The organism is Azonexus hydrophilus (genome assembly GCF_001956855.1).
Lineage (GTDB): Bacteria > Pseudomonadota > Gammaproteobacteria > Burkholderiales > Rhodocyclaceae > Azonexus > Azonexus hydrophilus_A.
In genome coordinates, this window is the sequence record NZ_MTHD01000001.1 from 279,415 (window position 1) to 336,903 (window position 57,489).

The window sequence follows — 57,489 nt, forward strand, 5'->3', positions numbered from 1 at the left end:
ACACCGGCCTGATGCTGCCCGAAGGCAGCCATCTGCTGGTCTATTACCAGCACTATCAGGCGAACGAAGCCCGCGACAATCACGGCCGGGACAATCCGCGCTTCGCCTATTTCCGCAGCCGTGCCGATGTCGTGGCGCTGCGTCTTTCCCACGTCTGGCGCACGGTACGGATTGCCGGCGCGACGCTGGAAAGCCGTGTGGTCCTGCCGCTGCCACAGGTCGATCTGCGGCTCGGCATTGCCCGCCCGGCCCCGCTGGGGGCACTCGATCGCAGCGGCTCGAGCAAAGGTGCCGGTGACCTCACGGTCGCCCCGCTGCTCCTTGGCTGGCATGGCCCCAGCCTGCACCAGATGGCGGGTTTCGAGATGATTCTGCCGACCGGCGAATACGACCGCGACCGGCCGGTCAACGCCGGGCGCAATGCTTGGCAGGCGGCGGCGCTGTATGGTCTGACCTGGCTGCCGGGCCGCTGGGAAGCCTCGGCGCGTGTGCGCTACGCGATCAACGGCCGCAACGATGCAACCGACTATCGATCCGGGAACGAACTGAGCCTGGAGTTCAGCGGCGGCTACAAGTTCATGCCCGGCTGGTCGGCCGGGCTGAATGGCTACGCCTATCGCCAGACCAGCGACGACCGGCAGTCCGGTGCGGCGGTCAATGGCGACGGCAACCGGGCGGCGGTCAACGCCATCGGCCCGTACCTGGCCTGGTCACCATCGCGCGGCTTCGGTCTGGTCGCCAAGTTCCAGGTCGAGTCCGGGGCACGGAACCGGGCGGAGGGGAACCGTTTCTGGCTGCAGGGGCGTTACGCGTTCTGAGGGGCTGAGCGGCGGCCTGCCGGGAAATTGGCTGCTTTTTGCGGTCGACCGCAAGATTTCGAGAAATCCCTGAAGGCAGCGGTACTCAGGCTATTGATACAAATAATCGGCGCGAGTCGATTTTTTTGTCTCAATTAACATTGACAGAATGAGTTTCCTATTTCAGAATTTCCCTCATCGATCCGCGGAAAGCGGACGCAACGAACAAGACAACAGGAGGAGACAAAGATGACCTTGCCCAAGCGGAGTGCTGCGCCGGGCGCGCAGCCTGCACGGAAGGGAGGCCGCTGATGCTGGCCGAGTTCCTGCAATTCCTGTTTTCCGGGCTGACCGTCGGCGCCACCTACGCGCTGGCAGCGCTCGGTTTCACGCTGATCTACAATGCCAGCAACGTCATCAACTTCGCTCAGGGCGAGTTCATCATGCTCGGCGGCATGCTTTCGGTGTTCTTCACCATGGCCGGGTTGCCCATGCCGGTGGCGCTGGCGCTAGCCATCCTGGTGCCGGCCATCGTTGGCGTCATCGTCGAGAAACTGGCGATCGAACCGGTCAAGGGCGCCGAGACGGTGACGCTGATCATCATCACCATCGGCGCCTCGCTGGTCATCCGCGGCCTGATCCAGGTCTGGCTAGGCAAGGGCACCTTCGCGCTGCCGGCGTTCTCCGGCGAGGAACCGATCCAGATCCTCGGCGCCACGCTGATGCCGCAGAGCCTGTGGGTGTTCGGGGTGACCGCCGTCGTCGTCGCCGTGCTCTGGTATTTCTTCAACCGCACGCTTTCCGGCAAGGCCATGCTGGCAACGTCGTTCAACCGCCTGGCGGCGGAACTGGTCGGCATCAACACCAGCTGGGTGCTGTTCATGAGCTTTGCCATGTCGGCGGCGCTGGGGGCGCTCGGCGGCATCCTGATCGCGCCGATCACGATGACTTCCTACGATGTTGGCATCATGCTCGGCCTCAAGGGTTTCGTCGCGGCGGTGGTCGGTGGGCTCGGCAACGGGCTCGGCGCGGTGATCGGCGGTCTGCTGGTCGGCATCCTCGAAGCCATGGGCGCCGGCTACATCTCGTCGGCCTACAAGGATGCGATTCCCTTCGTGCTCATCCTCTTCATCCTGTTCTTCATGCCGCGCGGCCTGTTTGGCGGCAAATCGACCGATCGGGTGTAAGCATGCAAAAGAAACTCAACATCGGTCTGCTGATCGTCATCTTCATCCTGCTGGCCGTGCCTTTCGTGGTGCCCAACAGCTTCTACCTCGACCTGGCCATCCGCATGGCGATCAACGCCATGATCGTGCTCGGCCTCAACCTGCTGATCGGTTTTGCCGGCCAGATCAGTCTGGGACATGCCGGCTTCCTCGGCATCGGCGCCTATGCGTCGGCCGTGCTGCCGACGCATTTCGGCTGGCATCCGCTGCTGGCGATGCTTGGCGGTTGCGTCATCACCGGCATCCTGGCGGCGCTGGTCGCTCGCCCGATCTTCAAGCTGAAAGGGCACTACCTGGCGATGGCGACGCTCGGTCTGGGCATCATCATCAACATCACGCTGCGCAACGAAGCGCAGTGGACCGGCGGGCCGGACGGCATGCCGGTGCCGCCGATGAGCCTGTTCGGTACCGAAATCTACAGCGACAAGACCTGGTACTGGATTGTCGCGGCGCTGCTGGTGATCGCCGTCTGGGCTTCGCAGAACCTGATCGATTCGCCGTTCGGCCGGGCACTGCGCGCGCTGCACGGTTCCGAAGTGGCCTCACAGGTGGTCGGCGTCAATGTCGTCCGCTACAAGGTGTCGATCTTCGTGCTGTCGGCGGTGTTCGCCAGCCTGATGGGCAGCATCACGGCGCATTACATCGGTTTTGTCAGCCCGAATTTTGCCGATTTCTTCCATTCCATCGAACTCGTCACCATGGTTGTCGTCGGCGGCATGGCCTCGGTGTTCGGCTCGCTCGTCGGGGCCGTGCTACTGACTGCGCTGCCGCAGGCCCTGACCAGTTTCGAAGGCTGGGAGACGGTGGTTTTCGGTGCCATCCTGATGGGCTTCATGATCTTCCTGCCCAAGGGCATCGTGCCGACGCTGGCCGCCAAGTTCGGCAAGGGAGAGTGACATGGCACTGCTTGAAGTCAAGGACCTGTCCATCCATTTCGGCGGCGTCAAGGCCGTCCAGAACGTCAGCTTCAGTATCGACCAAGGCATCGTTTATTCGGTGATCGGCCCCAACGGCGCCGGCAAGACGACGTTGTTCAACCTGATCACCGGGGTCTACAAGCCGACCACGGGCGAAATCCGCCTCGATGGCGAAGCGATCCACGGCAAGTCGCCGGATCAGCTGGCCGAGCGCGGCATGGCGCGGACCTTCCAGAACCTGCAGATCTGCATGAACATGAGTGCCGTCGAGAATGTCATGGTCGGCGCCCACCTGCGTCTCGACCGCAATCTCTTCAAGGCGGCGCTGCGTCTGCCGGGACTGCGCCGGCGCGATGCCGAACTGCGCGCCGAAGCGACGCAACTGATGCACTTCGTCGGTCTCGACGCCTACGTCAATGAACGTGCCGACGCGATGCCCTACGGCGCGCTGAAGCGCCTGGAAATCGCCCGGGCGCTGGCGATGAAACCGCGCATTATCTTTCTCGACGAGCCGGCGGCCGGCCTGAATCCGCGGGAAACCATCGAGGTCGATCATCTGGTGCGCAAGGTGGCCGATTCCGGCATCACCGTCGTCCTCGTCGAACACGACATGAAGATGGTGATGAACCTGTCGGACCGCATCCTCGTGCTCGATTACGGCAAGAAGCTGGCCGAGGGCAGCGGCGCCGAAGTTCGCAACAATCCGGACGTGATCGCCGCCTATCTCGGCGCGCACGCTTAAGGGGGCAGCATGGAAGCATTGCGCATCATTACCGAAGAACACCAGAACCTCTGGCGCATCGCCGTGACCATGGAACAGGTGGCGGACGAGATTGAGGCCGGTGGCCATATCGAACGCGAGTTCTTCAACTCGCTATTCGACTACATCGAGCAGTTCGTCGATCGTGCCCACCATCCCAAGGAAGACGACTACCTGTTCCGTCTGCTCCGCCTGCGCTCGGATGACGCCGTGGCCATTCTCGACCGCCTGCAGGCCGAGCACCGCAACGGTCCGGAAAACCTCAAGGCCCTGCGCACCAAGCTGGCCGATGCCGCCGCCGGCAAACTTGGCGGTGCTGATTTCGCCTACGCCCTGCGCGTCTATACCGAGGGGCTGAAGAGTCACATCCACAGCGAGGAAAAGGACGCGATTCCTCTCGCCCGCGAGGTGTTGACCGCAGAAGACTGGGCGGAAATCGACCGTGCCTTCCTCGACAACGAAGATCCGATCTTCGGCGAGAAGGCCAAAGCCGAGTTTCGCGAACTGTTCCATCGCATCGTCAGCCTGGCGCCGGAATCGATCGGCCTCGGCGCCCACAGCGGCGGCACCTTGCAGGCCGGCGCCGTGCCCGGTCAGCGCGAGGTGCTGTTGTCGGTGTCGGGGCTGGAAAGCTGTTATGGCCGGATCACGGCACTCAAGGGCATCGACCTGGAAGTGCGCAAGGGCGAACTGGTGGCGCTGGTCGGTGCCAACGGCGCCGGCAAGACCACCTTCCTGCGTACGCTCTCCGGCGTACAGCCGATGAGCGGCGGCAAGATCCTGTTCGAGGGCGACGACATCTCCCGTCTGCGTTCCGATCTGCGCATGCGTCGCGGTATCTGCCAGAGCCCGGAAGGTCGCCAGGTCTTCGGGCCGCTGTCGATCGAGGACAACCTGCGCCTTGGCGCCTACACCCAGCCGAAGCAGCAGGTGCCGGAAGACATGGAGAAGGTCTTTTCCATGTTCCCTATCCTCAAGGAAAAGCGCCACTTGCCGGCCGGCACGCTGTCCGGCGGCCAGCAGCAGATGCTGGCCATCGGCCGGGCACTGATGGGCCGGCCGAAGATGCTGCTGCTCGATGAGCCGTCAATGGGCCTGGCACCGCTGCTGGTCGAGGAAGTGTTCAACGTCATCAAGACCTTGAAGGCACAGGGCATGACCATCCTGCTGGTCGAGCAGAATGCCTTTGCCGCACTGGCGATCGCCGACCGCGGCTATGTACTGGAAACCGGCAACGTCACCCTGACCGGCACCGGCCAGGAACTGATCAGCAATGAACAGGTCCGTGCCGCCTATCTCGGCATGTAGGAAGTCCTCAGGGCGCGCTGCAGCCGAGTTGCCGGGAGATCGCCTGGGCGCTCTCCCGCAGCGCCTGGGCGTTGGCGCAGTGCCAGTCGGGATCGAAGCCGCCGGTCGGGCCGACCAGCGTGATCACCAGTGCGACATGACCGTTGTGGTCGAAGACCGGCGCGGCAAAGGCGCTGACGCCGGGTATCGGCTGGCCGATTGCACGGGCGATGCCGTGTTCGCGCACTTCCTGCAGCGCCGCCTGCATGCTTTTCCAGTCGCTGCGGCCGCCGATGATGTGCGGGAAGGCATGCGGGTGCATCGATTCCTCGACAAAGCGCTCGATCGTCTTGGCCGGCATGTAGGCCGCGAACACCATGCCGGTGGCGGTCATCAGCGACATTACCGTGCCGGCACGCAGGTTCATGTGGATCGGATGGCTCGATTCTTCAAGATGGATCACCGTCGGTCCGGCGTTGCCCCAGACGGAAAGAGCCACCGTATGCCGGACCCGTTGTTCGAGCTCGAGTGCCGCCGCCATCCCCAGACGCACCGGATTGAGCTGGCGCAGGCTGGACAAGCCCATGCGCAAGGCCAGCGGTCCCAGCCCGTAGCGGCCGGATACCGGGTCCTGGGCAACCAGACCGAGCTTGCTGTAGCTGACCAGGTACGGATGTGCCTTGGCCGGCGTCATTTGCGCAGCTTCCGCCAGTTGTTTCAGCGACATCGGCGCGCTGTGGTCGGCCAGCGCCACCAGTATCTGGCCGCCGACCTCGATCGACTGAATGCCGCGCCTTTCCTTCTCGTCTTCGTGCTCCATCCGTCTCTCCCGTGTGCAGGCGCCACCATAGCGGCGATCAAACACTCGGTCAATCACGAACCTGTTTTCCAAAACACAATAATTTGTAATTAACAAACGTATTGCACAATAACGAAATTCAAATTAAGCTCCATTCATCCCAGAAAGGAATTCCCCATGAGCACCAAAAAATTCGCTTCCGTTGCCGATCTCGAGGTCAAGAAGACCACCTTCGCGCAGCTTTCCGCCCACTGCTGGGCCTATACCGCCGAAGGCGACCCGAATACCGGCGTGATCATCGGTGACGACGCCGTGCTGATCTGCGACACGCTGGCCACGCCGGTGATGGCGCAGAACCTGATCGCCGAGATCCGCAAGGTCACCGACAAACCGATCAAGTACGTCGTTCTCTCGCATTACCACGCGGTGCGTGTGCTGGGTGCCTCGGGTTACAAGGGCGAAGGCATGCAGGAAATCATTGCCAGCCAGGGCACCTACGAAATGATCGTCGAGCGCGGTCAGCAGGACTGGATGTCGGAATACGAGCGCTTCCCGCGGCTGTTTCAGAATTTCGAGTCGATCCCCGGGCTGACCTGGCCGACCCTGGTGTTCAAGGACGAAATGACGCTGTGGATGGGTGAGGGGCTGGAAGTGAAGATCATGCATGTCGGTCCCGGTCACACCAAGGGCGACACCATAGTCTGGGTGCCATCCGAGAAGGTGCTGTTCTCCGGTGACCTGGTCGAGGCCGATGCCGCCTGTTACACCGGTGACGCCCAGCTCGAGGAATGGCCGGCAACGCTCGACGCGCTGGCGGCACTCGGTGCCGAAAAGGTCGTGCCCGGCCGCGGCCCGGCGCTGGATAGCCCGGAAAAGGTCGCTGCCGGTCTGGCTTATACCCGCGATTTCGTCACCACGCTGCTGGCCTCGGCGAAAGAGGCGGTGGCCCTGGGCATGAACCTGAAGCAGGCGATGGCACACACGCGCAAGGCGATGGACCCGAAATTCGCCCAGGTCTTCATCTACGAACACTGCCTGCCCTTCGACGTTACCCGTGCCGTCGACGAGGCGAGCGGCATCAAGCATCCGCGCATCTGGACGGCAGAGCGCGACAAGGAAATGTGGCACGGCCTGCAAGAGGGATGAGCGGCGCCTGAGGCGCCGGTCAAAAAAAACAAAAACGGAGGAGACAAACGATGTTGAGTACCTATCAGTACCCGAAATACGAGTACGTGGCGCCGCCGGAGCAGACCGGCGGCCCGGTGAAACGCTATCCGGTGGTGGTGGTCGGTGCCGGGCCGGTTGGCCTGGCGGCGGCGATCGAACTGGCGCAATCCGGCGTGCCGGTGGTCGTGCTCGATGACGACGATACCGTATCGGTCGGATCGCGCGGCGTCTGCTATGCCAAGCGCGCGCTGGAGGTGCTCGACCGCATCGGTGTCGGCGATGACTGCGTGGCCAAGGGGGTCAGCTGGAACGTCGGCCGCACCTTCTTTCGCGAGGAGGAGGTGTACAACTTCAACCTGCTGCCGCAACCGGACCACAAGCGCCCCGGCATGATCAACCTGCAGCAGTACTATCTCGAAGAGTACGAGATTCGTCGGGCCCGCGAATTGCCCAATGTCGACCTGCGCTTTCGCAGCAAGGTCGTTTCGGTGCAGCCGGAAGGCCGGGGTGCCGCCTTGCAGGTCGAGACGCCCGACGGCATCTACCAGATCGAAACCGACTGGCTGATCGTTGCCGACGGTGCGCGCTCGTCGGTCCGCCACATGCTGGGGCTGGAAATCGACGGCAAGATCTTCATGGATCGCTTCCTCATCGCCGACGTGGTGATGAAGGCGGATTTCCCGGCCGAGCGCTGGTTCTGGTTCGACCCGCCCTTCCACCCGGGGCAGTCGGTGCTGCTGCACCGACAGGCCGACAATGTCTTCCGCATCGATTTCCAGCTCGGCTGGCAGGCCGATCCGGAAGAAGAAAAGAAGCCGGAGAAGGTGATCCCGCGGATCAAGGCAATGCTGGGCGACGACCGGGAATTCGAACTTGAGTGGGTCAGCGTCTATACCTTCCAGTGCCGCCGCATGCAGCAGTTCCGTCACGGCCGGGTGCTGTTCGTCGGCGACGCTGCACACCAGGTCTCGCCGTTCGGTGCGCGCGGCGCCAATTCGGGCATTCAGGATACCGACAACCTTTGCTGGAAGCTCAAACTGGTGATCGACGGCAAGGCGCCGGAAAGCCTGCTCGATACCTACTCCGACGAGCGTGTCTTCGCCGCCGACGAGAACATCCTCAATTCCACGCGGTCGACCGACTTCATCACGCCGAAATCGAAGACCTCGCTGACCTTCCGCAATGCCGTGCTGGCGCTCGCCAGTGAACACGCCTTCGCCCGTGCCCTGGTCAATTCCGGGCGCCTGTCGGTGCCGGCCTACCTGACTGAATCGACGCTGAACACGCCGGACAGCACGGCCTTTGCCGGCGACATGGTGCCGGGCGCACCGATGGACGATGCGCCGATCCGGGTCGATGGCGTCAACGACTGGTTGCTCGATCATGTCGGCCAGCGTTTCATGGCGCTGGCCTACGTTGCCGATCCTGCTGCGGTCGACCCGGCCCGGATGGCAATTTTCAAAAGCCTGGCCAATGCCCCGGTGCCGGTCGAGGTCGTTCTTGTCTCGCCGCGCGGCGGCAGCGCCGAGCTGCCGGTATTCGAAGATTACGCCGGCCGTTTCGCCGAACGTTTCGATGCCCGCCCGGGAACGCTCTACCTGATCCGTCCGGACCAGCATGTTGCCGCCCGCTGGCGGGAGTTCGATGCCGACCGCCTGCGCGCCGCCGTCGCCCGTGCCACCTGCAACGCCTGATCGAGGAGAATGCCATGCCGCTGAACCTGAAACCGAACCTGTCCGAACCGGGCAAGCGCTATTTCCGTGCCTTCACGCCGGGCGACGATTTCTATGAAGCCCTGATCGACACCCACCGCGATCTGAGCGATGAGCAGAGCGCAATGGTCAATGCCAAGCTGATCCTGCTGCTGTCCAACCACATCGGCGACATCGCCGTGCTCCGTGAGGCGATGCAGATCGCCCGCGAAGGCGTCTGAGGAGAAACCCATGGAAATCCGCAAGATCCACCACGTCGCCTACCGCTGCAAGGACGCCAAGGAAACCGTCGAGTGGTACGGCAAGTACCTGAACATGCGCTTCATCCTGGCGATTGCCGAGAACGAAGTGCCGTCGACGAAAGAGCCGGACCCGTACATGCACATCTTCCTCGACGCCGGCCAGGGCAACATCCTCGCTTTCTTCGAGCTGCCGACCCGGCCGCCGATGGGCCGCGACCCGAATACGCCGGCCTGGACCCAGCACTTGGCGCTCGAAGTCGATTCGGTCGACGACCTGCTGGCGACCAAGGCCAGGCTGGAAGCTGACGGCATCGAAGTGGTCGGGCCGACCGATCACACCATCTTCAAGTCCATCTATTTCTTCGATCCCTCCGGCCATCGCCTGGAACTGGCGGCCAACACCGGCACCGCGAAAATGGCGAAAATGCTCGACGAGGTGAAATGGGACATGCTCGACGAATGGGCGCGGACCCGCAAGGCACCCCAGCACGCCCGCTGGATGCATGACGGCAGCTACGCAGGAGAATAGGACCGATGAAACTCGCCAGCCTGAAAAAGGGCGGTCGTGACGGCACGCTGGTCGTCGTCAACCGCGCCATGACCCATTGTCGCGCCGTGCCGGCGATCGCCCGCACGCTGCAGGCGGCGCTCGACGACTGGGACGTCGTCGAGCCGCAATTGCGCCAGGTCTACGAGGCGCTGAACAGCGGGGCCTTCGACATGCCCGATCCCTTCGATCCGGCGGTCTGCCATTCACCGCTGCCGCGCGCCTACCAGTGGGCTGACGGCTCGGCCTACGTCAATCACGTCGAGCTGGTGCGCCGCGCTCGCGGCGTCGAGTTGCCGGCGGAGTTCTGGAGCGATCCGCTGATCTATCAGGGCGGTTCCGATTCCTTCGTCGGCCCGCGCGACCCGATTCACGCACTGTCCGAGGACTGGGGCATCGATCTCGAAGCCGAGGTCGCGGTGATCAGCGGCGACGTGACGATGGGGGAGACGCCGGCCGAAGCCGCCAGGGCCATTCGCCTGCTGATGCTGGTCAACGATGTCTCTCTGCGCAACCTGATTCCCGGCGAACTGGCCAAGGGTTTCGGTTTCTTCCAGTCGAAACCGGCTTCGGCCTTCTCGCCGGTGGCGATCACGCCGGACGAGCTTGGTGAGGACTGGCGCGATGGTCGCGTGCACCGGCCGCTGACCGTGCATCTCAACGGCGCCCTGTTCGGCCAGCCCGATGCCGGTACCGACATGGTCTTCAACTTTCCGCAATTGCTCGCCCATGTGACGAAGACCCGGGAAATGGAAGCCGGCTCGATCATCGGCTCGGGCACCGTGTCGAACAAGCAGGGCGGGCTGTTCGGCTCGTCGATTGCCAATGGCGGCGTCGGCTACTGCTGCCTGGCTGAAGTCCGGATGTACGAGACGATAGAAGGCGGCAAGCCGCAGACGCCTTTCCTGAAGTTTGGCGACACGGTGAAGATCGAGATGTTCGGGCGCGACGGCAGCAGCCTGTTCGGCAGCATCGAGCAGCGCGTCGAAAAGTATCCGGGCTGAGCCAGTGAACGGGCGGCGGATGGCCGGCCCCAGCCTCGGGCTGGGCGCCTTGCTGACCACGCTGGTAGCGCTCGGGCCGCTGTCGACCGACCTCTACCTGCCGTCGCTGCCGACGCTGGCGGTGGTTTTTTCCACCGATGCGGCGCGTGTGCAACTGACGCTGTCGGTGTTCCTCGCCGGTTTTGCGGTGGCCCAGCTGGCCTACGGCGCGCTGTCCGACCGCTTCGGTCGGCGGCCGTTAATGCTGGGCGGCCTGCTGCTGTATTTCCTCGCTTCGCTCGGCTGCCTGTTCGCCACCAGCATCGAACAACTGATCCTTGCCCGTTTCATCCAGGCGGTCGGCGCCTGTGCCGGCCCGGTCCTCGGCCGGGCCATCGTCCGCGATGCTTGGGGGCCGGTCGATGCAGCACGTACGCTGGCCTATGTTTCCGGCGCCATGGCACTGGCCCCGCTGGTCGGCCCGGCGCTTGGCGGGATGCTTACGGTCAACTTCGGCTGGCAGGCAAATTTCGTCCTGCTCGCCTTCTTTTCTGCGCTGCAGATCGGTGCTGTCTGGCTCTGGCTGGGTGAAACCAATGCCCATCCGGACCCCGAAGCAACCCGCGTCGGCCGCATGCTGGAAAATTTCCGTACTTTCCTGGTCGACCGCAATTATCTCGGCTATCTGCTGGCGCTCGGCCTGTCGTACAGCATGCTGTTTGCCTTCATCTCCGGTTCGTCGTTCATCCTGATCGGCCGCTTCGGGTTGTCGCCGGCCGTCTTTGGTCTGTGTTTCGGTGTTGTCGTCGTCGGTTACATCAGCGGTACCCAGATTGCCGGCCGGCTGGTCCGCCGCCTCGGTGCCGACCGTCTGATCGCGGCCGGTGCCTGGCTCGGTGCGTTCGCCGGCCTGGTCATGCTGGCCGTGGACCGCTGGGCGCCGGCACATCTTGCCGGGGTGCTGGCGCCGATGTTCTTCGTCACCCTGTCGGTCGGTCTGGTGATGCCCAATGCCTCGGCCCGGGCGCTGGCGCCCTACGCGAAAATGGCCGGCGCTGCCTCGGCGCTGATGGGTTTCCTGCAGATGGGCATGGCCGCGCTGGTCGGCATCGTTGTCGGCCATGGCGTCGAGCAGGATGCAAGTGTCCTGCCGATGACAGTTGCCCTGTGCGGGGTGCTGGTACCCTGCTGCTACCTGACGCTGGTCAGGCGTCCGCGTTCCTGAAATTCCGGATTTTCCATGCTCAAGCTCTACACCTATTTCCGCAGTTCCGCCGCCTATCGCGTGCGCATCGCCCTCAACCTGAAAGGCCTGCACTACGAGGCCGTTCCCGTGCATCTGCTGAAGGAGGGTGGTCAGCAGAACCAGCCGGCCTACCGGGCGAAAAGCCCGCTCGGCACCGTGCCGACGCTGGAAGATGGGGCCGGTGCCCACACCCAGTCGCTGGCGATCATCGAATACCTGGAAGAACTGCATCCCCTGCCGCCCTTGCTGCCGGTGTCCGCCGAAGCACGGGCGCGCGTGCGCGCCATCGCCCAGACCATCGCCTGCGACATCCACCCGGTCAACAACCTGCGCGTGCTGCAGTATCTTGGTCGCGAATTCGGTGCGACGCAGGCGCAGAAGGATGCCTGGTACCGGCACTGGGTAATGGCCGGGCTGCAGGCGGTCGAGCAGATGCTGGCGGACGACCCGGCGACCGGCCGCTATTGCCATGGCGAACGCCCGGGACTGGCCGATTGCTCTCTGGTGCCGCAGGTCTTCAATGCCCGCCGTTTCGACTGCCCGCTTGACGACATGCCGACCATCCGGCGTATCGTCGACGCCTGCGAGGCCTTGCCCGCTTTTGCCAATGCCGCACCGGCGCAACAGCCGGATGCCGAATAAGAACAGGAGACAACATGACCTACGCCATCGACAACACCCCATTGTGGAAACCTGATCCAGCCACCGTCGGCGACACGCGCATGGCGCAGTTCATGCAGGCGATGGGCCATGGCCGCTACGCCGATCTCTGGCAATGGTCGGTCGACCGGCCGGAGGAGTTCTGGACCCAGATCTGGCGCTTTTGCGGGGCGGTCGGGGAGCGCGGTGAGGTAGTGCTCGAAGCGGGCGAGAGAATGCCTGGCGCCCGCTGGTTTCCCGAAGCCCGGCTGAACTACGCGGAAAACCTGCTGCAGCGCCGTGACGCGGGCGAAGCGCTGGTGTTCTGGGGCGAGGACAAGGTCAAGCGGCGCATGAGCCGGGCCGAACTGCATGCCGAAGTCGCCCGTTTCCAGCAGTTCCTGATCGCTGCCGGCGTCGGCGCGGGCGATCGCGTTGCCGGTTTCCTGCCCAATCTGCCGGAAACCCTGGTTGCCATGCTGGCGACGACGGCGCTCGGCGCCATCTGGTCGTCGGCCTCGCCGGATTTCGGCGTGCAGGGCGTGCTAGACCGTTTCGGCCAGATCGAACCGAAGGTGCTGATCTGCGTCGATGGCTACTGGTACAACGGCAAGCCGGTCGATTGTCTGGCCAAGAATGCCGAAGTCGTGGCGAAAATGCCGTCGCTAGTGAAAACCGTGGTCGTGCCTTACCTCGCCGAACTGCCGGCGATCGGCGCCATCGCCAATGCCGTGAACTGGGCGCAGATTCCTGTGGTCGACGGCGAAAAATCAGTGTTTTTCACCCGCGTCGCTTTTGACCATCCGCTGTTCATCATGTTCTCCAGCGGCACCACCGGCGTGCCCAAGTGCATTGTCCATTGCCACGGCGGCGTGCTGCTTCAGCATCTCAAGGAACACGTGCTGCACAGCGACGTGCGCCCCGGCGACCGCCTGTTCTACTTCACCACCTGTGGCTGGATGATGTGGAACTGGCTGGTCTCCGGCCTCGCCGCCGGTGCCACGCTGCTGCTCTACGACGGCTCGCCGTTTGCCGGCAAGGGCAAGGTGCTGTTCGACCTGGCCGAAGCGGAGAAGATGACCCACTTCGGCACCTCGGCCAAGTTCATCGACGCGGCGGCAAAGCTGGGACTCACGCCCGGCAAGACGCACGACCTGTCGGCGCTGCGCGCGATGTTCTCGACCGGCAGCCCGCTCAGCCCGGAAGGCTTCGACTGGGTCTATCGCGAGATCAAGCAGGACATCCTGCTGGCGTCGATTTCCGGTGGCACCGACATCGTCTCCTGCTTCGTCCTCGGCAACCCGGTGCTGCCGGTGTATCGCGGCGAAATCCAGTGTCGCGGGCTGGGCATGGCAGTCGATGTGTTCGACGAGAACGGCCAGCCGATACGCTCGGAAAAGGGCGAACTGGTCTGTACCAAACCCTTTCCGGTGATGCCGGTCGGTTTCTGGAACGACGCCGATGGTGCCAAGTACCGCGCCGCCTACTTCGAGCGTTTCGCCAACATCTGGTGCCATGGCGATTTTTCGGAACTGACGGCGCACGACGGCGTGATCATCTATGGCCGTTCGGATGCGACACTCAACCCCGGCGGCGTGCGCATCGGCACCGCCGAAATCTATCGCCAGGTGGAGCAGTTGCCGGAAGTGGCCGAATCACTGGTGATCGGTCAGGACTGGCCGCCGGGCAAGAACGACGACGTGCGTGTGGTGCTTTTCGTCAAACTGGCCGACGGGCAAAATCTCGATGCCGGGCTGGTCGACCGCATCAAGCAGCAGATCCGTGCCAACACGACGCCGCGCCACGTGCCGGCGAAGGTCGTTCAGGTGCAGGACATCCCGCGTACCAAGTCGGGCAAGATCGTCGAACTGGCGGTGCGCAACGTCGTCCATGGCCAGCCGGTGAAGAACGTCGAAGCGCTGGCCAATCCCGAGGCGCTGGAGTGTTTCCGCGGGCGGGTCGAACTGGACGACTAGGCGCGACGGGTCAATGCCGACAGTTTGCTGGTCCGTATCTGTGCCTGTTCCACCAGCCAGCCCAGCATCAGGACGATGCGCTGGCTGGCGGCCGGGCTTTCGACCCAGCGGTAGAAGGCGGTGGCGGCCAGCAAACTTGCGGTCAACGCCGCAAATAAGCCAAAAACGGCGGATTCCGGCGACGACAGGCCAAGTCGCGTATGGACGGCATTGGCCAGCAGCAGTACCGGGAAATGCACGAGAAACAGTGAATAGGAAATCCGGCCGATGAAGGACAGCGGACGGATCTCCGGCCAGTGTTCGAGCAGGCCGCTGCGCCGGCTGCAGGCGAGAGTGATGGCGACCACCAGCGCGAGCGCGATGCGCAGGCGGAAATCAATGACCAGCGCGGCAATCGCCACGCCGGCGATGATCCCCAGCCAGAGTGGCAGACGTCGTTCGGACGCCCACCAGGCGGCGGCACCGAGGCCGTAGGAGCCGAAGAAATAGATGGCCCAGTTGTCGAGTTCGGGATCGCGGTTGAACCAGAACAGCGACGTGGTGGCGACAAGCAGCACCAGCGCCGGGGCGACGATGCGAACGCGACCGGCCCACAGCAGCAGCGCCATCAGCGCGAACAGCTGGAAATCGATGGCGATGTACCAGACCCCGGCGGACAGCGCATCAACACCGAGAATGCCCTGCAGCAGCAGGGCGTGCGCTAGCCATTGCCGCAGCGTGACCGGCGCCGGGATGGCGTCGTCGTTCATCCACTGGTCGGCCAGCGCCGCGGCGACGATCGCCAGCCCGATCGCGGCCAGGTAGGGAATGCTCAGGCGCAGGTAGCGTTTCCAGATCAGCGGCAGCGGCGATCCGGCCAGGGCGCCGCCGCTATGCGACAAGCCGCGCGCGGCCAGGAAGCCGGCGATGACGAGGAAGACCTGGACCGCCATCCGGCCGTATTCGAACAGCCAGTCCATCAGTTCCGGGTAAGCCTCGCGGGCGATTGCGGCCAGCGGGCCGTAGGAGGCGAAATGATTGGCCAGGACAAGGAGCGCCGCGATCGCCTTGAAGGCGTCGATCAGCGGCATCCGGCTGATGGGGTGGGGCATGGAGGATGAACGCGGGCTGCGGGAAAGGATCGGATTCCCGCAGTTTTTTTATGGAGATTCAGAAATAACGCGCGATGAACGAATTGGTGTACAAGGCCGGCAAATCAATCCACACCCGGTGGCCGCTGCCCGGTGCTACGGTCAACGGCTCGCCGGCGGCATTTTCCATGCGCTCGATGCTGACGATCAGGTTGCCTTGCGGGTGCACGCATTCGATGCGGTCGCCGACGCTGAACCTGTTCTTGACTTCGATTTCCATCAAGCCGCGGTCGGCGTCGAAGCGTACGGCGTCGCCGGCGTACTGGCTCTTGTCCGATTCGGAATGGCCGCGCAGGTAGTTCTGGTGCTCGGCGTCGTGGTGGCGCTGGTAGAAACCGTCGGTGTAGCCGCGGTTGGCCAGGTTTTCCAGGTCGGACAGCAGTTCGGGGTTGAACGGCCGGCCGGCGACGGCGTCGTCGATCGCCTGGCGATAGGCCTGGCAAGTGCGGGCGACGTAGTAGGGGCTCTTGGTCCGGCCCTCGATCTTCAGCGAATCGACGCCGATCTCGGTCAGCCGGTGCACATGCTCGATGGCGCGCAGGTCCTTTGAGTTCATGATGTAGGTGCCGTGCTCGTCTTCCTCGATCGGCATCAGTTCGCCGGGGCGCTGTTTCTCTTCGAGCAGGATTTCCTGGTCGCGGTCCTGGTAGAAATTGACCGGCTGACCATCCGACGTCGATACCTTGTAGTCCCAGCGGCAGGAGTTGGTGCAGGTGCCCTGGTTCGGGTCGCGATGGTTGAAGTAGCCGGACAGCAGGCAGCGGCCGGAATAGGCGATGCACAGCGCGCCGTGGACGAAGACTTCGAGTTCGATGTCCGGGCATTGCTGGCGGATTTCGGCGACTTCGTCGAGCGACAGTTCGCGCGACAGAATGATGCGGTCGACGCCCATTTTCTGCCAAAAACGCACCGCCGCCCAATTGACGGTATTGGCCTGCACCGACAGGTGGATGACCTGCTCCGGCCATTGCGTGCGCACCATGTCGATCAGGCCGGGGTCGGACATGATCAGCGCATCCGGCTTCAGCGCCACGACCGGCGCCATGTCGGCGAGGTAGGTGGTGAGCTTGGCGTTGTGCGGGATGATGTTGCTGACGACGAAAAACTGCTTGCCGCGGGCGTGGGCGTCGGCGATGCCTTCGCCCAGTTTTTCCAGCGAACCGAACTCGTTGTTGCGCACGCGCAGGCTGTAGCGCGGCTGGCCGGCGTAGATCGCATCGGCGCCAAAATCGAAGGCGGTACGCATCATGTCGAGCGAACCGGCAGGGGCGAGGAGTTCAGGGGCCTTGCGCATAGTAGAATCCAGACTTGTACGGCAAAAAAACCGTGGAAAAACCGCGCATTGTAGAGACTATGTCCGAAGAAATCCTGATCAACTTCACGCCGCAGGAAACCCGCGTTGCCGTCATGCAACAGGGGGTCGTGCAGGAATTGCACATCGAACGCACCGCCAGCCGGGGGCTGGTCGGCAATGTCTATCTCGGGCGCATCGTCCGCATCCTGCCCGGCATGCAGTCGGCCTTCGTCGATGTCGGCCTGGAGCGCACGGCCTTCCTCCATGTCGCCGATATCTGGCAACCGCGCGAAACGGCGCAGGAGCGGCCGATCGAGAAAATTCTCGCGGAAGGGCAGAGCATCGTCGTCCAGGTCGTCAAGGATCCGATCGGTACCAAGGGGGCGCGGCTGTCGACGCAGATCTCGATTGCCGGCCGGATGCTGGTGCATCTGCCGCAGGAAAAGCATATCGGCATCTCGCAGCGGATCGAGGCCGAAGCCGAGCGCGAAGTGCTGCGCGAAAAGATCACCCGCCTGGTGCCGCCGGACGAACCGGGCGGCTTCATCGTCCGGACGATGGCCGAGAACGCCAGCGACGCCGAGTTCGCCACCGACATCGGTTACCTGCGCAAGACCTGGGCCGACATCCGCGACAAGGCACGGACCAGCGCGCCGCCCAGCCTGCTCTACCAGGAGCTGTCGCTCGGTCAGCGCGTGCTGCGCGATTTCGTCAATCCGGAAACCTCGCGCATCGTCATCGACTCGCGGGAGAACTTCCAGAAGCTGACGGTGTTCGCCGAGGAATACACGCCGGCGGTGCAGTCGATGCTTGAGCACTACACCGGTCAGCGGCCGCTGTTCGACCTGCACGGTGTCGAGGAGGAAATCCAGAAGGCGCTGGCCCGCCGTGTCGATCTCAAGTCCGGCGGCTACCTGATCATCGACCAGACCGAGGCGATGACGACGATCGACGTCAATACCGGCGGTTTCGTCGGTGTGCGCAACTTCGACGACACCATCTTCAAGACCAACCTCGAAGCGGCGCTGACGATCGCCCGCCAGCTGCGTTTGCGGAACCTTGGCGGCATCATCATTGTCGATTTCATCGACATGGAAAACGAGGAGCACAAGAAGTCGGTGCTGGAAGAGTTCAACAAGGCGCTGTCGCGCGACCACACGCGGCTGACGGTCAACGGCTTCACCCATCTCGGCCTGGTCGAGATGACGCGCAAACGCACCCGCGAATCGCTGGCGCACGTCCTCTGCGAGCCGTGCCCGACCTGCGGCGGCCGCGGCGAAGTGAAGACGGCGCGTACCGTTGCCTACGAGATCCTGCGCGAACTGCTGCGCGAGGCGCGCCAGTTCAACGCCCGCGAATACCGCATCCTCGCCGGCCCGGACGTCGTCGACCTGTTCCTCGACGAGGAATCGCAATCGCTGGCGATGCTCTCCGACTTCATCGGCAAAGCCGTTTCGCTGCAATCCGAACCCAGTTATTCGCCCGAGCAGTACGACATTGTTTTGATGTAGCGTAATTTTCGTTGATTCGCGATCATTGTTTGTTAAAATTATCGTTAATAATCAATGTTTTTGCGTTTGTTCTGTTGATCTGAGGTGATCCTCGTATAATCGAAGCTATCAACTTTTGGGTAGCTAGATGGGTAGCTACCAAGGCATTTCGAGGAGCCACCTTGGCCAAGATTCAAACCAACCTTCTGACCGATATCCAGATTCGCAAATGGATACGCGCAGGTGCTCCGATTGCAAAGTCTGATGGCGGAGGACTGACCTTTACTCTGTCGGCTGTTGGTGCTGCCGTCTGGGTACTACGATTTCGGCACTCTGGCCGACGACAAGAAGTAACGCTGGGTCGTTACCCGGATTTGTCCCTTGCTGCAGCCCGGTTGATGGCAGCTAAAAAGCGCCTTGCCTTGGTTGAGGGGGTTAATCCGGCAGATGAAGTGCGCAAGGCAAAAAGTCACCGAGATTGGACCATTCGGGAACTGATTCGCGACTACAAGGAATTGGTTTTGAGTACGCTGGCGGAAAGTACCCAGCGAAGCTACGGCAGAAATCTCAAGCGCATTGAAAACGGCATGGGTGCCATGTCAGTTCAGTCGGTTGCTCCTGCAGATGTCGTTGCGCAAATCGAGCGGGTCAAGGCTGGCTGGGTTGAGTTGTTCACCCTTTGGTGTGCCTTGCGCGGTATTTTCAAACACGCGGCAGGCAAAAAACTGATCGCGGCATCTCCGTGTGCAGGCATTCAGCTGGAAGCGATCATTGGTAAGCGCCCGGAGAAGCGGACTAGATTGATGCTCACAGATGATGAAATCGCGGTGCTCATGAATGCCGACATGAATCTGGAGAACCTGCTTTCGGTCCGAATTCTCTTGGCAACAGGTGTCCGCATTTCTGAACTGAATAATGCCTTGAAGGCCAATGTTCACCTTGAAGAGAAACGTTGGCACATCCCCAAAACCAAGACAGGGACTGCAATTGATATTCCGCTCTCGAAAGCTGTTACGGAGTGGTTTGAAACCTTGATCGATATTGCTGGCAACTCGGATTACGTTCTACCGGCTCGATCAAGAGCACGCATGGCTCGTTATGACGGCGATGCTGCAGTTTCGAAAGATGCAATGCGCGAGGCTATCGACTACTGGATTGAACAGCACTCACCCAAGATAAGGCGTTTCACACCGCATGACTTGCGAAGCACGATGAAAAGTCACCTGAGAAAACTGGGTGTGCCTCGTGAGGTGTCAGAGATGTGCTTGAATCACAAGCTGCCGGGGGTAGAGGGTATTTACGATCAACACACCTACTACGATGAGCGACGGGTTGCGTTGGAAAAATGGAGCGATTTCCTGGTCAAATCGTTGCGAAAAAAGATTGGTTCAAAGCGCTCGATAAATTAAGACCCATAAGGCCATCATGATGAGTGAAACTCAGCATTCTCCTGGGAAAGAATGCTCTTCTTTTCCTGACGATTTTGATCGAGATTTGTACGGTTTTAGAGACGATTTTTCGCTTTGGATGTCCGCGCTCGGTCGGCGGGTTGCCTTGATGAGGAAAATTAAGGAGTTTCAGAAATGGCGTGCATCAATGAGCGAATGTTCGGAACAGCAATCTGCACTCAGTAAAGGCTGGGTGGAAGACCTTCAGAGTAAGGTGAGTGCCTTGATTCACGAGCCCATTCCCCTCAAACAAGATGACTTTTATCAATCCATCGTTGGCGGAGCTAAGTTCGCTGACCGAACGGGTTACTTAGAGCAACACCCACCGATCAGTGGCAGAGTGATCCGCGATGAACTTCAGTCCGTCAGCAAATTAAAGATCAGTTTTACCGAAATATCTTTGAATTGGAAATCGACAAACTGGTCGAAAGCGGGTCTAACCAGCAAGAGCTATCGTTCGGCATTTCATTACCCTTTGGGCAAGAAGATGCGCAAAAATATAAAGCGCTGAATACACTCACTGAAAATTACGAAATATGGCGTTCAGATATACAAATGCCAACTTTTGCCGGCGATTTTGGCCTGAAGGTAAATCTGTTTTACGATGACAAGCAGCTGTGCAAGGCGTTTTCCGATTGGCTGAAAGAAACCAGAAAACAGGCAGAATTTCCGATTGCCAAGCGCATGTTTGTCACTTTGAAAAAACTTCAGGACTGGCATGGGATGCGTGTTTTGCCTTACATGGATTTATGGTTGTACCAGCTAGCATTTGATGTGGATTTTGATGAAATCCATCTCGCTAGACTGCTGTTCCGTTGTGAGGATGATACAGAAGCGAGTGGTGACAAAGAGTATAAAAACTGGCTAAGAAATACTCGGAAATGCGCAGAGAGCCTTATACAGCAGTCTGTATTTTTATCCCTTCGCTACAAAACTACCCCAAGTCGTTCCAATCAATAGCAAGCTACTTGCATCTGAAACTTTTTTGGTTACACATATAAAAACCGAAGACTAAGCCTCCTGGCCTTCATCCACTCCATTTTCACCCATTCAAGAGCCAGTCATCCGCAGAGGTGGCTGGCTCTTTTCCTTTTCAGGAGAAGAAATCATGCGTAATAAATGCCCCGTCTGCAATTCGACCAACATCCACCGCCTGCACACTGCCAGAAGGGTTGGCAGCACAGTCGGCGCGGTCGGCGGTGCCGCAACCGGTGCTGGTGGTGCTCTATCCGGTGCACATACTGGCGCAGCAGTAGGTGCTGTCGGTGGTCCTGCCGGCATGCTGCTCGGCGGTCTCGCGGGAGCGATCCTCGGTGGTCTGCTTGGTGGTGCAGCCGGATCGATAGCCGGCAGCAAAGTCGGTGATGTCGTCGACGAAAAAGTCCTCGGCAATTTTCAGTGCGGTGATTGCGGCCACGTCTTCAGCGACCACTGATCTGGCGTTATCCCCATTCATCTTCCAAGGAGTCTCAAATGGCACATCAAATCCAACAGATGGCGTACGTCGGGGAGATACCCTGGCATGGCCTCGGCAACGAACTCACACCGCAGCAGCCAATCGAAGTCTGGGCGGAACAGTCCGGAATGTCCTTCCAGATTCTCGAAACCCCTGTCCGTTTCTTGGCCGAATCGGTTGGTCCGCTCGGTTCCATTAAAACGTTCGCCGATCAAAAAGTGCTCTACCGGTCAGATACGCAGGATGCCCTGTCCGTCGTCTCCAATCGTTACCAAATCGTCCAGCCCTGTGAGGTGCTGGAGTTTTACCGCGATCTCACAGAAGTCGCTGGCTACGAGCTGGAAACCGCCGGGGTGTTGAAGGGCGGGAAAAAGTTCTGGGCACTGGCACGAACCGGCCAATCATCCGCATTGAAGGGCAACGATGTTGTTCAGGGCTACTTGCTGCTCGCCACGTCCTGTGACGGTACGCTGGCCACCACAGCAACGCCAACCACGGTACGGGTGGTCTGCAACAACACGCTGACCATTGCGGTGAATGGTGCTGTGTCGGCCATCAAGGTGCCACATAACACCCGCTTCGATGCTCATGCAGTCAAACAGCAGCTCGGTATTGCGGTGTCTCAGTGGGATGGGTTTATGTACCGCATGCGGACGCTCGCCGAACGTAAGGTTAAGAGCCATGAAGCGATGGCCTATTTCCTCCGCGTGCTCTGCGAAGTCGATCCGAACAGTTCCGACTTGACGAATCTGACCAATGAACGTGCATTGGCCAAGGTGCAATCGCTCTACGACGGCCAGGGTCGTGGTTCCGAATTGGAAGCAGCCAAAGGTACGGCATGGGGATTACTCAACGCCGTCACCGAGTACGTCGACCACGAACGACGCGCACGAAGTCCGGAATACCGTCTGGATTCCGCCTGGTTTGGCCAAGGTGCCGTCATCAAACAGCGCGCACTGGATACGGCGTTAAAACTGGTGGCGTAGTTCGCTTCCAGTTGCCTCACGATTTTTCCGCTTCGAGAGCCTGGGCGGTGAATGCTGGCCAGGCTTTTTGTTGTCCGGAATTCGTGAGGCCTATCTATTTCCCACCTACATTCTGGAGATTGTCATGGCACTCCCATCTGTACCGTTTTCACCCTCACAATCCAGTCGGCCAGCGTTGCGGCTCGTCAGTACCAAGGCATTGCCTCGGGAAGATTGGCTCAATGTCCGCCGGCAAGGCATCGGCAGTTCCGATGCTGCTGCCGCTATCGGTCTCAACCCCTACAAATCCCAACTCGAACTCTGGCTGGAAAAAACCGGCCGTGATGGCTTGTTGCCGAAGACAGATCCGCTCGACGAGGAGAGTCCAGCCTATTGGGGGAATATCCTCGAACCGATTGTGGCTGCGCACTACACAAGGCGCTCAGGCAATCGCGTGCGTAGGATCAATGCGGTCCTTCAGCATCCCGACCCCCAGCTGCACTGGATGCTGGCCAACATCGACCGGGAAGTTATCGGCGCACCGGACGTTCAGATCCTCGAATGCAAAACCGCCGGGATCAACGGCAGTCGGCTCTGGAAAGAAGGTGTGCCGGAATACGTTCAGCTACAGGTTCAACATCAATTGGCGGTTGCCGGAAAAGCTGCTGCCGATGTGGCTGTTCTGCTCGGTGGTCAGCATCTGGAGGTTCATCGTATTCACCGGGATGAAGCCCTGATTGCGCGGCTGATCCAGTTGGAAGCTGCCTTCTGGCGTTACGTCGAGACGGATACCCCTCCGCCGGCAGATGGTTCGGAATCAGCAGAACAGGCATTGCGTTGTCTCTACCCGCAGGACAAGGGAATCGCAGTCGACTTCAGTACGGACCGAAACCTGTCAGCGACCTTTGCCGACTGGGTCAGTGTCCGTCAGACCTTGGCTGAAACCGAGAAGCTGGAGTCGAAGTTGAAGCAATACCTGCAACAGGCCATGGGCGAAGCGTCACGCGCCATCTTCGAGACGGGCGAGGTGAGCTGGAAGAAAGCCAAGGACAGCGTAGTGCTCGATACCGCGCGACTGCTGGCCGATCAACCGGATTTGCTAAAGACCTACGGAATGCAGCGCCAGGGATCGCGGCGATTTGTGCTCGCTTGATTCACCACCGAAAAGCCAACGGATCAGTACCCAACCCACCAACTCCTCATCGGCAACCGGATAGTCATCCGGTGCCGGTGGGGAGTTTTTTATTTGAGAGGAGCAATCATGTTGAAAGGTCTAGTTATCACCCCGCCGGTACTCGGGCGGATTTCTATTGGCAAGGTCGTCGAGAAGGCCGGTAAGCGTCTTCCGGAAAAGGACGACCAGTTCACGATTACCAGCCAGGTACAAGGTGCAGACGGCTGGCTGCCTCATCCGTTTGATGAGGGGTTCCGGAAAGCACAGGGTGGGAAGATTCGTTCGATTCCGATTAGGCTGCTGTTCAACGATCCTGATCTGAACTTCCGGGCTGAATATGCCCTGTTTGACCGGAGGACCGGTCGGCCAGTTTGTGTCGGCAATGGTGAGAATTGTAAGCGACGGACGGAGTCGGGGGTTCAGTCATTGCCTTGTCCTTCTCCTGAAGGTTGTACGCTGGTGCAGAACGGTGCCTGCAAACCTTATGGCCGGTTGAATGTGCTAATAGGCGACGATGATCCGCTCGGGAGTTTTGTCTTTCGGACGACCGGGTTCAATAGCATCCGGACGTTGTCGGCACGGTTGGCATACTTCCAGGCGATCTCCGGGAATCGGCTGGCGTACTTGCCGCTGGAATTGCGGCTGAGAGGAAAGTCGACTCGGCAGAGCATGGGTACCCCGATTTATTACGTCGATCTCACGGTGCGCAGCGGTGTTTCTGTTGAGGATGCTCTTACGGAGGCCAAACGGCTGGAGGCTGATCGCCAGGAAGCTGGGTTTGATCAGGTTGCGCTGGAAACGGCTGCTCGGCAGGGCTTCTCCAATGGCGCGTTTGAGGAAAGCGATGAGGAAGGGGATTCGGTGGTGGTGGAGTTCTATCCGGAGGCGGATGCCAATGGAGATGCCGGATCAGCTCTTTCGTCTGAAAAGGCGACTTTGCCAAGTTTGGTCAGTAAACTTGAGGATCAAGTCGTGAGACTCGGCAGGGAGACGAGTGCAGTTTGATTCAATAAATTACGAGGGGAATGCGCAAAGCATCCCTCTCGTAATTTCAATTCCTATCCTGCCAGATTGTTTTTTGCTCGGTTAAGCAGCTCATGACTCAACCTGCGAACCTCCGAACGAAAGTTGCGAACTGCTCGATGGTCACTGGGCGTACAAGGCACGGAAATCGTTGATTGCCCGGTTGGCGCCCGTAAACGCCCGTGCCGACCGCCATGCCAGAACTCCCAGCCGCTAATTACAAGCCGACGCACCAGCTTATTTATCTCTTTTTCCGATGAGTACCTCATTTCGCCACCGCAATTGAGCGATAACGCGCCAAATATCGATCTGTAGATAACGAGACTTGGGAAAATGCTTGTTCTGCGCCGACATCAATGATCGGGTGGCTGTATCGATACCCTCTGGTGTCCGCATCGTTCTGGAAAAAGCGACCTTGAGGGTCAATCATGATGTAAGACTTTGTCATATCGACATTGTCTTCAATACTGAGCGGAAGTGAGGCATGCCTGTCGATGAATGCTGAAAACTGTGCGTCAGAAATATTCAGGTCATTCGTGACGGTTGGTAGCATGCGCAGAACTTTCCATTTCTCTGGATCAAGTTCACGAATCAAATCCGTCATGTCCTCATCAAAGTTGAGTGCATTGACGACGGTGTTTATCTTTAGCCGCAGATCAGGATTGATCTCCCGCCCAGTCCTGATGTTCTTCGCCAGGGTATTGACCGACAAAACTTGTCCTTGCTTGTCACATCGACCAATTTTTCTGTTCCTGGTAGCATTCGTGGAGTCGACACTCACGCCCAGGAGCGACAACTGAGGCGCTAACTCTCTGATGAGGTCGGTATTGAGCCTACTGGCATTGGTAATCATAGATACTGAAAATCCAAGCTCACGCGCCACTTTTATGGTTCGGAGAGCCTGCTGGTCATAGAGTAAGGGTTCGCCGCCCGCAAAATTCAGCCTGGTCGAGCGCCATTGGATCTTCTGGCTGAGGGGATTTGTCAGGTTGGCTGTGGCAAAAAATGTACGAAGCTCACCCATAAGTTGAGTGCTTCGCGGCAAGTCGTGAATTAGCTCTCGCGACGCATCTGGCTTTTCCCACTTTGCGTAACAGTAACGGCAAGCAAAGTTGCATGCCTCTGTAATGTGCCAGTTGATGACGAGTTCATCCTGCACGGATATTGGTGAGCTGTTTGTCAGCATGTAGGCCTCCTGTAATGTCTAGGTGGCGCCTACTTTGCCGAGCATGCACGGTGATCGAAATGAAAGATGCCGTCCCTTGTCTCGTACATGGGGTTCATCAAGAGGGACGGGATGTTTCACTGTTGGAAGAGGCTGCGATTAGTCAGTATTCTCCCTGTCATTAACTACGCACCTAACGATCATGGCTGTTATCCCAAACTTCGAATCTCTACTTCTAGAAGTCCGTCAGAGTCTTGGACTTGAGCGGTTGTCCTCCAAGAAGCAGGAAGACTTATTGAACCTGGATATGTCTCTGACGACCTATCGCGCACTGCTCGAAAGTGAACTCGAAAAGGTTTTCGATGCGCTCGAATTGGACACCGATGCCCGGCGCGACGCTTCACTGAACCTATTCGACTGGAACAACTTTCAACAAGCGCTTATTCAGCGGACTTGGACCTGTAATGCGAGTCCTCAGCAAGTCGCTTGGTACATGAGTGGCTACTGCTACGCGCCCGCAATTGGACGAATTCTGGCCAACTGGAATCTGGAGGGTGCTTTTGACAAAGGAATGCCGGGAGGTGAATTCTGGTTTTTGCCCAGCAACGATGAGCGCACACAAAGCCTAGTGCTACCGGTACAAAAGGTTGTTTCCTGGCTGATGGATCTGCTCGATCTGCCAATGGATAAATTGAAACTTGACTTGGGTGGTAAGAGAGCAAAGCGCATCGATGGGGATACATACGACTCAATGGAACGGTCGCTTTACAACTGGCTTGATGGCAAGACCCCGCACATTCAGTCTATTGACAGCTATTTTCCCGACGATGCACAGCTCGAATTCAAAGGAACCTTTGAACCAGACAGCCAGAAATCGCATCCTGAGCAATTTGCTGATGCCAAGGCATTCTTGCAGCGCAAAGGGCTAGATGCAGATGCGCTAAGAGATCAAATTCCGATTACGCAACCTGGCGTCATCGAAGCAATTCTTGCTGGAGAGTCGCCTGTCGATATCGAGCAAGAATTCATACAACTACTGTCTATCCGCTATGGTAAGCCTGCTATGCAGACTGTTCGTCAGCGCTTGCGAATTGCACGTATGGTGCAGGATGGATACAAACGTCTCGTTAAGTTTCTGTGCCCTGGAATCGATCCAGCTTGCACCGATCCCTATCACAACAAGGTGCTTCAGCTGATTGGGATTGTAGAAACGATATACAACCTCAGCATTGGCGCTTACAAAAATTGTGACAGTCGTGCCGAAGAGGATGCATGGTTCGAAAGCAAGCTCGCTCCATGGGACAAAGAAACAATCTTTCTGTCTATTCTTCCTTCACGATTCGAGTCGGCATTTGAGGAAGTTCCTCAATTGCTGACAAGGGAATTTGCCAAGCTCGATCCAACCACACCCTTGCAGGATCTTGTTCCGATGGATGAAGGGAATGTACAGCGAATCATCCAAGCAAAACTGAAACAGTTAAAGAGCCTTATCGATGAGGCCAAACGTGTAGGTTACCTGCGTGGATGTGTCGAAACATCGCTCCCCTGGAGTCCATTGGAAAGCGAAAGCAGCTATTGGGTTGTTGGCCAAGTGGCACTAGACGACAACCTGTCTGCAAGCGCACGTGAGAACGTGATTAAGCGGATGCGAGAATTGGCCGCGACACCAGGTCAATTGGTCAGCGCCATCTTGATTGAACTGCATATGCTACTGAATGCTGGACCTAAGGAGAGACCCGCCGACGTGGAAAGTCGCGTGAAATCCTTGCTTGCAGAAGCTGAAGCTAGCCCAGGAAAAACAGAGTGGGAAGCTGCATTGTTGCAGTACAAAGCAAAACATCATCTTGCACAAAATGACTTCAAGTTGGCAGCAAACCTGTTTAGGGCGGCGCTTGATGCCAGTGCTGAGCGTAATTGCGGCTCAATGAGAGGGGAGATAGCGCGCGACTGTTTCGCAGCATCCCTTGTTAATCGGCGACTCAGTCCTCGTGATCATGAAAAGCCGTATCGCCATATGCTGGCGAATGATGTCATTGAGGGAGTGGTGGTTACGCTAGAGAAAACCGCAACAGCTGTTGCAAGCTACTTTTCGGAGACCCTTTATAAACCGTATCCCGGCTATCCCAGGCAGGAGGTCCGTTTCAGTTTTTGAAGTTATCCTTGGCTTTAGTCCCTTGAGAATATGCATACCCTTTAGATGATCTACTGTACTTGCGGCGGACAAAAGACGTGTTTCAAATGCGATGGCAAAGGCTGGATGGATGAGCCTGAGGAAGGTGCCGAGGATGCAAGCATCGTCTTTCCCCCTGTCCTTGAAGACTATTCGCGCATGCCGGAGCCCAGCACGGAGAAATTCGATGCAGGGAGAAAGAAGCCTCTTATTGCTCAGGTCAAAGGTGGCTTTTCTATCCCTCGGAGTTCTTCAAACATGGAGGCAGCTAGTCTCAAAGCACGCAAGTTGGCGAAGGCGGCCAAAAAAGCGGCTGGCTTGGCGGTACCTGAAAAGCCAGATCAGCCAACGGCAACCCAACAAAAGGCGTCAGGAATTTCTCGTGGCAAGGGTAAGGGACTTGGAAAGTCGGTACTGAGGTTTCTGACAGACGAGCAAAGATCTCTGCTGGTCGAGCACGAACAGAAACTCGCCAAATTGACAGAGGTATTGCCTAGCGCCGGAGATGCGGCGGAGCAGGTTGCCTTGCGTATACAGGACGAGAAGCGAGCAATCAGAAAGCTACAGAGCAAGGCGCGCAGAATTAAGAAAAAACAGAAAGCGGATTCGGGTTCTGCCTGTTAAGTTCTGCGTACCCCGCGCTAATCACTGACGATCACGGCGATAAGAACGTTCGGAAGCGATCTAACGCTTCCGAACGGCCTCTACGAGCTCGATGGTTTTAGGCGTCAGCCTTCGCCATCAAATCATCAATATTCCGGGCGACAACATACCTTGCTGTCTTCCCTTCCGTGCCTAGGGCAGCAAAGTGAGCAGTTCCGCATTTGATTTTTCCGCTTTCGCGATCACGCAGCTCATCTTCAAATAGGCCGCCTTTGGTCTCAACGACAAAGTACAGTCGTTCCTGGCCATCCAGCGTCACCAGAACAGCCCAGTCGGGGTTGTATGTACCCAGCGGCGTTGGCACCTTGAACCAGCCTGGCAGCTTGGCGTACACCTTGACCGCCTCGTTCTTCTCCAGCGATTCCGCAAAATCCCGCTCAACAGCAGAGTCATAGACGACGTGCTCGTAAACCGATTTCTCGGTGTTGAGCACCAGGTTCTGCAGATATCCGGACAGCTCTTCGGATTCGAACATTTCCTGTGCGTAGTAGTGCTCGTCGCCGAGGCGCTGGTACTTGATGCCATCCACCAGAGCCAGGCGCTTGCAGCGGTTAATTGCGTCCGAGGCGATTTCGATGAACTGCTGCGGATTTCGTTTGAAGTCGTTCAGCCGAGTGCTTTCGGTCAGAATGCGAGCAATCGTTTTTCGGGTCAGTTGGGTTCTGTCCTGCAGCTCCGTCAGCACGTCGGGTAACTCGATATCCGCCTCATACAGGGCGATAGGCTCGGATACGGAGAGCAGTGAGGCATCGACCCCTGCTTTGCCAATCGCCATGCCGGCCTTTTTCCATTGCAAGCGGGTCTTGGACACGGGCGGAGCATTGTCCAGCGCTTCAATGCAGCGCTCGATCAGTTTTTCGTTGTCGAATTGAACTCGATACGTTGTCTTGTGCTTGATGCGGTCCCACAGCGCCTTGAATTCAGGGCTGAGCAAGACTGACTTCCTGACCGAAATCGGTTTGCGGTCGTCGGCATTCTTCACTTCCAGCTTGCCGGAAAGCTTCTTCAGTACCGCCACGATTTGATGGCGCTGCGCCTCAAACTCAGCAGGCAGTTGCAGGTTGCCGCTCTTTAAAGCCGTCTTCAGTGAATCCTGAACCTTGCCCTTGTCGCTGATGTAGCCCTGTGCCTGGAGGTGTTCCCACAAGGTCTTGGATGCCTCAAAGCCAAAGGGCGAAACCTCGCCGCTATCAGAGGTCACCGGAATGCCGGCAAATTCGTGGTCATGTACCACACCAAACTGAATCCCGGTGTCCTTCTCAATGTCCTTCTGTAAGTTTTCGGCAAACTGCTCGTAGCTTTCCGTGGCAATCACCGTCAGCGTATTGATTTCGAAACCACGCAATCGCTCACCCTTCTGATTGACGCAAAGACGCAAGCCACGGCCAATGGTTTGCCGGCGCCAGCGTTCGGTCTCGCGGGTCGAGAAGTTGCAAATCTGGAAGACATTCGGGTTGTCCCAGCCTTCCTTCAACGCAGAGTGGGAGAAGATGAACTTCAACGGCGACTCGAAGGAAAGCAGTTTTTCCTTGTCACGCATGATGAGGTTGTAGGTATCGTCGTCGGCAGCCGTCGTACCGCTCGTATCCTTGAGCATTTCGACCGTTCTTCCACCGACCTTCTTTTTGTCGATGGAGAAGTAGCCGTTATGTACTTCGTCGGCAGCCGTTGCCAGGTCGATCTCACCAAACAGGCTCTGGTAGTCAGGGTGACGTGCCCAACGCTTGTACTCTTCCTCGAAGATCACAGCGTATTCGCCCTTTACCGTATTGCCTTGCTCGTCGTATTGCCGGTACTTGGCCACTTCGTCGATGAAGAAAAGGCTCAAGACTTTTACGCCAAGAGGCCGCAGTCGTTTTTCCTTGTCCAGGTGTTCCTTGATCGTGCGACGAATCATTTCCCGATGCACGGCGCTGGCATCAACATCCCCCCAGGCATCACCTACTAGCAGAAATACTTCGTTGCCAGGCATTTTCAGTTCAAGGAACTGATCGCTGCTTTTTTTCCCGCTACCAGCGCGGATTTCTCCGATGCGAATATCGGCATACAGCGCACGGCCGGTTTCCTGTTCCAGATCGAAGCCGTCCTGAACGGTGATTGTGTCCCGGCGCACCACGCCTGCGGAGTTTTCACGGTCAACCTCGATGCTGGCCGTGATCACGCCGCGTTTGTTATTGATTGCAAGCACCTTCACATAAGGTTTGTTGTTGCCACCCTGAACCGTGGCTGCTGCAACCTCAATTTGCTTCACCAAGCGTTGTTCATAGGCATCCACGGCATCCAGGCGATACACCATGTGGTGCTTGTCTACGTGGGTTGCCGAGTAACGCAGGGTGCAAAGCGGCGACATGTGTGCCAGTGCTTTTTTCCCTTTGCCATCGATGCCGCCATCAACGCTTTGCGGCTCATCGACGATCAGGATCGGACTGGTCTGGCGAATCAGATCAATGGGACGCTCACCACCCGTCTTCTCACTGGCACGGTACATCTTGTTCTTGGACTTCTCGCGGCGCTTGGCTTCGTCGGATTCTTCCGCTTGCGCTGCCGCTTCATCACCAAACTTGTTGATGGCGCCGACCGTGATGACCATGATCTGAATATTCGGACTGGTCGCAAAGTTACGGACCTGACCGAGTTTGTCGGAGTCGTACTGGAAGAACTCATATCCCTTGGCTGCGGGGTAGAGGTTCTCGAAATGCTCACGGGTGATCTGCAGCGTCTTGTTCACGCCTTCCTTGATCGCCACGGAGGGCACGACCACCACGAACTTAGTGAAACCATAGCGCTGGTTCAGCTCAAACACGCTGCGTAGGTAAACGTAGGTCTTCCCGGTCCCCGTTTCCATCTCGACCGTGAAATCGAGCGGTTGGTTGTCCTTCAAGGGTAGGGAAGGGGGTAAGCCGTTACGGAGCTGGATGTTCTGCAGGTTTTCATTGACGTGCTCATCCACCAGCAGCTTTAAGGCATTGCCGATACCGCCGCTCTCGGTGAATTGCTTGCCTTCAAAACCTTGCTGAGTCCCGGCACCACCCAAGGACTGAGCAGTGACTGTGAAGACGGATCGGCAAACCTCCTGGCCTCGAAACAAATCACACACGGCCTCAATGGCATCGATTTGATACGGTAGGTCGGATTCAAAATGCAGTTTCATTATTTGCTCTTCTTGGAAACTAGCACCAAGTCGAGGCAGTGGTGTTCCACCTCTTCGTGATTGCTGTCGGCTTCAGTTGTTCGGAGAAACCGAACAACTGAAGCATCCATCTAATTCATTCCCCACGGCCTCACTCGGCTTCAGAGTGAGGGTCAAAGGTCATGCAGTTGCTACGGGGTGAATCCAGCCCTTATCTGCCAAGACATTCATCGCAATACCGATCTGCCTCGGGGAAAACTGCCGTTTTCTCTCATTCCATGCGTGGGTTCGAGCAACGACATCAGCCTGGTTGCGAACTGTTTGATCTTGCTGGGTGATCCAGTGCACTGTCGCCAATAGCTCCAGGCCAAAAGGCGTTTCAAAACCTTCAACCAGTGAATCGACACGTTCGAAACGAGCACGCGTTTCCTGATGAGACTCCAGGAAGGCATTGGCATCCTCAACTGCACCCGGTACCAAGTTCAACGGCTTTGCCGGGTCATCGCCACCATCGGCATAACCCGAAATCAGGTGCCCTTCGATGGTACGAAGAACGTGACGAAGATTCTCTGCGTAGGGACCGTAAGGACCTTTGATGTACTGCAGACGAAGTGGCTCACCGGCTATCTGCATGAAGTACATCAGCTTATGCACCTCCAACAGGGAAATCGTCGGATCGAGCAGTCCCTTCATGTAGCGACTCACCAACTCGACTAGAGCGGCACGACCCGGCGTCATTTTCGGCACTTCACGGCTGTGCTGCATTTTGTCGGCTTGCGGCGCTCCCTTCGGCTCATAGATGCGGACAGTCACATCGGCCAATGGCGACAGGTGTTTCTCGATTAACGGACGCACATCATCCCAGTCCAGGCCGCCTAGGCCGGCACCCAGCGGAGGAATGGCAATCGATCGAATGCCACGCGACTTGATATCCGATGCCAGTGCCACCAATCCAGATTCAATGTCTTCAATGCGGCTGTTGCCACGCCAATGGCGTTTCGTCGGAAAGTTAACGATGTAGCGCGGCGTGGTCAGTTGTCCTGTTTCAAAAATGAACATACGACCCGGCTGCAATTCCTTGCGTGCGCAGGCTGCTTCATAAGCCTTGAAGTTCTTTGGCCAGGCGTTCTTGAACTGCAGGGCAATGCCGCGTCCCATCACGCCAACACAGTTCACTGTGTTGACGATGGCGTCTGCCTCGTCCTTCAAAATGTCGCCGCTTGTCAATTCAATCATGGCGATCCCCCGCGTTAGTTGTAGTACCAATCGGTCTTAACTTCGACCGTTGGTTTATGTTCTTGTTGCTGCAAAGCGTTCAATACTTGGCCGTAAACGATATTGTTGCTGACTCCAATTCGCCTGACCAGTCCCCAAGGAAAACTCTCCTCAAACAAAAATTCGCTTTGCTTGGCTTCTTTACACTGATTCCAAATCCTAGCTTGCACGGCATCCCAGTCGATTTCGTTGAGATTCGCCAAGTCCGCTCGGTCTTCAAAGTAGTAAGACCCTGCATTAGACAACGTAAATGCCCAACGACGATTATTGGCGTTCGCCCAAGCTACGGTTTCGTATAGATCGGATTCAAGGTGAACGATCTGAGTTTGCCCGCCTTGGTAGGTTAATTCGGCGTTGCGGCGATGGATCAAATACAGCATCACCGAGCGCGGACAGAAGTAAAACGGAACACATTGCCCGACAAACAGTGTCGGATGGCTATCAAGGCGCAATTCATTTAAGCGACGTTGCTTGATGTTGCTCATGCCAACCACAGTTCCCGGCAAATCAAGTTCCAACACCTTCGCATCTGAGAAAAGCCCATTGCAATCCAGGATCGAAGGCAGTCGGTCTACGTGACAGATGTGGTAAATCTTGGGTTGGGCTGGCATAGGCATGCTTACAAGCTCCGCACCTGCTTGATACCGTGTTGTTCAAGGATTGCGGCCAGGTTGCTCTTGGCCACATCGTTCTCGAAGGCGCTATCGCGGAATACCGCTGTGGTGTCACCGACCGTACCTTGTTCTTCACGCCAAGCGACTATGCCGAGAGCCAAAGCTTCCACCTCTGCCGCCTTGATGTTTTCGACCAAGCAGGCCATCAGTACGCCAGCACCAACGCTATTGACCTGTTTGCCTACAATTTCTCGCTTCTCGATGGGAACGCAGAGGTCCAGACCAAGCTTGAGCAGGATTTCGTAGAGGATGTCGTCGCTGCTGCGGTTCGATTCTAGGTGTTCAAGATGATCGAACAATGCGGCTTTCATATCGCCGACCTTAGGATTCCAAGCTCGTATATTGGAGGTATCAAGCTGAAAAACTCGAAAGCCTACATCTCCAGTAAACATTGGGTGTTCAAATTTAATAGCCTTGCCGGCTCGACGCAGTCGCTCTGCGGTAATACGACTTATGGTTGGATAGTTTTCATTATTCGTGCGTTCAGGAATTTGAACCAAAATAAATCGCCGATTACCGCCATCTTTTTTGTTCGCTTCATAGACCGCCTGTCCTGTGGTTCCTGAGCCGGCAAAAAAATCAAGAACGAGATCATCACTCCCTAATGCTCCAACCTGAAATATCCGGGTTAGTAAACGTAGCGGTTTAGGGGTATCAAACGGTGCGACACCATCAAATAGACGATCCAAGGCTTTCTTTGCCTCATCAGTATGTCCAACATCGACGTGAGGCCACCAATTGTGAGGAATAAGACCGTCCCTGACATCTGCTAGGAAAAGTTTAAGGGCAGGTACTGCATTTGTTCCTTGCAAACCCCACCAGATTCGCCCTTCTGACTCGTGCTTATCATGCGTTTCCTTAGAAAATTTCCAGGCTTTGCGATCTGGATTGATTTCTAGTCCAGTATTTGGGTTTCTGATTGGATAGACAAGGTTTGGCCTGTCTTCAACAGAGGCCATATTCCAATAATCAACAGGTTTCCAAGGTCCCCGAGGATCGTTGTCTGGGTTTTGGTATCTAGCGAGTGAATCATCATCGCGTGGCAACAAGCCGTTATCAAAACTTTCTGATTTTGAATAAATCAGGACATAGTCTCGAATAGAGGCGATGCCCTTAAAGTTGTTGCTTACTGCATATTTTTTTTGCCATGAAGCACAAGCACGGAAATTTTCTTCACCAAAAATCTCATCGCAAAGAAAGCGCAATGTAGATGCTTCACCGTCGTCAATGGTTATAAAAATAACTCCATCTTCACGAAGCAAGTTCCTCGCAGCTTTTAGCCTCGGATACATCATGTTCAGCCAGTCGGTATGGAACCTCCCACTGGCCTCTGTGTTGCTGGTGATCTTCGTACCACCCTCTGTCTGCCTTGTTAGTTCCAGGTAGTTCTTTATGTTGTCTTGGAAATTGTCGGGGTAAACAAAATCATTACCAGTGTTGTAAGGTGGGTCGATATAAATAAGCTTTACTTTTCCCGCGTAGCTCTTCTGCAGTAACTTCAGTACTTCTAGGTTATCGCCCTCAATCATCAGATTTTGCGTCGTCTCCCAATCAACGCTTTCATCCGGACATGGACGCAGCGTGCCGATGCTCGGGGTCAAAGCGATCTGCCGTGCCTTTTTCTTGCCGTGCCAGTTCAAGCCATATTTTTCGTCTGCGTCGGTCACGATCTGGTCACCAACCAAGGCTTTCAGCACATCGACGTTGATGGCTGGACCGCTCGTGCCTTCCGTGATCAGTTCAGGAAACAATGCTCTTAGCTGCGCCAGATTGTCGGCCATGATGTCGGCAGATTGCGCTTCAGGACTGTTGGCTTCTATTTTTTTGATACTCATAAAATTCTCGGTTCAATTCTTGGTGTGTCTTGCATCTTGGTATTACTTCTGCGCCTGCTCTTCGTATTCGCAACAAGTTTTTTCCGCTAGATAGCTCCTGCCACAGCACTCGCATTCGGCGGCATCGATATCTGTGTTGCAACAAAAACAAAATGGTCTTTCGTGATAGCCAATGACCAGGAACTCTTGCCTACAAATCGGGCAGTCTAGCGTTCCACGAAACTCATCAGGGGTATCTGTCTCTTCCTCGTTCCATTGCGGCCAGTGTTGGTGCATCCACCGTTCGAGGCGATGGCTCGCAATCCAGTAAAGATCCTGCCTGTCATAGACGTGATCCTGGATGGCGCGCAGTCGCTCAGGCGTTAGATCATTGTCCAGTCTTTCATTGAGCACTTCGCCAACAAAAAACAGGATAAATGCCAGCGAGTCTGACAGAGTTTGGTTGTCTTCATCTTTATGATCGTAACGGTGATGCTCGATACGATTTCTCCGACCCTGCATTTTCTCAATAACCTCACGCGACTGCTTGAAAAGTCCAAGCCCAAGGTTGTCGAGACGGTTCATTGCCTCTTTTGCACCTACCGTGATTGAGTCATCCTTAACAGGCTTGTCGATATCCCGATAAATGAGCAGGGGATTAACACGATGGAGTTGTTCCTTGAGAAAAAGCTCTATCGCATGGAAAACCGTCATGATGGCGTGTTTCCGGCTCGAATAGCTCGAATCACGCATGAAGTAGTCGATCCCGACCTGAAGCGAATCAATCGCATTTAAATAGATTTCGCTATGCTGGCTATTTGTTTTGTCCTTACAGTTTTCCAAGAATCACCCCCAACTCGCCTTGAGTCCGCTTGATTTCGAGGTTCATTTCCACCTGTTTAGCAACCTGTCTTTCCTTGGACGCCAAGCTTCTGAGACGCCCAAGTTCAGTTTGCAGGCGTTTGGATTCCAGCACTGCCTGATGGCGTTCTGCCGCATGTTCCCGAGAAACCGAAGCAGCAAATACCCCAGTAACGAAGGCCGCTTGCAAGGCGATTACGGTATCCATCCACCCTTGATAAAGGGCATGCAGCGAAAGGCGCGGCTGGTTGTCGAGCGCAAGGGCTTCGACAAATTGCTGTACGAGATCGGATCGTCCAGGTGAGTGCAGGTTGGCTTCCAACACCTCGCCATCGAGTACCGTTTTTCCAGCTTCGTTTTGTGCCCAACGCTTATGCGCCAGCGAGATACTTACACCGGATGGGGAATACGCCATCAAGAAAGTTGGATAGGGAATGGCACGATGTACCAGCTCGGCGATGCGACTGGCTTTGGCGTCCGGACGAAGGTTGAGGCTCAAGACGGCGATTTCGAGGTAATCACGCGCCTCATCTTGATAGGCCGGAATGCCAACCGTCACTGGCTTCAATGCTGCCAGCCATTGAATATCGTCGATGCCGTCGGTGATGGCGCGTTTATCTGCTGCTGTTGGCATCCCCGTCTCGATCAGCATTTTCTTGGGAATACGCTGGTTGACCGTAGCACCGTCTGGAAAACCCAGCGCAGCGAAGAGGCGAGACAGGTCGAAGCTGACTGTCAATTCGCCAGCTCCGGCAGAATCACCATGTACCCGACGACTTCGAAATCGTTGCTGCCAGCGAATTCGCCTTTCAAGGCATGGGTTCCACCCGGTGAAAACAGGCTGGCAATCGCTCTTTCCTCACTTTTGCCAACAATCGAGCTAACAGCGGTAGCCAGCAATTGCTGAACTGATGCCATGTCTGCACCGTACTTGGTCTGCTTGTCGAAGCGGTTAATAGCCGCCGAATCAGGGGTGTCACGTCCCAGACTGACTCGCTTGAGCCAGTCCAGGATGCGCTTGGCTTGGGTATAGGGAAGCTCGACTGATCCCATTTCGCTGACATGAACGAGGAAATGTGGTGCCAACGGATAGCCTGCATCAGTAATTTTCTGCGCAGCCGTCCCTTCTGCCCTAAGACAGAAAATGACTCCCGGCGTGATATCGGCATCCATGCTCGTGGTGACGGCGCAAGCACCCAGCGGTAAGGATTCCAGCTTGCCGGGATGTGCTTTCAGGTATTGCGCCAGGTCGATGCGGAAGTCGGTCAGTGTCAAATCAGTAATCGATACGCCGGAAGACAGGTCTTCGAGGTCGATCACCGTGTCTTGCAGCTTGAGCAGTTGCTTGCGCCGGTATTCCAGGTCGTTCATCGGATTACCGGACTGCTGTTCGATCAGGTTTTCTTCGCCGGTTGCCGAGATATCGAGCAATACCATGCGACCGCTAACCCGCTGTTCGAGATTGATGTACTCATCCAGCTCCATGTTAGGCCAGAAGTTTACAAGCTGAATTCGCTCGTTCGGCGAACCAATCCGGTCGATACGACCAAACCGCTGAATGATGCGAACCGGATTCCAGTGGATGTCGTAGTTGATCAGCCAGTCGCAGTCCTGCAGGTTCTGACCTTCGCTGATGCAGTCGGTGGCAATTAGTAAGTCCAGTTCGCCTTCATGTGCCAGATCAGCGGGACGTTCCTTGGAGCGGGGTGAAAACGCGGACAGGATGGAGGCAAGATCCTTACGAAGATGCGGAAGACTGGTTTGATTTCTCCCAGTACCGGTGACCAACGCGCTTTCGATACCCAGGTCGGCTTTAGCCCAAATGGAGAGTTGTTCGTATAGGTAAGCCGCTGTGTCAGCGAACGCCGTAAAGATGATGATCTTTTTGTTGCCTGGATTGGCTGGATGCTCGATTTTGTGAGCAATGACTTCTCGCAAAGCAATCAGCTTGGCATCCCGACTTGCATCAACTTGCTTGGCTGCTGCATACAGTGCAGCCAGGCGATTGCGGTCTTCGATCAGATCTTGTCGCCAGCGCAGCAAATCGACATCGCTTAACAGCACCTTTACTTTGCGACCGACCAACAGGGTTTCAAAGGCTGGATCGTCAATATCGACATCGGCAATGTCCAATTCCTCAAATTCGGGATCGTGTGCCTCAATACGCGCCAGGGTGCCTTCGACATCCTTCAATTGCCGATGAACGGTCAGCGTGAAGGATGAGACCGCACTTTCCATGCGTTTGAGCACGTTAACGCGCAACAGGTGAATCAAGCTTTCTTCACGGTCAACTTGCCGGAAGAAGCTTTCTCCACCGCGAATTTGGGTGCTGTATTTGGCGTCGTAGTCGGCTTGCTTATGCGGCAAAACGTAGCGTAGTGGTGCATAGGAAGCCAGGTTCAACCGACGAATCTCAAGGTTGATGTCTCGAATCGAACGAAATTCGCCAGCTCGATCAACATCAGGCTTGATGTTGATCGGCGGCAGTCGCTGCGGGAACGAGCCGGTTTCTGCTGTGCCGTAATACTTCTGAATATGTTTGCGTGACCGTGCAATCGTCAGGTGATCCAGCAATGTAAAGTAGTCGAAGCCCAACATCTCAATCAGGCGATTGGGAGTTTTCTCTTCATCGTCGAGACTCAGCCAACGATTGAACTGAGCTTGCGCCTTGCGCGTTGTGGCCTCGATGCTGGCAATGCCATGTTCCATTAGCGCCATGTCGTCGCCTTCGGTAGCAAAGGCGATCTGATTCCTCAGATCAGCAAGGCGGTTGTTGACCGGCGTAGCTGACAACATCAGCACACGAGTCTTTACGCCTTCCTTGATGATCCGGCGCATTAGACGGTCGTAGCGAGACTCTCGTCCCTTGTGAGTTGCCTTGTTTCGGAAGTTGTGCGATTCGTCGATGACAACCAGATCGTAGTTGCCCCAGTTCACATGGGCTAGGTCAATATCTCCCGATGTGCCGCCATCCCGAGACAGATCGGTGTGATTGAGCACATCGAAGTTGAGGCGGTCGGCAGCCAGTACGTTGCGCTTGTCGTTTGCCTTGTAGATCGTCCAGTTGTCGCGCAAACGCTTCGGACACAGCACCAGCACTCGGTCATTGCGAAGCTCGTAGTACTTGATGACGGCGAGAGCCTCGAAGGTTTTTCCAAGACCTACGCTGTCGGCGATGATGCAGCCGCCGAAGCGACTCAGCTTGTCGATAGCACCGACAACGCCATCACGTTGAAACTTGTACAGCTTTTTCCAGACCAGTGTATTGCGGATACCCGTGGCTGATTTGACGATGCGTTCCTCATCCATCTCATCCTCGGTGTTGCTGAAGAGGTGGAAGAGAATCAGCGCGTAAAGGGTAAATGGCGGGGTGTCAGCAGCCAACGACTCCAAGGCTTCGATAAACGCTGTTTTGTTGCTTGCGTCATCTGAAAGGCTGTTCCACTGCATGTCGAACCATTGGCTCAACATCGCCGCTTCGTCGGCTGTGTCTGATGCTTGAATGAGATTTAGCGGATTGCCTGGTGTAATACCCAAGCCATCACTGGTCATCCCAAATGAACCCATGACAACCTGCTGCGCCGCGCCGCTTGCATCACGAACAACCGCAACGCCTTGTGGAACCTTGCCAGTAGCCAGGCGAATATCTGCCTTGGCTTTGGTCCATTCCGCACACCGATTTGCCAACCAGCGTGACTGCAGCTGGTTTCTTGCTGCGCGGTCAGCCTCATTACCTAGTAGCCTCAGTTCCCCATCAACAGCGGGAATCACGATCTTGCTTTGATTCAGAGTCTCCAGCTTGGACTGCAACGATGAGAAAGCAAATAACGAAAATTCGGGGGTAATGAGATCGAGCTGGCCATCCTTCTCCAACTTGGGATCAAGCAGGTCAATGAGGCGATCAGTGCCAGAGTTTTTAAGTAAGCGCATTGATTAACTCTCACCTTGGCTCTGGGATGTTACTGCTGGCTCCAGTTTGGCTTTTTTTGCGTATTCCATGACTAAAACCTCAATCATGGAAGCCAGGGAGCGATGCTCACGATCTGCTGCTTGTCGTAGCAAGTCTTTGATCTCAACAGTGGTTCTGATGGTCAGCGTTTCGTTCTTTTGGCGTGGCATGATGAGCCTCATTGGCAATGACTGCCAATGTACTGCCATTTCATGATCGGTTCAATGCCAAGCAGTTATTTTTTGGTTGGCTGTCAGCGGCTAAATGCGGCTGGTTCCGAAACTGTGCACACCGTCGCCGAAATGCTTGGTTTCTGCTTTGCAGAGGTAGCTGACTCGATAGAAAAAATCGTTGAAGGTATCTCGGTCATCGCGGGTCAGCTTGTAGGCGTGATTTTCCGGTATGTGAACGAGACCAACTGCCTCTTGTGCTAGCAACCCCAAGGCACTTGCCCATGCTTCAACCAAAAGATTGAAGAGATTTTTCCTGCCGATTTGGAACTTGCCGAGCTTGAAGAAAGCGTCCCTGTTGAGCAGTATGACTAGGTGGTAATGCGGAACTCCATGTTCCCCGATTTCTCTGCACCAGACGTAGCTCAGCGCGGTGCTGTGAGCATATTCAGACTCTTCTGCTCGTAACTTTCGGTTGTGCAGAATCTTTGCCCTTAGTGATGCGAAGAATCGCTCCAGTGGCTCGTTGCCGCTTGAGTCACCAAAACCCCAATCAGAAGGAAATCGGAGGTCGACGCGGAATGCAAAAGTCCTCGGATGTTTCAGCAATGCAAGTCGAGCGACGTTCAACGCTCGCGATAGATATTCTTCGACCAGCGGTCCGCGCTGCTGGAATACTGTGAATCCCTCGAATTGATCTTCGAAGAACAGCTTCAGGTTATTGTTTTGGGGATGTCGTTTCATGAAAGTCTCAGTTATCTGATGTTCTATTGGTTTTATCTTATTGATTTATATTACTAATGCCGAAATTCTGGCTGTTGGCGTTCCGGCGCATTTGTTTTCATCAAGTGCCGGATTGCAGGTGCGCTTGCAAATAAAGCGCACTCTCGGAAAAAACTATTTGGCGTATGTTCCGGTTAAAACTACGGCTAATCCGCGAATGATTCGCGGATTAGCAGCTTGTTGAGTGCTACTGCAGCAGTGGCAGAACGTGCATGACTTGCTGCCCACGGACGATCTGGCCGTAGTAGTTGTCGTGCAAGAACAGCATCTTGGTTGCCTTCCTGCTCATTTGATTGTTTGAAAGCATGTGGGCGGGAAAATGGCTGATTCGATTCGTCTCCATCAGTCGTTGAATAGCGAGCTCTAATGTGTCTCGATTTCGCAGGCTATTTGGTCCGTACCTGAGTAAGAAGCTCTTCGCAACTGTGTATGAACCTGTTCTAAAGGCATACTCGATCAGCCAGTTGTCCAGCTTCAATGCGTGATCATTCAGGATATCGACCGGTCCTGGTGGCGTGAATAACCTCAAAAATTCCGCTGCGTACCAGAGAACGACTTGAGCGGCACGATGGAGTGTCTCTTCCGAAATTTCAGTTCCTTCATGTCCTTCAAAGGCGTGAAATACTCCGGCCATGCGCGCGATGTTCTCTGCGATTTTTGAGGCGTAATCGCGGTTTTGAGCGAAGACACCACCTGTTGCACAGGCGAATTCAATGTTGTCGTAAATTTGCTCCCAGGCAATTTGAGCCGGATAGGCAAAGGTCAGTGTTACGTTTTCAAATCGTTTCTGATTTGCGCCAGGAAGAAAACGCTCGACTTGCTCGTGCAGCAAATCCAAACACCGCTGATTGAAGTCATTCACGTAAACAAGTTCTTCTGGTCGCGGTTTGATAAAGCGAGAGCCTTGGGTGGATTCGGGATAGCAGACATGGCAGCGAGCAAGAAAGCCAATTCCACGTGCATTGTCACCACGCCTTTGCATGAATTTCTCAAAGATGGTCGGTTGCACCATCCAGATCAATGAACACCTCGGGGATAGCACAACAAGGCGCTCGTACTTGCGATCCACGGTAATGCTGTTTCCTCCCCATATTTTGTTCAACAATCCGAGGTCATTGACGAGGTTGCTACTGAAAATCCGCCCTGCTTCATCTTCGCAGAGGCATACAGAAGGTGAGTAATGGTCCATGTGTGCGATGGTGCCAGCCGGGGTGCTATCCCCGACGAGCACAGATACAATGCACTTGTATTTTCTTGAAGCAGTTTCCTCGAATTCTCTAGCGGCGCGAAAATACATGGCGTCAGCAGTGGATTTGCGCTCTCCAGATTCGGCGATGATGATGAAGTATGCTGAACAGGGTCCCTTGAGACCGTTCAGTCGTTCGACTTCGAATTTGGATTGAACGGCATGAGAGGTTGCGGCCAACGCTGAACTAGCAATCAGTGCTGGCGGTGCCTGCATAACCCGGATGCCTTCCTCTACTGCATTCCTAATCTTGGGAGGAAGCGCATCAGTTGGGAACGGTATACGGGTTGAGTGTTGAAATGGGTATGACATGTGGTGCCCTTTCTGGCTAACGATTCGTCAAGTGGATTTTTTCGACTGAGTTTTCTGGTTGCGCGGCAGGGCCCTTGCAGCGAATCAGATCTGGTTCATCAATTTCTGGGTCGTTTTCTCCTTCAGGCTTTCTTGGTGTTAAGAGCAGTTCGTAGCTCGCCGACATTCCAGCGAGTGTGAGAACCGAACTTCTTTGGTTGCGGCAGCTCATTTCGGCGCAGACGAGCCCAAATCGTTGGTGTCTTGCATCCGAAAAGTGCTGCGACGACGGTTACATCAACGTGTGCTGCGTTCGGCAACTCGTCAAACTTCGTTAGATCCTTGCTTTGCATCCGCTTTGTCCTCCTTTATCTGTGGCGTTTCACGGTGAAGCCGATTCTGAAGAGCTTCAGGGATCAAGTCGAAACGCCAATACCAACGGATATCGCGTCTTGACAAATCGCGGCTGCTGATGATTGGGACGTACGCGGCCGACCGCGCCTAGAAAAGGTGCGGTGGTCAGTGGGGTAAAATGTGAACGTTTACTCTGTGGTCGTTCGAGAAGCATCAACCTGAGGTGAGTACTATTCAGTTGAAAGCACTCTAAAATCGAAACACAGTGATGCTTGTGATAGATGGGTAGCTAGACGGGTAGCTAGTGGCTAGAAAGCCAAGTTGATGAATGTTTATCTAATTGAATATATAGAAAAAATATTTTTTGTTTGGAGCAGTTCGACATCGTTCTGATGTAACCCCACCGAGGAGACAACTATGGACAACAAAGCAGAATTCGACAGCCTGGTGCCGGCACAAGGCTTCGACCGGCGCAGCTTCCTGGTCACCAGTCTGGGCGCCGGCTTTGCCCTGGCGACGATGCCGGTTGCCGCGCAGACGGCGATCCGCACCGATGCCACCGGGCTGCTCGCCGGCGAAGTCCGGGTGCCGGTCGGCGACGGTGAAATGGTCGCCTACCGTGCCGCGCCGGAAGGCGTCGCAAAAGCCCCGGTGGTATTGCTGATTTCGGAAATCTTCGGCGTCCATGAATACATCCGCGACACCGCCCGCCGGCTGGCCAAGCTCGGCTATTTCGTCGTTGCCCCGGAACTGTTCGCCCGCCAGGGCGATCCGCGCAAGATCGACAGCGTCGCCGAGATCATCGAGAAGATCAGCAGCAAGACGCCGGACGCCGAGGTCATGAAGGATCTCGACGCCAGCGTTGCCTGGGCGGCGAAGCAGGGCGCCGACACGACGCGCCTGGCGATCACCGGTTTCTGCTGGGGCGGCCGCATCACCTGGCTGTACAGCGCGCACAACCCGGGCGTCAAGGCCGGTGTTGCCTGGTACGGTCGACTGGTCAGTCCGGTCAATTCCTACAACCCGCGGCATCCGATCGACCTGGTCGGCGAACTGAAAGCGCCGGTGCTTGGCCTCTATGGTGGGGTCGACACCGGGATTCCGGTGGAAACCGTCGACGCCATGGAAGCCGCATTGAAAAAGGGCAGCCCGGCAGCGCAGGCATCGCAGATGCACCTCTACGACAACGCCCCGCACGCCTTCCACGCCGATTACCGGCCCAGCTACCACAAGGAAGAAGCCGAGGACGGCTGGCAGCGCATGCTGGCCTGGTTCCGCAAGAATGGCGTGTGAACGCCATCGCAAGGCACGAAGGGGCGCATTCGTGCTAACCTTCGCGACTTGATCCGACCGCCTTCATCATGACCACTGCCGAATCCGCCACGCCCGTCGCTTCCGACAAGCCCACCGATATCCGCGTCCTGCTCAAAGACCTGCAGGCCCGTTTCGATGTTTTCCGCAACTACAGCCCGCTGGCCATCGGCATCGACAAGCAGTTGTTCGCTGCGCTGCCGGAACTGAGCAAGAAGTCGGTCCGCCTGGCGATGCGCAGCCACACGATGGCGACGCGCTACCTGCGCGAAATGGAAAAAGCCACGCACCGTCTGAATCTCGACGGCAGCCAGGCCGGCGAGGTGACCGACGAAAACCGCCTGCATGCGACGGAGTTGCTGAAGGAACGTTTCAAGAAACAGGCCGAACAGCGCAAGGCGACCGAGGCTGCGGCCAAGGCCGAGGCGCTGAAGCAGCAGAAGCTGCAGCAGCTGACGGAGAAATTCGGCCGCAGGTAAGGTCGACCGCAACAAAGTAAAAAAGCCAGTCCGATGACTGGCTTTTTCGTTTTCAGCCCAAGTCCCTCTCAGTGGATGGGCTTCGTGCCGTAGTAAGCGTGAATGCTTGCTGCCCAGCTCGGGTCGGCCATGTTGGGCCAGCGATTCTTGTCGAACCCGGGTGCGTTTTCGAGCTGCTCCTTGTCGATATCGAGTTTGAAGCACTTGTTCTCGGTGTCGAGCTTTAGTGCTTCCCAGGGAACGGCAAACAGCTTTTCGCCCATCCCCATGAAGCCGCCAAAGGAGAGTACGGCATAGCTGACACAGCCGCTGCGCATGTCGATCATGATTTCCTTGATGTCGCCCAGCGTTTCCGAGTTCTGGTTGCCTACGGTGTTGCCGATCAGCGTATCGGCACCCATCAGGTGCGGTCCTGGGCCGTGGCTGCTGTCAGGGCCGGTAGAAGCACCGGATGCCGCCTTGTACATCCCGTAGGAATCGTGTTCTTCATAGTTCATGTCCATCTCTTGTCGATGCCAGTTGAAAATGATGCTGCATGTTCCGCAATCACGGACGAGCATTCAGGCTAGGGTGTATGTGCTGGCATGTCTGTGTGCCAACGCACCGAGTCATGATCGCAGTGGCTCGGTGTAAAACTCGTATGGCATAAGACGGCTGGGTAGCAGACAGCTGAAAACACGCGCTTGATACTGGCCGTCCAACTCTACGAACGGATACCTCCATGAACTGCGTCATCACTCCCGACAATACCCGGCTGCACGTCAAGGACTGGGGCACGGGCAAACCGGTCATCCTGATTCATGGCTGGCCGCTATCCGCCGATAGCTGGGACGAGCAGGCAATGGCCATTGCCCAGGCCGGTTATCGAGCGATTGCCTATGACCGCCGCGGTTTTGGCCGTTCCTCGCAGCCGTGGAGCGGATACGACTACGACACGCTGGCCGATGACCTGGCTGCGGTGATCGAACAGACCGGTGCCCAGGATGCAACGCTGGTCGGTTTTTCGATGGGGGGCGGCGAAGTGGCCCGCTACATGTCGCGTCATGCTGGTGCATCAGTGGAGAAAGCGGTGCTGATTTCATCCGTACTGCCGTTCCGCCTGAAAACCGATGACAATCCTGCCGGGACCGGGCAGGAGGTTTTCGATCTGATGGTGCAGGCGATCAATGATGACCGGGCGGGTTTCTTTTCCGGTTTCTTCAGGGATTTTTTCGGCGTGGGAATATTATCCAGCCCGGTCAGCAACGAAGTGCTGGAATGGGCTCGTGGCCTCGCCATGCAAGCCGGGTTGCCGGCTGTGCTGGGTTGTCTGAAAGCATTCTCGACGACGGATTTCCGCGGAGATCTGGTGGCTTTCAAGGTGCCGACACTGATCATTCACGGCGCCGACGACAAGACCGTGCCCATTGCTGCCTCCGCCCGGCCCACGGCCAGCGGCATTACAGGCTGTCGCTTCATCGAATACGAGGGGGCGCCGCACGGTCTGTTCGCCACCGACAAGCTGCGTCTGAGCCAGGACCTGCTGTCTTTCATCAGGCAAGGGATACGCTGAGTCAGCTGGCTGGCAGGGATTGCTTCCTGTCAGCCAGCTTTTTCGTTCAGCGCGCTGGTTCTGCAGGTTCGGTCGGGACAACGACAACGGTATTGCCGCCGGTACGTCCCTGTTCTCCCGTCGACCCGGTGGCACCTGTTTCGCCGGTGGCGCCGGAGATGCCTGGCGTGCCGGTTGTGCCTGTTGAACCGGTTGGCCCGCTCAGTCCGGTTGCACCGGTGGGGCCGGCCGGGCCCGCGACCGGAACGGTAATGATCGTCGGGGTGACGGCCTGTGGTTTGTCGCAGCCCGCTTGTGTCAGCACGGCCGCAATGGCGAAAATGACAATTGCGTGATTCATGTTGGTTCCTTCCGGAAATTTGGTGTCAGTACAGATCACTTCGCAACTTCGTGGCCGATGACGCCACCGACGACTGCGCCACCGATGGTTCCCACTGCGCTGCCACCGGTCAGGACGGCGCCGCCAACAGCACCGGCACCAGCCCCGATGGCCGTACTCTTGTCTTGCGAAGACATGCCCGAACAGGCGCTGAGACTGATCAGTGCAAGTGTTGCCAGCGTGATCGTCGTGGATTTACGGATTGATTTCATGAGATTGCCTCTTCTGCAAGATTGAACGGGCACCCGTTTTCAGGGCGCCCGTAGCGATAATTACTTGTTGTATTGCGCCTTGGCCTTGTCCAGGCAGCTATCCTTGGCAGTGCCGGAATAGCTGTCGCACTTTTCCTTGGCGACGGCATAGCGGGCATCCGCCTTGTCATCGCTGGCTTCCTGGCGTGCTTCTGCGGTCGTCTTCTGCGCCTTGGCATTTGCCACTGCGCTGGTCTGGGCAGCCTTCGCCTCCTTCACGCATACATCCTTGGCATTGCCGGCCAGGTCATCGCATTTTTCCAGCGCAACCTCATGGTTGGCATCAGCCCTGGCGACGTGCACCGCCTGGCTGTTCTTTGCTGACGGCTGGTAGGCCGCCGAAAGTTCTGCCCGGGCGATCTTTTCCTTGCCTTTTGCTTCGGCACCGCAGATATCCTTGGCATTACCCGACAGGGCATCACAGTTTGCTTTGGCTGTGTTGTATTCCTGGGAGATGGTGTTCCGGCCCTTTTGATAGTCGGCCTTGGACATGTCAGCCGCCAGTGCAGCATGAGAAAACGAGAGAGTGATCGCGAGGGCGATGGCCTTGAGAGTGTGATTTTGCATGTCAGTCCTTGGGTGTGTTGTTGTCGCGGTGAGGGACCGCTTTCTTTGCCGGTAGCGGGCAGCGTCATTGCCGCATCGCTTCCCCGCAGCATTTGGAAAGCACTGCGATAGGCTTGGATGGTTCAAGGATAGAGAGGGTGGGCAGCCGTCACTGTCCGCTGCCGCACACACGGGCGGTTTTTTCCTGGAGCGGACAAGTGGGTGGGGGGGCGCTGGATGCCAGGGCAGCCGGAAACAAAAAAGGCCTGCGCCTAAGCGCAAGCCTTTGAATTCTGGTGGGGCGTGAGTGATTCGAACACTCGACCTACGGATTAAGAGTCCGCTGCTCTACCAACTGAGCTAACGCCCCAGAATTTCCAACTTTGGTGGGTCGGGCGAGATTCGAACTCGCGACCAACGGATTAAAAGTCCGCTGCTCTACCGACTGAGCTACCGACCCGGCCCACACGGGAAGCGCGCATTATAGCCATGCCTCTGCCAGGCGTCAACGCTGTTCGGGAAATTGTGAAGATATGTGCCGCAACGGATTTTTTGCGGACGGACTGGATAGAATTTCCGACACATTTCCAACTGTGCTGGAGGGCATATGAAAGAAGAGGATATTTCCCGTTATCAGGACATTCTGGTGACGACCCTGACCGACGTCGGGGTCAAGGTGCTGGCTGCGATTGCCTTCTGGGTCATCGGTCGCTGGCTGATCGGCCTGGCAATTCGCCTGGTGCGTGGCGCGCTGGAGCGCCAGAAGGTCGATCCGACCTTGCTGCGCTATGTCGGCTCCATCGTCAATGTGACGTTGAACATCTTGCTGGTCATCGGCATTCTTGGCTATTTCGGCGTCCAGACGACGACTTTTGCCGCCCTGGTGGCTGGTGCCGGTATTGCCATCGGTGCAGCCTGGGCTGGCCTGCTGGCGAATTTCGCGGCCGGGGCTTTCCTGATCGTGCTGCGGCCGTTCAAGGTTGGCGATTTCGTGACGATGGCCGGGACGACGGGCACGGTGACCGAAATCGGTTTGTTCGCGACGACGATCAACACGCCGGATAATGTCTCGACGGTGATCGGCAACAACAAGATCTTTGGCGACAACATCCAGAATTTCACCAACAATCCCTATCGCCGGGTTGATCTGAAATGCCAGTTGTCCGGCGCGGCCGATCATCAGGCGGCGATTGCGCTGCTCAAGGAAAAGATTGCGGCGATCCCCAATGTGCTGGAGCAGCCGGCGGTTGATGTCGAAATTCTGGATTTCACGCTGGTCGGGCCGGTGCTGGCCGTGCGCCCGTATTGCAACAACGATCACTACTGGCAGGTCTATTTCGATAGCAACAAGGTGATTCGCGAGTCGCTGGCCGATGCCGGTTTCCCGGCGCCGATGCCGGCGCAGAGCGTGATCGTGACGCAGGCGGGGTGATGTCGTCCGGGGCCGCAGGTGCGGCCCCGTTCAGAAGCGCAGCGCGGCGGCCAGCGATTCGACTTCGCTGGCAGATTCTTCAAGAATGCTGCTCAGTGTTGCGTCGTCCACGACGGCATCGATCAGCGGAGCCGAGTCGGGTGCGCGGGTGGCGCTGCTTTCGTTGAGCGGCGAGGCGACGGTGGCCAGTTCGTTGGCCAGCAGCAGGGTGTCGCCGAGGGTGACGGGGGGCAGCGAGCGCAGGCCGTCCCACAGGGCTTCGATGGCCTGGCTGACCGGCTCGGGTATGGACAGGCGGGTGAGGATGGCACGGCCGACGGCAGGCTCGGCCTGTTCGCTCCAGTCAGCCGGTTCGCCTTGCAGCAGTTCAGGAAACTCGGTCGCCCGCGAGATCAGGTAAAAGCCGCCGATTTCGTGGATGATGCCGGCAAAGAAGGCAGTTTCCGGATCAAGTCGGGTGATGCGCCGGGCGATGATCTGGGCCAGGGCGGCAACGCTTGCCGTGTGCGCCCAGAGTTGTTCGCTGGCCGCGCGCAGCGCCGGTTGCGCTGGCGTGCCAGCCATCTGCCGGGTGGCGATGGCCATGGTCAGGGTCCGGGTGGTGCGCAGACCGATCCGCGATACGGCATTGCGCAAATCCGTGATGGCCTGGCCACCGCGGCTGTAAACAGCACTGTTGGCAACGGCGACGACGCGGGCGGCGAGCAGGGGATCGTTCTTGATCAACTGGACGGCGCGATCGATGTGGCAGTCCGGGTCGTCCAGTTGCTGCAGCAGTTTCAGCGAGACATCAAGCCCGGTCGGGAAAACCAGTTCTCCGTTCCGGGCTTGCTCGGCAATCAGTTTGAGGGCGTCGATGCGTTCCATCGGCAAATCTTAACCTGCGACATGCCGGATGTGTGCATCTCAGCCCAGTCGTTTGCAGATTTCGGTCGTCAGCGCTGACTGGTTCATCGAATAAAAGTGCAGGCCTGGGGCGCCGCCCTTGAGCAGGCGTTCGCACAGTTCGGTGACGAGGTCGAGGCCGAAGGCGCGGATCGATTCGGTATCGTCGCCGTAGCTTTCGAACTTCTTGCGCATCCAGCGCGGGATGTCGGCGCCGCAGGCGTCCGAGAAACGGGCCAGCTTGGTGAAGCCGACGATGGGCATGATGCCGGGCACGATGGGGACATCGACGCCGAGCGCGCGGGCTTCATCGACGAAATGGAAATACGCGTCGGCGTTATAGAAATACTGCGTGATCGCTGAATTGGCGCCGGCCTTGACCTTGCGCACGAAGGCATCGAGATCATCCTTCGGACTTCTGGCTTGCGGGTGCCATTCCGGGTAGGCGGCAACTTCGATGCTGAACCAGTCGCCGGTTTCGGCGCGGATGAATTCGACCAGTTCGTTGGCGTAGCGGAATTCGCCGGTTTCGGCCATGCCCGACGGCAGGTCGCCGCGCAGGGCGACCGTGCGGCGGATGCCGGCAGCCTTGTATTCACCCAGGATTTCGCGGATCGAGTCGCGGCTGGAGCCGATGCACGACAGGTGCGGTGCGGCGTCGAAGCCTTCGGCAGCGATTTCCTTGACCACGGAGAAGGTGCGCTCGCGCGTCGAGCCGCCGGCACCGTAGGTGACCGAGAAGAATTGCGGATTCAGTTTTGCCAGTTCGGCGCGGGTCGACCGCAACTTTTCGATGCCTTCCGGCGTTTGCGGCGGGAAGAACTCGATGGAGATTTCAGGTTTCATTTTGTCAGCCAGATGAAGAATTCGCGGTTGCCGTCACCGCCGGTAATGGGACTGTCGAGCCAGGCTTTTGCGGTCAACCCGAGTTTTCGGGCAATTTCCAGGAAGCGCCCCTCGATTTCACGGTATAGCGACGGATCGCGCACGATGCCGCCTTTGCCGATGTTGTGCGGGCCAACCTCGAACTGCGGCTTGATCAGCAGCAGCAGGTCGCCGTCGGTGGCTAGCAGCGCTGGCAGTTGCGGCAGGATCAGCGCCATCGAGATGAACGAGACGTCGCCGACGATCAGGTTGAAACCATCGGCCGGCATTGCGTCGCCGAGATCGGCCGCAGTCAGTGCGCGGCAGTTGATGCCTTCGAAAGCGGTGATGCGGGTGTCGGTTTTCAGTTTGCCGTGCAGTTGACCGTGCCCGACATCGACACCGACAACACGCCGGGCCCCAGCCTGCAACAGGCAATCGGAGAAACCGCCGGTGGATTGGCCAACGTCGAGACAGATCCTGCCATCGACGGCAATGCCTGTTTTGTCGAGGGCGCCGGCCAGCTTCAGGCCGCCGCGCGAGACGTAGCGGTCGCTGTCGTCGCTGCTTACGGTCAACCCCGCGTCTGGCGGCAATTCCAGCGCTGGTTTTGTGATCGCTGCGCCATCGACGAAAACCCGGCCGGCGGCGATCAGCTTTTGCGCCTGCGTACGCGATGTCGCCAGCCCGCGGTGCACGAGCAGGGCATCGGCGCGCAACATGCCATGACGCTCAACCGGCGTTTTAACCGGTTGAGCGTCACGCGACCGCCCACCCTGGCGGGCATGGAATGAGTTCATGCTCATGGGGTGGTCGGCCTCGTGGCGGCTCGGCTTAGTAGCGGTAGTGGTCGGCCTTGTACGGGCCTTCCTTCGGTACGCTGATGTAGGCGGCCTGTTCGTCGGTCAGCTCGGACAATTGGGCGTTCAGCGTCTTCAGTTGCAGACGGGCGACCTTCTCATCAAGATGCTTGGGCAGCGTGTAGACACCGACCGGATACTTGTTGGAACCCTTGATGGCTTCGGTCCACAGTTCGATCTGGGCGATGGTCTGATTCGCGAAGGACGACGACATCACGTAGGACGGGTGGCCCGTACCGCAGCCGAGGTTAACCAGGCGGCCCTTGGCGAGCAGGATGATGCGCTTGCCGTCCGGGAAGATGACGTGATCGACTTGCGGCTTGATCTCTTCCCACTGGTACTTCTCGATCGAGGCGACGTCGATTTCGTTGTCGAAGTGACCGATGTTGCAGACGATGGCGTTGTTCTTCATCGCCGCCATGTGGTCATGCGTGATGACGTGGAAGTTGCCGGTCGTGGTGACGAAGATGTCGGCCTTGTCGGCAGCGTATTCCATGGTGACGACGCGGTAGCCTTCCATCGCGGCCTGCAGGGCGCAGATCGGGTCGATTTCGGTAACCCAGACTTGGGCGGACAGGGCGCGCATTGCCTGGGCCGACCCCTTGCCCACGTCGCCGTAGCCGGCGATGACGGCAATCTTGCCGGCGATCATCACGTCGGTGGCGCGCTTGATGCCGTCAACCAGCGATTCGCGGCAGCCGTAGAGGTTGTCGAACTTGGACTTGGTCACCGAGTCATTGACGTTGATGCCCGGGAACTTGAGTTCGCCGCGCGCATGCATCTGGTACAGGCGATGCACGCCGGTGGTGGTTTCCTCGGTGACGCCCTTGATCTGGGCCAGACGCACGGAATACCAGGTCGGATCGACGGCCAGTTTGGCCTTGATCGCGGCGAAAAGAATGGTTTCTTCTTCCGAACCCGGCTTGGCCAGAATCGAGATGTCCTTCTCGGCACGGGCGCCGAGATGCAGCAGCAGGGTGGCATCGCCGCCGTCGTCGAGGATCATGTTCGAATAACCGCCATCGGCCCATTCGAAGATGCGGTGGGTGTAATCCCAGTAATCGACCAGGGTTTCGCCCTTGACGGCGAAGACCGGGATGTTCTGCGCGGCGATCGCGGCGGCAGCGTGATCCTGGGTCGAGAAGATGTTGCACGAGGCCCAGCGGACTTCGGCGCCGAGCGCGGTCAGCGTCTCGATCAGCACGGCGGTCTGGATGGTCATGTGCAGCGAACCGGTGATGCGCGCGCCCTTGAGCGGCTGGGTCTTCGCGAATTCTTCGCGAATGGCCATCAGGCCCGGCATTTCGCCTTCGGCAATGAGGATTTCCTTGCGACCCCAGTCGGCAAGGGAAAGATCGGCAATAACGTAGTCTTTGAATTCAGCCACAGTAAGCTCCTAAATAACTGTGACGGGGAGGGGAATAACGGCGTTGTTGCTCACCGGCGGCCCCCTGCGCCCGGCAGGGTTGATCAGTGAGCGCCGTTTTAAACCGAGCCTGGGAGAGATCTCCTGCAGCGCCCCTCGGTAGGTTGCGGATTATAAACCGCTTTCAGGCCGTTTCGGCAGCCCAGTAGCGGTCAACGTCCTTGATGCCCCATTTTTCGGCGTCCTCGCGGCCGGCGATTTTCTCGGCACTGCGGCCGAGGTCAATGGTTTCGGGTTTGATGTAAGCCTGCGATTTCGTCGAAAAGAATACCTTGACCTTGGGCTTGAGCAGCGACTGTTCGCCCTGCTCGGTAACGACGCCGAGCTTGCCCGATTCCAGGCGAACCAGCGAACCGACCGGGTAAATGCCCAGGCTCTTGACGAATGCCTGGAATACGACAGGATCGAAATGTCCTTTCCATTCGGCCATGCGCTTGATCGATTCGGCCGGGTCCCAGCCAGCCTTGTAGGGGCGATTCGAGGTTATCGCGTCATAAACATCGCAAACCGCGCCCATTCTGGCTAACAGGCTGATGTTTTCGCCGGCAAGGCCTTCCGGATAGCCGCTTCCGTCAAATTTTTCGTGGTGATGCAGGCAGACGTCCATGCTTGCCTGGCTGGCACCTTTGCCTTCGCTCAACAGCTTGTAGCCCTGTTCCGGATGTCTCTTCACCAGAGCAAATTCTTCCTCAGTCAATTTGCCGGGTTTGTTGAGAACTTCCAGCGGAACACCGGCCTTGCCCAGGTCGTGCAGCAATCCCGCCATGCCCGCCTCCCGCGTTTCCTGTTCATCAAGGCCGAGCTTGCGGGCCAGGGCGATCATCAGGGCGCATACGGCGACAGAGTGAAGATAGGTGTAGTCGTCAGCGGTTTTCAGTCGGGCCAGGCTGATCAGTGCGCCGGGATTGCGCATGACCGAGTTGGAAATTTCCTCGACCAGCGGGGCGGCGGCATCGGCTTCGATGGCCTTGCCCATGCGTGCTTCCTGAAACATCGAGACGACGGCTTCCCGGCCTTTTTCGACGATGCGTGAGGCGCGTTTCACCTCATTGGCAAAGGTGGCTTTTTCCTGGAGCTGGCGTACAGGGGGCGGAAGTGTTTCGACGGTCTCGAAGTTTTCTTCGGCGGCGCCCGCCTGAACAAGTACGTCCTGCCCCTTGGCGATATCGATCCAGACTTCACGGATTGCACTTTCGCGGATCAACACGATATCGGCTGGATCGGTGAGGATGAATTTCGTTCGCCAGAAAGGGTGCTCCAGCCAGCTGCCACAGAAGGCCTGGAGATGCATGCCAAGACGAACATGTTCGACGGGGATTTTTTTTAGCATATTTGCCAATTATAACGAAAAAAAAGGGGCCGCAAGGCCCCCTTCCCGTCAAACCTGGCAAATCAAAGACCGGCGTCGCTTTTCAGCAAATTGGCGCGGTCGGTTGCTTCCCAGCTGAATTCCGGTTCGTCGCGGCCGAAATGCCCGTAGGCTGCAGTCTTCTGATAGATCGGGCGGAGCAGGTCGAGCATGTTGACGATGCCCTTCGGGCGCAGGTCGAAATGCTTGCGCACCAGTGTCGTCAGTGTTTCGTTGCTGACTTTGCCGGTACCGTAGGTTTCGACCATGATCGAAGTCGGTTCGGCGACGCCGATGGCGTACGACACCTGCACCAGACAGCGCGATGCCAGTCCGGCGGCGACGATGTTCTTGGCAACGTAACGGGTGGCGTAGGCAGCCGAGCGGTCCACCTTGGACGGGTCCTTGCCGGAGAAGGCGCCGCCACCGTGCGGGGCAGCCCCGCCGTAGGTGTCGACGATGATCTTGCGTCCGGTCAGGCCACAGTCGCCCTGCGGGCCACCGACAACGAAGCGGCCGGTCGGGTTGACCAGGAACTTGATGTCGCCCTTGATCAGTTCCTTCGGCAGCACCGGCTTGATGATCTGTTCGATGGTCGCTTCGCGCAGGTCTTCCAGGCTGATGTCCGGCGAATGCTGGGTGGACAGCACGATGGTGTCGATCGAATGCGGCTTGCCATCGACGTAGCGGATGGTGACCTGGGACTTGGCATCCGGACGTGCCCACGGCAGGCGGCCATCCTTGCGCAGCATGGCCTGGCGCTCGACCAGACGGTGCGACAGGTAGATCGGCAGCGGCATCAGCGACGGCGTTTCGTCGCAGGCATAACCGAACATCAGGCCCTGGTCGCCGGCGCCCTGACCGAGGTTGTCGTCGTAGGCGGCGTTGACGCCCTGGGCAATGTCCGGGCTCTGCTTGTCGTAGGCGACGAGCACGGCACAACCCTTGTAGTCGATGCCGTAGTCGGTGTTGTCGTAGCCGATGCGCTTGATCGTATCGCGGGCGATCTGGATGTAATCGACGTTGGCGTTGGTGGTGATTTCACCGGCAAGAACGACCAGGCCGGTGTTGCACAGGGTCTCGGCGGCGACGCGCGAATGCTTGTCCTGGGCCAGGATGGCGTCGAGGATGGCGTCGGAAATCTGGTCGGCGACCTTGTCCGGATGGCCTTCGCCAACGGATTCGGAAGTAAAGAGATAGTCACTCATTGGTGGCTCCAGCGGTCCTTTGATCCGGCGTTACCGGCTTCGGACCACGAGCGGGCGACGCTTTAGCGGCATTTGTGAATCGCCCCGCAAGTTGTCTGTTTAACTCGGCGATCCCATAATGATAAGCCTTTGCTGCTTTCTTTCAACCCCCGGGGTCTCATGGTTTTTCTGTTTCGCCTGCTGTCGCATCTGCCGCTTCCAGTAATTCACAGGCTGGGCGCCGTACTCGGGCAATTGACCTACCTGCTGTCGCCAAGCTATCGGCGCAATCTGCGCAGCAACATGGCGCAGGCCGGCATCGATGCTGCGCTCAACCGGCCGGCAGCGCTTGAGGCCGGCAAGCAGATGCTCGAGCTGTCGCGCATCTGGATGCGTACGCTTGAGGAAGCCAATGCCCAGGTCGTCGAGGTATCCGGGCAGGAGCATCTGACCGCAGCCTTGAATGCTGGCAAGGGCATTGTTTTCCTGACGCCGCATCTTGGTTGCTTCGAGATCACCGCGCAGTATCTTTCATCGTTCGGTGACATCACCGTGCTTTACCGGCCGCCGAAGTCGGCCGCCGCTCAGGAACTGATCCTGACCGGTCGCAAACGCGCCCGACTGCACCTGGCACCGGCCGACCTGTCCGGCGTGCGCGCCCTGATCAAGGCCCTGAAAAAGGGGCAGATGGTCGGCATGCTGCCGGATCAGGCGCCGAAAACCGGTGAGGGCGTGTGGCTGGATTTCTTTGGCCGCAAGGCTTACACCATGACGCTGGCTGCCCGGTTGACGGAAACCGGTGCCGCTTCGCTGCTGACCTGGGGCGAGCGCTTGCCCGATGGGCGCGGCTATCGCATCCATTTCCAGTTGCCGAGTCAGCCGCTGGCTGGAACGACGATCGAGCGCGCACAACAGATCAACCACGAAATCGAGGCGTTGATCCGCCAGTGTCCGACGCAGTACCTGTGGGGTTACAACCGCTACAAGCAACCGCGCGGTGCCGAGCCGCCGCCGCTGTGACGGGCTGTTATCATATGACGCGTGCAGGTCAGGGCCACGCCTGTGCCGGGATGACAATTTCCAGGCCGAACGGAGAACATAGGTTTACAGCATGAGCAGCCTGACTATCGAGATTCGCCCCGTTACCCCGCCCGATGTCCCCGCGATCGCCCTGCTGGCGCGCGAAATCTGGCAGGCCAGTTACCCCGGGATCATCACCCAGGAGCAGATCGACTTCATGCTTGAGCAGCGTTACGGGCATGAGCGCTTGTATGACGATCTGGAAGACCTGCACAAATGGCTGGATCAAGCCTTCCACGAAGGACGCCGGGTTGGTTTTGCCTTTAGTGAAATCTACAAGGGCGAGTTCAAGCTGGACAAGCTCTACATTCATCCGGATGTCCAGCGGCGCGGTGTCGGCGGCCAGCTGATCGCGCACGTTGCCGAGCGGGCAAGGAAGCAGGGTTATCCCTGTGTCATCCTGCAGGTCAACAAGCGCAATGAAAAGGCCATCAACTCGTACATGAAATACGGTTTTTCCATCCGCGCCTCGACCGTCGACGATATCGGCCAGGGCTATGTGATGGACGATTTCGTGATGGAGAAAAAACTTTAGGAATTTGAGATAACCCTCTGTCTCTGTTATCCTTTTTTCAACTCAATAGCGGAGCGGTTTGTGAAGCTCAAATTTTCCAAGATGCACGGCCTAGGCAACGACTTCGTCGTGCTCGATGGCGTGCGTCAACACGTTTCCCTGACGCCGGAGCAATTGCGCTATCTCGGCGACCGGCACTTCGGCGTCGGTTGTGACCAGATACTGCTGGTCGAGAAGCCGACGCAGCCTGATGTCGATTTCCGTTATCGGATTTTCAATGCCGACGGTGGCGAGGTCGAGCAATGCGGCAACGGTGCCCGCTGCTTCGTCCGTTTCGTCCATGAGCAGGGCTTGACCGACAAGCGCGAGATCCGCGTCGAGACGATGAAGGGCATCATCGCACCGCGTCTCGAAGGCGATGGAAATATTACGGTCGACATGGGAATTCCGCGCTTTTCGCCGCAGGAAATCCCTTTTCTCCATGACGACGATGTGCTGATCTACAACCTCGATGTTGCTGACGAGTCGCTGGAAATCAGCGTCGTCTCGATG

At 57.6% G+C, this 57,489-nt stretch carries 54 protein-coding genes, 2 tRNA genes and 1 riboswitch (2 of these 57 cut by a window edge); of the genes, 30 read left to right on the plus strand and 26 right to left on the minus strand.

The window, feature by feature from the left end:
- The 5 genes from BJN45_RS01375 to BJN45_RS18205 form a co-directional block, all read left to right on the plus strand.
- Positions 1–818: the 3' portion of a SphA family protein gene (locus BJN45_RS01375; RefSeq protein WP_076091325.1), read on the plus strand. Its footprint begins 136 nt before the window's first position; only the last 818 of its 954 coding nucleotides appear in the window; its start codon lies off the left edge, out of view; the stop codon is at positions 816–818.
- A 290-nt stretch (positions 819–1,108) separates the two neighbouring features.
- Positions 1,109–1,984 (plus strand): branched-chain amino acid ABC transporter permease, encoded by an 876-nt coding sequence (locus BJN45_RS01380; protein WP_076091327.1) that lies wholly within the window; start codon positions 1,109–1,111, stop codon positions 1,982–1,984.
- 2 nt (positions 1,985–1,986) lie between these two features.
- Complete coding sequence (locus tag BJN45_RS01385) at positions 1,987–2,919, plus strand: branched-chain amino acid ABC transporter permease (RefSeq protein ID WP_076091329.1); 933 nt, start codon at positions 1,987–1,989, stop codon at positions 2,917–2,919.
- Between the two features lies 1 nt (position 2,920).
- Positions 2,921–3,682, plus strand: a complete 762-nt coding sequence (locus tag BJN45_RS01390; protein WP_076091331.1) for an ABC transporter ATP-binding protein — start codon at positions 2,921–2,923, stop codon at positions 3,680–3,682.
- Between the two features lie 9 nt (positions 3,683–3,691).
- On the plus strand, positions 3,692–5,008 hold the full coding sequence (locus BJN45_RS18205; protein WP_076091333.1) for an ATP-binding cassette domain-containing protein: 1,317 nt from the start codon (positions 3,692–3,694) through the stop codon (positions 5,006–5,008).
- Between the two features lie 7 nt (positions 5,009–5,015).
- Here the strand turns inward: BJN45_RS18205 and BJN45_RS01400 are convergent, their stop codons facing one another.
- A complete protein-coding gene (locus BJN45_RS01400; protein WP_076091335.1) occupies positions 5,016–5,807 on the minus strand; it encodes an IclR family transcriptional regulator in 792 nt (263 codons plus the stop codon).
- A gap of 156 nt (positions 5,808–5,963) precedes the next feature.
- On the opposite strand from BJN45_RS01400, the gene BJN45_RS01405 reads away from it, so the two are divergent.
- The 8 genes from BJN45_RS01405 to BJN45_RS01440 are packed head-to-tail and all read left to right on the plus strand — an operon-like array spanning position 5,964 to position 14,298.
- A complete protein-coding gene (locus tag BJN45_RS01405; protein ID WP_076091336.1) occupies positions 5,964–6,932 on the plus strand; it encodes an MBL fold metallo-hydrolase in 969 nt (322 codons plus the stop codon).
- A gap of 50 nt (positions 6,933–6,982) precedes the next feature.
- Complete coding sequence (locus tag BJN45_RS01410) at positions 6,983–8,647, plus strand: FAD-dependent oxidoreductase (RefSeq protein WP_076091338.1); 1,665 nt, start codon at positions 6,983–6,985, stop codon at positions 8,645–8,647.
- 14 nt (positions 8,648–8,661) lie between these two features.
- On the plus strand, positions 8,662–8,886 hold the full coding sequence (locus BJN45_RS01415) for a DUF2783 domain-containing protein (protein WP_076091340.1): 225 nt from the start codon (positions 8,662–8,664) through the stop codon (positions 8,884–8,886).
- A gap of 10 nt (positions 8,887–8,896) precedes the next feature.
- A complete protein-coding gene (locus BJN45_RS01420; protein WP_076091342.1) occupies positions 8,897–9,436 on the plus strand; it encodes a VOC family protein in 540 nt (179 codons plus the stop codon).
- A 5-nt stretch (positions 9,437–9,441) separates the two neighbouring features.
- The gene (locus BJN45_RS01425; RefSeq protein ID WP_076091344.1) at positions 9,442–10,458 is read left to right on the plus strand and encodes a fumarylacetoacetate hydrolase family protein; all 1,017 of its coding nucleotides are present in this window, start codon (positions 9,442–9,444) and stop codon (positions 10,456–10,458) included.
- A 19-nt stretch (positions 10,459–10,477) separates the two neighbouring features.
- Positions 10,478–11,662: a multidrug effflux MFS transporter gene (locus tag BJN45_RS01430; RefSeq protein ID WP_076091346.1), complete on the plus strand. Its 1,185-nt coding sequence runs from the start codon at positions 10,478–10,480 to the stop codon at positions 11,660–11,662.
- Between the two features lie 15 nt (positions 11,663–11,677).
- The gene (gene maiA / locus BJN45_RS01435; protein WP_076091348.1) at positions 11,678–12,325 is read left to right on the plus strand and encodes a maleylacetoacetate isomerase; all 648 of its coding nucleotides are present in this window, start codon (positions 11,678–11,680) and stop codon (positions 12,323–12,325) included.
- Between the two features lie 14 nt (positions 12,326–12,339).
- Positions 12,340–14,298: an acetoacetate--CoA ligase gene (locus BJN45_RS01440; RefSeq protein WP_076091350.1), complete on the plus strand. Its 1,959-nt coding sequence runs from the start codon at positions 12,340–12,342 to the stop codon at positions 14,296–14,298.
- Here the strand turns inward: BJN45_RS01440 and BJN45_RS01445 are convergent.
- A complete protein-coding gene (locus BJN45_RS01445; RefSeq protein WP_083650714.1) occupies positions 14,295–15,389 on the minus strand; it encodes an acyltransferase family protein in 1,095 nt (364 codons plus the stop codon). The two genes, BJN45_RS01440 and BJN45_RS01445, sit on opposite strands and share 4 nt — an antisense overlap.
- 58 nt (positions 15,390–15,447) lie before the next feature.
- Positions 15,448–16,722, minus strand: coding sequence for a tRNA 5-hydroxyuridine modification protein YegQ (gene yegQ, locus BJN45_RS01450; protein WP_076091354.1), 1,275 nt, complete (start codon positions 16,720–16,722; stop codon positions 15,448–15,450).
- A 59-nt stretch (positions 16,723–16,781) separates the two neighbouring features.
- Here yegQ and rng point away from each other — a divergent pair, with 59 nt between their 5' ends.
- The 8 genes from rng (at position 16,782) to BJN45_RS01490 (ending at position 24,260) form a co-directional block, all read left to right on the plus strand.
- On the plus strand, positions 16,782–18,233 hold the full coding sequence (gene rng / locus BJN45_RS01455) for a ribonuclease G (RefSeq protein ID WP_076092482.1): 1,452 nt from the start codon (positions 16,782–16,784) through the stop codon (positions 18,231–18,233).
- 161 nt (positions 18,234–18,394) lie between these two features.
- Complete coding sequence (locus tag BJN45_RS01460; RefSeq protein WP_076091356.1) at positions 18,395–19,621, plus strand: tyrosine-type recombinase/integrase; 1,227 nt, start codon at positions 18,395–18,397, stop codon at positions 19,619–19,621.
- A 16-nt stretch (positions 19,622–19,637) separates the two neighbouring features.
- Positions 19,638–20,171 carry a hypothetical protein gene (locus BJN45_RS01465; RefSeq protein WP_139326267.1) on the plus strand — a complete coding sequence of 178 codons (534 nt, stop codon included), beginning with the start codon at positions 19,638–19,640 and terminating at the stop codon, positions 20,169–20,171.
- On the plus strand, positions 20,066–20,620 hold the full coding sequence (locus tag BJN45_RS01470; RefSeq protein WP_139326268.1) for a DUF6387 family protein: 555 nt from the start codon (positions 20,066–20,068) through the stop codon (positions 20,618–20,620). Before BJN45_RS01465 ends, BJN45_RS01470 begins: the two co-directional genes overlap by 106 nt.
- Before the next feature lie 148 nt (positions 20,621–20,768).
- The gene (locus BJN45_RS01475) at positions 20,769–21,095 is read left to right on the plus strand and encodes a hypothetical protein (protein WP_076091362.1); all 327 of its coding nucleotides are present in this window, start codon (positions 20,769–20,771) and stop codon (positions 21,093–21,095) included.
- A gap of 38 nt (positions 21,096–21,133) precedes the next feature.
- A complete protein-coding gene (locus BJN45_RS01480; protein WP_076091364.1) occupies positions 21,134–22,102 on the plus strand; it encodes a DUF932 domain-containing protein in 969 nt (322 codons plus the stop codon).
- Between the two features lie 124 nt (positions 22,103–22,226).
- Positions 22,227–23,234 (plus strand): YqaJ viral recombinase family protein, encoded by a 1,008-nt coding sequence (locus BJN45_RS01485; RefSeq protein WP_076091366.1) that lies wholly within the window; start codon positions 22,227–22,229, stop codon positions 23,232–23,234.
- A gap of 108 nt (positions 23,235–23,342) precedes the next feature.
- A complete protein-coding gene (locus BJN45_RS01490) occupies positions 23,343–24,260 on the plus strand; it encodes a hydrolase or metal-binding protein (RefSeq protein WP_076091368.1) in 918 nt (305 codons plus the stop codon).
- Between the two features lie 283 nt (positions 24,261–24,543).
- On the opposite strand, the gene BJN45_RS01500 is transcribed toward BJN45_RS01490, so the two are convergent.
- A complete protein-coding gene (locus tag BJN45_RS01500; protein WP_076091372.1) occupies positions 24,544–25,464 on the minus strand; it encodes a viperin family antiviral radical SAM protein in 921 nt (306 codons plus the stop codon).
- 181 nt (positions 25,465–25,645) lie between these two features.
- Between BJN45_RS01500 and BJN45_RS01505 the strand changes: the two genes are divergently transcribed.
- The gene (locus tag BJN45_RS01505; RefSeq protein ID WP_076091374.1) at positions 25,646–27,595 is read left to right on the plus strand and encodes a hypothetical protein; all 1,950 of its coding nucleotides are present in this window, start codon (positions 25,646–25,648) and stop codon (positions 27,593–27,595) included.
- A gap of 45 nt (positions 27,596–27,640) precedes the next feature.
- Positions 27,641–28,237, plus strand: coding sequence for a hypothetical protein (locus BJN45_RS01510; protein ID WP_139326269.1), 597 nt, complete (start codon positions 27,641–27,643; stop codon positions 28,235–28,237).
- A 97-nt stretch (positions 28,238–28,334) separates the two neighbouring features.
- On the opposite strand, the gene BJN45_RS01515 is transcribed toward BJN45_RS01510, so the two are convergent.
- The 10 genes from BJN45_RS01515 to BJN45_RS01560 all read right to left on the minus strand — a co-directional run bounded on the left by BJN45_RS01515 (position 28,335) and on the right by BJN45_RS01560 (position 42,394).
- Entirely contained in the window at positions 28,335–31,427 is a 3,093-nt protein-coding gene (locus BJN45_RS01515; protein ID WP_076091378.1) for a type III restriction-modification system endonuclease, read from the minus strand.
- Between the two features lie 159 nt (positions 31,428–31,586).
- Positions 31,587–32,642, minus strand: coding sequence for a type II toxin-antitoxin system antitoxin DNA ADP-ribosyl glycohydrolase DarG (gene darG / locus BJN45_RS01520; protein ID WP_076091380.1), 1,056 nt, complete (start codon positions 32,640–32,642; stop codon positions 31,587–31,589).
- 14 nt (positions 32,643–32,656) lie between these two features.
- A complete protein-coding gene (darT, locus tag BJN45_RS01525; RefSeq protein WP_076091382.1) occupies positions 32,657–33,298 on the minus strand; it encodes a type II toxin-antitoxin system toxin DNA ADP-ribosyl transferase DarT in 642 nt (213 codons plus the stop codon).
- Positions 33,299–33,300: 2 nt separating this feature from the next.
- Entirely contained in the window at positions 33,301–35,190 is a 1,890-nt protein-coding gene (locus BJN45_RS01530; protein WP_170873003.1) for a site-specific DNA-methyltransferase, read from the minus strand.
- A 42-nt stretch (positions 35,191–35,232) separates the two neighbouring features.
- On the minus strand, positions 35,233–36,012 hold the full coding sequence (locus BJN45_RS01535; RefSeq protein WP_076091384.1) for a hypothetical protein: 780 nt from the start codon (positions 36,010–36,012) through the stop codon (positions 35,233–35,235).
- Positions 35,999–36,769 carry a DUF4391 domain-containing protein gene (locus BJN45_RS01540; protein ID WP_076091386.1) on the minus strand — a complete coding sequence of 257 codons (771 nt, stop codon included), beginning with the start codon at positions 36,767–36,769 and terminating at the stop codon, positions 35,999–36,001. Before BJN45_RS01540 ends, BJN45_RS01535 begins: the two co-directional genes overlap by 14 nt.
- Positions 36,766–39,960: a helicase-related protein gene (locus tag BJN45_RS01545; protein ID WP_076091388.1), complete on the minus strand. Its 3,195-nt coding sequence runs from the start codon at positions 39,958–39,960 to the stop codon at positions 36,766–36,768. Before BJN45_RS01545 ends, BJN45_RS01540 begins: the two co-directional genes overlap by 4 nt.
- Before the next feature lie 3 nt (positions 39,961–39,963).
- Positions 39,964–40,149 (minus strand): DUF1778 domain-containing protein, encoded by a 186-nt coding sequence (locus BJN45_RS01550; protein WP_076092486.1) that lies wholly within the window; start codon positions 40,147–40,149, stop codon positions 39,964–39,966.
- A gap of 90 nt (positions 40,150–40,239) precedes the next feature.
- Entirely contained in the window at positions 40,240–40,893 is a 654-nt protein-coding gene (locus tag BJN45_RS01555; RefSeq protein ID WP_076091390.1) for an inovirus Gp2 family protein, read from the minus strand.
- Between the two features lie 226 nt (positions 40,894–41,119).
- Positions 41,120–42,394, minus strand: a complete 1,275-nt coding sequence (locus tag BJN45_RS01560; RefSeq protein WP_076091392.1) for a YfjI family protein — start codon at positions 42,392–42,394, stop codon at positions 41,120–41,122.
- A gap of 846 nt (positions 42,395–43,240) precedes the next feature.
- Between BJN45_RS01560 and BJN45_RS01570 the strand changes: the two genes are divergently transcribed.
- Positions 43,241–44,116 carry a dienelactone hydrolase family protein gene (locus BJN45_RS01570; RefSeq protein ID WP_076091396.1) on the plus strand — a complete coding sequence of 292 codons (876 nt, stop codon included), beginning with the start codon at positions 43,241–43,243 and terminating at the stop codon, positions 44,114–44,116.
- Positions 44,117–44,184: 68 nt separating this feature from the next.
- On the plus strand, positions 44,185–44,613 hold the full coding sequence (locus tag BJN45_RS01575) for a ProQ/FINO family protein (RefSeq protein ID WP_076091398.1): 429 nt from the start codon (positions 44,185–44,187) through the stop codon (positions 44,611–44,613).
- Between the two features lie 68 nt (positions 44,614–44,681).
- On the opposite strand, the gene BJN45_RS01580 is transcribed toward BJN45_RS01575, so the two are convergent.
- Positions 44,682–45,110 carry a PRC-barrel domain-containing protein gene (locus BJN45_RS01580; protein WP_076092488.1) on the minus strand — a complete coding sequence of 143 codons (429 nt, stop codon included), beginning with the start codon at positions 45,108–45,110 and terminating at the stop codon, positions 44,682–44,684.
- A gap of 224 nt (positions 45,111–45,334) precedes the next feature.
- Between BJN45_RS01580 and BJN45_RS01585 the strand changes: the two genes are divergently transcribed.
- Positions 45,335–46,165, plus strand: coding sequence for an alpha/beta fold hydrolase (locus BJN45_RS01585; RefSeq protein ID WP_076091400.1), 831 nt, complete (start codon positions 45,335–45,337; stop codon positions 46,163–46,165).
- 46 nt (positions 46,166–46,211) lie between these two features.
- Here BJN45_RS01585 and BJN45_RS01590 read toward each other — a convergent pair whose 3' ends face one another.
- The 5 genes from BJN45_RS01590 to BJN45_RS01610 all read right to left on the minus strand — a co-directional run bounded on the left by BJN45_RS01590 (position 46,212) and on the right by BJN45_RS01610 (position 47,801).
- Positions 46,212–46,505, minus strand: coding sequence for a hypothetical protein (locus BJN45_RS01590; protein ID WP_076091402.1), 294 nt, complete (start codon positions 46,503–46,505; stop codon positions 46,212–46,214).
- A gap of 35 nt (positions 46,506–46,540) precedes the next feature.
- A complete protein-coding gene (locus BJN45_RS01595; protein WP_076091404.1) occupies positions 46,541–46,756 on the minus strand; it encodes a glycine zipper 2TM domain-containing protein in 216 nt (71 codons plus the stop codon).
- 60 nt (positions 46,757–46,816) lie between these two features.
- Positions 46,817–47,362, minus strand: a complete 546-nt coding sequence (locus tag BJN45_RS01600) for a hypothetical protein (RefSeq protein WP_076091407.1) — start codon at positions 47,360–47,362, stop codon at positions 46,817–46,819.
- Positions 47,363–47,635: 273 nt separating this feature from the next.
- A tRNA-Lys gene (locus BJN45_RS01605) sits at positions 47,636–47,711 on the minus strand.
- A gap of 14 nt (positions 47,712–47,725) precedes the next feature.
- Positions 47,726–47,801, minus strand: a tRNA-Lys gene (locus tag BJN45_RS01610).
- Between the two features lie 147 nt (positions 47,802–47,948).
- On the opposite strand from BJN45_RS01610, the gene BJN45_RS01615 reads away from it, so the two are divergent.
- The gene (locus BJN45_RS01615; RefSeq protein WP_076091409.1) at positions 47,949–48,773 is read left to right on the plus strand and encodes a mechanosensitive ion channel family protein; all 825 of its coding nucleotides are present in this window, start codon (positions 47,949–47,951) and stop codon (positions 48,771–48,773) included.
- A gap of 30 nt (positions 48,774–48,803) precedes the next feature.
- On the opposite strand, the gene BJN45_RS01620 is transcribed toward BJN45_RS01615, so the two are convergent.
- The 6 genes from BJN45_RS01620 to metK all read right to left on the minus strand — a co-directional run bounded on the left by BJN45_RS01620 (position 48,804) and on the right by metK (position 55,364).
- The gene (locus tag BJN45_RS01620; RefSeq protein ID WP_076091411.1) at positions 48,804–49,640 is read right to left on the minus strand and encodes an HDOD domain-containing protein; all 837 of its coding nucleotides are present in this window, start codon (positions 49,638–49,640) and stop codon (positions 48,804–48,806) included.
- Between the two features lie 39 nt (positions 49,641–49,679).
- On the minus strand, positions 49,680–50,504 hold the full coding sequence (gene metF / locus BJN45_RS01625) for a methylenetetrahydrofolate reductase [NAD(P)H] (RefSeq protein ID WP_076091413.1): 825 nt from the start codon (positions 50,502–50,504) through the stop codon (positions 49,680–49,682).
- A complete protein-coding gene (locus BJN45_RS01630; protein ID WP_076091415.1) occupies positions 50,501–51,328 on the minus strand; it encodes a TlyA family RNA methyltransferase in 828 nt (275 codons plus the stop codon). Before BJN45_RS01630 ends, metF begins: the two co-directional genes overlap by 4 nt.
- A gap of 28 nt (positions 51,329–51,356) precedes the next feature.
- Positions 51,357–52,769, minus strand: coding sequence for an adenosylhomocysteinase (ahcY, locus tag BJN45_RS01635; RefSeq protein WP_076091417.1), 1,413 nt, complete (start codon positions 52,767–52,769; stop codon positions 51,357–51,359).
- 81 nt (positions 52,770–52,850) lie between these two features.
- Positions 52,851–52,912, minus strand: a riboswitch (S-adenosyl-L-homocysteine riboswitch).
- Between the two features lie 20 nt (positions 52,913–52,932).
- Positions 52,933–54,099, minus strand: coding sequence for an HD-GYP domain-containing protein (locus tag BJN45_RS01640; protein WP_240494472.1), 1,167 nt, complete (start codon positions 54,097–54,099; stop codon positions 52,933–52,935).
- Positions 54,100–54,200: 101 nt separating this feature from the next.
- A complete protein-coding gene (metK, locus tag BJN45_RS01645; protein WP_076091421.1) occupies positions 54,201–55,364 on the minus strand; it encodes a methionine adenosyltransferase in 1,164 nt (387 codons plus the stop codon).
- 159 nt (positions 55,365–55,523) lie between these two features.
- Between metK and BJN45_RS01650 the strand changes: the two genes are divergently transcribed.
- From BJN45_RS01650 to dapF, 3 genes are all read left to right on the plus strand, one after another.
- The gene (locus tag BJN45_RS01650) at positions 55,524–56,363 is read left to right on the plus strand and encodes a lysophospholipid acyltransferase family protein (protein WP_076091423.1); all 840 of its coding nucleotides are present in this window, start codon (positions 55,524–55,526) and stop codon (positions 56,361–56,363) included.
- Positions 56,364–56,454: 91 nt separating this feature from the next.
- A complete protein-coding gene (locus tag BJN45_RS01655; protein WP_076091425.1) occupies positions 56,455–56,958 on the plus strand; it encodes a GNAT family N-acetyltransferase in 504 nt (167 codons plus the stop codon).
- Between the two features lie 60 nt (positions 56,959–57,018).
- Positions 57,019–57,489, plus strand: partial view of a diaminopimelate epimerase gene (gene dapF, locus BJN45_RS01660; RefSeq protein ID WP_076091427.1) — the 5' portion only. It continues 360 nt past the right edge of the window; only the first 471 of its 831 coding nucleotides appear in the window; the start codon lies at positions 57,019–57,021; its stop codon lies off the right edge, out of view.

Coding starts and splice junctions, on each gene's coding strand:
- BJN45_RS01380 (WP_076091327.1), top strand. CDS start 1,109: ATGCTGGCCGAGTTCCTGCAATTCCTGTTTTCCGGGCTGACCGTCGGC.
- BJN45_RS01385 (WP_076091329.1), top strand. CDS start 1,987: ATGCAAAAGAAACTCAACATCGGTCTGCTGATCGTCATCTTCATCCTG.
- BJN45_RS01390 (WP_076091331.1), top strand. CDS start 2,921: ATGGCACTGCTTGAAGTCAAGGACCTGTCCATCCATTTCGGCGGCGTC.
- BJN45_RS18205 (WP_076091333.1), top strand. CDS start 3,692: ATGGAAGCATTGCGCATCATTACCGAAGAACACCAGAACCTCTGGCGC.
- BJN45_RS01400 (WP_076091335.1), bottom strand. CDS start 5,807: ATGGAGCACGAAGACGAGAAGGAAAGGCGCGGCATTCAGTCGATCGAG.
- BJN45_RS01405 (WP_076091336.1), top strand. CDS start 5,964: ATGAGCACCAAAAAATTCGCTTCCGTTGCCGATCTCGAGGTCAAGAAG.
- BJN45_RS01410 (WP_076091338.1), top strand. CDS start 6,983: ATGTTGAGTACCTATCAGTACCCGAAATACGAGTACGTGGCGCCGCCG.
- BJN45_RS01415 (WP_076091340.1), top strand. CDS start 8,662: ATGCCGCTGAACCTGAAACCGAACCTGTCCGAACCGGGCAAGCGCTAT.
- BJN45_RS01420 (WP_076091342.1), top strand. CDS start 8,897: ATGGAAATCCGCAAGATCCACCACGTCGCCTACCGCTGCAAGGACGCC.
- BJN45_RS01425 (WP_076091344.1), top strand. CDS start 9,442: ATGAAACTCGCCAGCCTGAAAAAGGGCGGTCGTGACGGCACGCTGGTC.
- BJN45_RS01430 (WP_076091346.1), top strand. CDS start 10,478: ATGGCCGGCCCCAGCCTCGGGCTGGGCGCCTTGCTGACCACGCTGGTA.
- maiA (WP_076091348.1), top strand. CDS start 11,678: ATGCTCAAGCTCTACACCTATTTCCGCAGTTCCGCCGCCTATCGCGTG.
- BJN45_RS01440 (WP_076091350.1), top strand. CDS start 12,340: ATGACCTACGCCATCGACAACACCCCATTGTGGAAACCTGATCCAGCC.
- BJN45_RS01445 (WP_083650714.1), bottom strand. CDS start 15,389: ATGCCCCACCCCATCAGCCGGATGCCGCTGATCGACGCCTTCAAGGCG.
- yegQ (WP_076091354.1), bottom strand. CDS start 16,722: ATGCGCAAGGCCCCTGAACTCCTCGCCCCTGCCGGTTCGCTCGACATG.
- rng (WP_076092482.1), top strand. CDS start 16,782: ATGTCCGAAGAAATCCTGATCAACTTCACGCCGCAGGAAACCCGCGTT.
- BJN45_RS01465 (WP_139326267.1), top strand. CDS start 19,638: ATGATGAGTGAAACTCAGCATTCTCCTGGGAAAGAATGCTCTTCTTTT.
- BJN45_RS01475 (WP_076091362.1), top strand. CDS start 20,769: ATGCGTAATAAATGCCCCGTCTGCAATTCGACCAACATCCACCGCCTG.
- BJN45_RS01480 (WP_076091364.1), top strand. CDS start 21,134: ATGGCACATCAAATCCAACAGATGGCGTACGTCGGGGAGATACCCTGG.
- BJN45_RS01485 (WP_076091366.1), top strand. CDS start 22,227: ATGGCACTCCCATCTGTACCGTTTTCACCCTCACAATCCAGTCGGCCA.
- BJN45_RS01490 (WP_076091368.1), top strand. CDS start 23,343: ATGTTGAAAGGTCTAGTTATCACCCCGCCGGTACTCGGGCGGATTTCT.
- BJN45_RS01500 (WP_076091372.1), bottom strand. CDS start 25,464: ATGCTGACAAACAGCTCACCAATATCCGTGCAGGATGAACTCGTCATC.
- BJN45_RS01505 (WP_076091374.1), top strand. CDS start 25,646: ATGGCTGTTATCCCAAACTTCGAATCTCTACTTCTAGAAGTCCGTCAG.
- BJN45_RS01510 (WP_139326269.1), top strand. CDS start 27,641: ATGATCTACTGTACTTGCGGCGGACAAAAGACGTGTTTCAAATGCGAT.
- BJN45_RS01515 (WP_076091378.1), bottom strand. CDS start 31,427: ATGAAACTGCATTTTGAATCCGACCTACCGTATCAAATCGATGCCATT.
- darG (WP_076091380.1), bottom strand. CDS start 32,642: ATGATTGAATTGACAAGCGGCGACATTTTGAAGGACGAGGCAGACGCC.
- darT (WP_076091382.1), bottom strand. CDS start 33,298: ATGCCTATGCCAGCCCAACCCAAGATTTACCACATCTGTCACGTAGAC.
- BJN45_RS01530 (WP_170873003.1), bottom strand. CDS start 35,190: ATGAGTATCAAAAAAATAGAAGCCAACAGTCCTGAAGCGCAATCTGCC.
- BJN45_RS01545 (WP_076091388.1), bottom strand. CDS start 39,960: ATGCGCTTACTTAAAAACTCTGGCACTGATCGCCTCATTGACCTGCTT.
- BJN45_RS01550 (WP_076092486.1), bottom strand. CDS start 40,149: ATGCCACGCCAAAAGAACGAAACGCTGACCATCAGAACCACTGTTGAG.
- BJN45_RS01555 (WP_076091390.1), bottom strand. CDS start 40,893: ATGAAACGACATCCCCAAAACAATAACCTGAAGCTGTTCTTCGAAGAT.
- BJN45_RS01560 (WP_076091392.1), bottom strand. CDS start 42,394: ATGCAGGCACCGCCAGCACTGATTGCTAGTTCAGCGTTGGCCGCAACC.
- BJN45_RS01570 (WP_076091396.1), top strand. CDS start 43,241: ATGGACAACAAAGCAGAATTCGACAGCCTGGTGCCGGCACAAGGCTTC.
- BJN45_RS01575 (WP_076091398.1), top strand. CDS start 44,185: ATGACCACTGCCGAATCCGCCACGCCCGTCGCTTCCGACAAGCCCACC.
- BJN45_RS01580 (WP_076092488.1), bottom strand. CDS start 45,110: ATGAACTATGAAGAACACGATTCCTACGGGATGTACAAGGCGGCATCC.
- BJN45_RS01585 (WP_076091400.1), top strand. CDS start 45,335: ATGAACTGCGTCATCACTCCCGACAATACCCGGCTGCACGTCAAGGAC.
- BJN45_RS01590 (WP_076091402.1), bottom strand. CDS start 46,505: ATGAATCACGCAATTGTCATTTTCGCCATTGCGGCCGTGCTGACACAA.
- BJN45_RS01595 (WP_076091404.1), bottom strand. CDS start 46,756: ATGAAATCAATCCGTAAATCCACGACGATCACGCTGGCAACACTTGCA.
- BJN45_RS01600 (WP_076091407.1), bottom strand. CDS start 47,362: ATGCAAAATCACACTCTCAAGGCCATCGCCCTCGCGATCACTCTCTCG.
- BJN45_RS01615 (WP_076091409.1), top strand. CDS start 47,949: ATGAAAGAAGAGGATATTTCCCGTTATCAGGACATTCTGGTGACGACC.
- BJN45_RS01620 (WP_076091411.1), bottom strand. CDS start 49,640: ATGGAACGCATCGACGCCCTCAAACTGATTGCCGAGCAAGCCCGGAAC.
- metF (WP_076091413.1), bottom strand. CDS start 50,504: ATGAAACCTGAAATCTCCATCGAGTTCTTCCCGCCGCAAACGCCGGAA.
- BJN45_RS01630 (WP_076091415.1), bottom strand. CDS start 51,328: ATGAGCATGAACTCATTCCATGCCCGCCAGGGTGGGCGGTCGCGTGAC.
- BJN45_RS01640 (WP_240494472.1), bottom strand. CDS start 54,099: ATGCATCTCCAGGCCTTCTGTGGCAGCTGGCTGGAGCACCCTTTCTGG.
- metK (WP_076091421.1), bottom strand. CDS start 55,364: ATGAGTGACTATCTCTTTACTTCCGAATCCGTTGGCGAAGGCCATCCG.
- BJN45_RS01650 (WP_076091423.1), top strand. CDS start 55,524: ATGGTTTTTCTGTTTCGCCTGCTGTCGCATCTGCCGCTTCCAGTAATT.
- BJN45_RS01655 (WP_076091425.1), top strand. CDS start 56,455: ATGAGCAGCCTGACTATCGAGATTCGCCCCGTTACCCCGCCCGATGTC.